Raw genomic sequence first — 57,671 nt, forward strand, 5'->3', positions numbered from 1 at the left:
CCCTCTGTAGCCGGGGGAACCGACCCGAGAGGGATCAGAGGTACCATGTGCCCGACTTTGACGAAACCGTGCTCATCTAGGCCGTTACCGTCTCTTTTTCATTGTTCACGCCCATTTTATCACACCCTTCACGGAAAAAACCCGGAGAAAATGTCTTTCCCCGGGTTTCTACTACTCTTCCAGATCCTCAATAGAATCAATATCCATATATTCCGGTACAACTAAACCGATACCAGCTCCGCCTTCCACATGCGGACCTAAATCTCGCCTTTTACTTGTTCATAATATGTCCCGTGCATTCTCGGTAAGCATGCCCCTGTCATGGCCTCAGCATCCCCAGTTCCTACGATAAACAATCCCCCTTTAAGTGATTATCTCTATTTTTTAATCTTTTTCGGTCCGAGAATCATTGCGACAATACCTACGAAACCATAGATAACGAAGGTGAACGTAAATCCACCAAAATCAATCAGCATACCCGCGAATACGGACCCTATGACTTGCCCGACAGCCAGGAGTAAAAAAGGCGTACCGATCCCTAAAGAAGCATTGGTAATAAACACCCGTATGCCCCAAACCATCAACACACCGGTAATAAAAATATACGACACCCCAAACAACGCAGCCGAAAGGTAGGACGCCACCCATTGTTCCGGAAGCCAAGCAAGCAATAAAGAAGCCGTTCCGATAATGAGACTCCCCCACTTATACGCCCACGGAAGTCCGAAGTGTTGAATGAGCGAACCGGAGAAGCCGCCCAATATCCCAAAGAGCCCGATGATGATCCAAAACAGCGAGAGCTGCCAGCTGCTATAAGCACCGGTCGTTTCAAGAAAATCGATGGCAAACGTCCAAAACGTTGCCGTGGATATGCCAAGCGTCGTCGCGCAAATGATCAAAGGGATGGCGCCTTCCACGCCTCTTATAGAGAACTGCCCGATTTCAAACGATACGCGCGGTCTATCTCCGAGCCGAGGGATCACCTTTGCATTCCATATGAGGGCAATAAGCGCAATCAGCGCATAGATAAAATAAGTTAATCGCCACTCTGATGCCAGCACAAGCGCCCCTGCACCCGAAAGGGCAAGGCCGATGCTGGTACCGGCATTAATCCACGTATTGGCCCGCCCTTGCATTTTCTCTTTGATCCAAAGCGAGATCGCGGCCCCGTAGGGCGGCGACACAAGACCTGTGCTTCCGCCGGCAAACAGAACACCTAAAGCTAAAATCCACACATTGGGCGACGCCCCCATGATTAATAAACCGATGAACGCGGAAGTTCCCGCAGTAAGGATCATGAAACGGGGGCCCTTGTTGGTCGTTAAGACAACCGTAGAGTAAACAATCGCAAAGCAATAAGCGATATAGAATAGCGAAGAGATGATACCAGACATAGATGAGGACATTTCCAGGTCCTGACTGATATTTGGAAGCAACAATCCGTAGCTGAATCGTGCAAACCCATAGGCAACGGCGATCATTGTAATTCCTGGAAGAACCAATCTTGAAAACTTCATGATATCCTCTCCACCATTCATGAATATATATAACGACCTTTATATTTATTGCGCAAAAAATACGATGCGCGAACTATATAAAACGACCTTTCTATTTTCAGGGCGAAAAATCACGATGGCTAATAAACGATTCTTTTTGCCATCGCCATCGCATATTCCGTCGCTTTTTCTACCCCGATCAACGTTGTCATCGATGTCGTTCCTTCAAGCAGTAGTGTAAAATAATGGGCTAAATCACTATGATCGTCTTCGCCGATCCGTTTGGCCAACATTTGAAAATACCGTAACAGTCTTGACTTGTGCGACCGGGCAATATTTTCAATATCATTATTGGCCCCCGAATAATCTTCAATCGCCCGTAAAAACATATCCCCTTGATAGGACTCTTCTGCCAGCCATTTTCCATGGGCTTCAACAGCAGAAAGAAAAGGCGTTTCGATTTCGTCCTGCACCAGAGCATCCAAATACGACCAATATCGTTCTTCTCTTTGCTTTAAAACCTCCTCCACGAGATGTTCTTTAGAGGAAAAGTGGTTATAAAGCGTCATGGTCGCTACATTGGCTTCACTAATAATTTGCTTAAGCCCGACTCCTCGAAATCCATGTTCATAAAAAAGTCTTTCTGCTGCATTCAAAAGATCCGCTTTTTTTACCGGTGTATTCATACCCATCCCCTTTTATATAGAACGACCTTTCCAGAACCTAAGATAACACTTTTTATTTCTATGATCAATAGCTTAGATATACATGGGCTGGGGGAAACATTGTATGGATATTTTTCGGACAATTTTTACTGCTTGCCTACTCGCTTTGTCCGAATAAACCCCTATTTCGGACATTTTTTTACCGATCGATCCCGTTTGTGTCCTTATGGGCCTCCCATTCGGACAATTTTGCCTTTTCAGCCCCTTCTTTTGTCCAAAAAGATCATTCCATAAGCGCCCCGATCGGAATAGTGTTATCCAGAAAAATACCCTTTGGAGTCACCATATCCAAAGGGATAAAACAGTATAACTTTTTTATAAATCGTCAGATTTTTTCACAAATAGTTAAGCTTTATTTTAAGTCTACATGCAGCCACATCATGATTCCATTCATTACCGGTATTCATGCAGATTACCTAATGGGCCTGATCCTGGTGCTAATGATTCCGCCATAAGTTGTGTTTCAGGTGCATACTCGAACCCTTGCGGATCACTTTGTGGGTCGTAATATGTGTTAGCTATAGATTCAGAAGGTGCCGAAATGCTGAAAATAAGCCCTTAGGATTATGCACCAATACCAACCTTCAAAAAACGTCTCATAACTTCCAAAACACTCCTTTAAAAATACTTAAAGGCTCATTCTCTGATCACAAATTTCTTATCATTCATATTGTTTAGAAATTTATTTACGTTGTATTCCAAATGACCAAAGTGGCGCAATGCGCTCGTTGAGTCATCATTCATCTCTACCTCAATTATGAATTTACTACGGTCTTGTGCTCCAGGGGTATAATGTTCCAACAATGGTTTGCTTCTTATCATAATGGATGGCTGAAATAACACCATTGGAAATCTCTTCATGCGTTAACCACCGTGAAACATCCTCTTCAATTTTAAATCCAAGCTGTACATCGCGATACAGGCAGTTCCATGGGACAGTGTATTCGCCTAGAATCGATGGAAGATCATCACTACTGCCTTTAATGTGAAAAAATCGCCATGGGCGTTTTTGATGGGTAAGCTCATCAAGGATGATAGGTATGGCATCGGATGCGATGCTATGAATCCAAGATACAATAAGATCAATAGGACCATAAGTTTGAATGGTTTTTCGTAAAAAATGGCTTAAAGCCTCATTATCCTTATAATCTAATGCGACGAGCCTTAAATCACTGTTGTCATGACCCGGATATAATTGTTCTAACCTGTGTTTGTTTCTCCCGATCACTGATATATGATCTGCATTATTAATAAGCCATTTTGTTGCCCCTGCAAGCATCCCTGTTCCGCCAAATACAATGGCATGTTTCATAAAATCCCCTTCCTTTCGGTATTATCCAGCCACACCAGCGTTAATTCACTTAAGATGGGTAGCTTTCATTTCAAAATGATGTTTCCTGTTCATTAGATGCTTTATCTTCTTGTCTTACATGTCTGAGCTTCCATACAATGAATATCATTAAGACAAACAAACCGATTCCGGCTATTCCAAATACAGCTTGAAGCGCAACTGTAAAAGACGATTGTACAGCTTGAAGCATTTCCGGGTACCCTTCTGCTGCTGCAACTGCCGCACCAACGCTTTCCATGGACGCGTTTGCGATTTCCGAAGGTACCTCGGAGGGAAGGGAACTCGCTAAAACCCCACGGTAAACGAGCATCCCCAAACTTCCAATGAATGCAATACTCAATACAGAACCAAGTCCAGTGCTGACATCGCTCATCGCTGAAGCAGTACCGGCACGTTCTTGCGGAACACTAGAGATAATTTGCTCACTTGCAATCGTCATTGTAGGTCCTCCGCCAAATCCAAGAAGTGATACACCAATAATAAGGATAATTGCTCCAGCATCATGTACAGTTAACATGATAAGTAACACGCCGCCTGCCGCAGTAAGAAGGCCGGACACCATGGCGTATGCCGGGCGCATCCACCGTGTAAGTATCGGGGATATTAAAGTACCGGCCATAGACAGGAGTGCAGGGATGATCAGCAGAAGTCCTGCCTCTGTTGGAGTGAGTCCAACAACGGCTTGCAAATGTTGTGCAAAAAGCATATCTGCCCCAGTCGTTACAAGTAATACGACCGTCACAGCGATCAATGAAAAACTAAAGTCGGGGATCCGAAACATGTGCAAATCCAACAATGGGTCTTCCGTGTTCATCTGTCGCTTAATAAACAGAACTCCGACCGCTATTCCAATCACTACCGACCCACCGTAAAGCATGTTGAATCCATCGTTAGCCATTTCCTGTAATCCGAAAATCAATGTTACCAATGCCAATGAAGACAACAGAACACTAACAAAATCCATAGGCTTCGAATCCTTGTTGCGATACTCAGGAAGAAGGGGTGATGCTGCTAACAATCCAATGGCAACCGGAACATTGACAAGAAATACTGCCCCCCACCACAAATAATCCAAAAGTAGGCCGCCCATTGGAGGTCCTAAGGCCATACCTGCAGAAAATGCGCTGAGATTAATAGCGATTGCTACTGAAAATTGCTTCCGATCGAAAAACATATTCCGCAATAATGACATCGTGGACGGCATCACTGTTGCAGTCGCTACACCAAGAAGTGCTCGTGTAGCAATCAACATCCAGGCTTCTGTCGAAAATGCCGCGATAAGGGAAGCTACTCCATATACCGTTACACCGATCATTAGCAGACGCCTCCTACCGATGCTATCGCCTAGACGGCCCATCGTTAGCGCAAACCCTACAGCCAGCAATTCACCAATGTGAATAATCCATAGCATTTGTGTACTGCTCGGTGCCAGGTCAGCAGCAATCGAAGGCGTAGCGAGGAACAGAACGGTCATATCTGTAGCGAGCATGAAAACCGCCAATGTCAACGCTCCTAACCCCAACCACTCGCGCCATGTTGCCCGGGGAGGATGGTCTTCTACTGATTGGTTACGATCCTCTGTTGTCGTTGTCTGATTCTCCATTGTCATTATCTATCACCTTCCATACATGCAAGTGATCTCTGACCCACTGCTTAAAGGTACGCGCAGGTTGCCCCGTAATCTTCTCAACAGTTGGGACCACCGTGTAGGCCATCTTTGGCGGATCAGTGAACCAGTTGATCACCATTTCGATATGCTCTTCCGGAATGTTCTCTTTCTGCATTCTTGCGCGAGCCTGCTTTTCCGTAAGCTCAATGAATTGAATATCACGCTCCATGACTGCACTGATGATCTGAACTTTCTCGCGAACAGTCAACACCTCCGGACCCGACAACGTGTATGTCTTACCTGTATGTCCATTTTCAAGTAACGTTCTGACAGCCACGTTTGCGATATCAGCTTCATGAATCAAGGCACTCAACGAGTTTCCGAATGCCTCTCGAACCACACCCTCTGCTCGGATGGAGTCGCTCCAATCGATTGCGTTGGCCATGAACTCAACCGGATGAAGTTGGGTCCAAGCAATACCACTGGCTTCCACAGCTTGCTCCACTGATCCTTTCTCACCACTCCATACAACGGTAATATGCTGTACGTTATATTCCTCAGCGAGTTGAATGATTGCATGACCCGGGAGTGGGCTGTACTCCTCCCCACCTACAGTGACCAAAAATATACGATCGGCTCTAGCGAATACTGGCGAAAGCGTCTCGGGAGTAAAGAGATCTCCTTGAACAACCTCTACCCCGTCGGGCATACGTGCTTTTTCAGGGTTACGGGTTAAGGCCAATACCTGCTTACCTGCCTTGTGAAGTCGATCGACCACATGGCGACCAACGTTACCAGTCGCCCCTGTTACTAAAATCGTCATTTTTTATCATCCTTTCATCCATATTCCTATCCATCCATTGCTGAAATAGGCTGTAAATCTTATCGTAAAGTTTTTAATGCCCCGCTCCACGCGACCATCTCATCCAACATGACATTGACATTGTTAATGTGTAATTCAGCTGGCTTAAATACTGTAAAATCCTCGAAATCTGTAAATATAGATAATGTTGGATGTTTGCGGACGTCGGCAACTTTCAACTCTCCTAAGATACCGCGTAAATGTTCAGCTGCACGAGCGCCACCTGTTGATCCATAGCTGACGATCCCGGCTGCTTTATTGCTCCATTCGCCATGCGCGGAATCAAGGGCATATTTTAATACAGCTGGGATGCTGTGATTGTACTCCGGGACAATAAATACAAATCCATCCAGACTGTATAGTGTCTCTGACCAGGCAATGAATACCGGTTCTTGACCGGTGCCTTCCAAGGGAAGTTTATAGTCAGCAATATCTACGATTTCATAGTTTGCATCTCTTCGTTGGTCAGCTAATTCTTTGACCCAATGTCCTACTTGTGGACTTACTCGTCCTGGACGTGTGCTTCCCAAAATAATGCCGATGTTTAAAGTTTGCATCGTAATGTCCTCCTTCAATTGCTTCTATGTATATCATGCCATGTATTTTTTCCGGAAAAATCAATCAATTGTCTAAAAATCCCATACAAAAAAGGCCTTATCATCGATAAGACCTTTCCTACGACAATCGTCGTACATTATTTTTCGAACCATCTATGCTTCAACGCATGGATCGCTGCTTGCGTGCGATCCTGCACCTCCATTTTTCCGAGGATACTCGTGATATGTGTTTTCACGGTTTTTTCGGTGATATGCAGGTCAGCGGCCATTTCCTTATTACTTTGTCCGTAAGTGATATGTTTTAGGATATCGCGCTCCCTTGGAGTTAAAGCATGAAAACTGGCATCATGTTCATCTGCTTTGGCAACATGGGTCATTAACTGGTTCGACACTTGTGGGTGAAGAGTTGTTTCTCCGCCCATGACAGCAATCATTGCTTCTTCCAAAAAGCTTGGATCCACATCCTTCAGTTGATAGCCACTGGCACCTGCTCGAATCGCGGGTAATACATGATCCCTGTCTGAAGAACTGGTTAGTATAATAACGTGGATGCCCGGGTGTTTCGCTTTGATGCATTGCGTTGCTTCGATGCCATCCATATTCGGCATGATTACATCCATTAACACGATATCCGGCTGCAGTTGTTCCACCTGCTGCAACGCTTCTTTTCCATCCTGAGCTTCACCTACAATCTCGATATCTGGACGCGTTTGCAGAAAAAAGCGTAGACCTTTTAATACGACGAGATGATCATCAACGAGCAGTACTTTCAAAGGATATTACCTACCTTTTTTGTGGACAGGTACACGGACCGTAATCGTCGTGCCCTTTCCGTTTTCGCTAGTCATTTGAAAGGAACCTTGAAGCTCTTCGGTTCGTTCTTTCATGCTCCTAATCCCAAGGGATTGCCGCGTCTCAACAGCACCTCCATTGCCTTGATCCATAACGCGCATCGTAAAATCATGAGGTTCCGATTGCATGATGATGGCGGCTTTTGATGTTCCGGCATGTTTTTGAATATTATTCAATGCTTCTTGCCCGATCCTCCATAATGTTTCTTGGCATGATTGGTTCACGCCTAAATCATCCGGAGCTTCGATGGATAGCTCTACCCCAATTTTTTGCGCATATTCGGCAAGTGAAGTCATAAGCCCTTGCTCGAGATGATCAGGACGTAGTTGCCAGATCAAGCTACGCAAGTCCGTCAGCGCTTCTCTCGAAAGCTGTTGAAGTTCCAGGACAACTTCCATGGTCGTATTCTCTTTCTCATCAATGAGCTCTTGAAGTCCTCGTGATGTTAATGAAAGGGCAAACAATTTTTGATTAACTGAGTCATGTAAATCCCGGGCGAGACGGTTCCTTTCCTTGTAAACGAGCAACGCTTCCCATTCTTCATGCAGGCGAAGGCGTTCGATACCCATTGAAAGGTGGTTGGCGAGCACTTCCAGCATCCCCATTTCCAAATGATCACATAATGAAGTGCTTCGACTGAGCAATAGCACACCGAACGTTTCCTCGGATCTTTCGGGCATGAACAGAGGAAAAGCAATGGAATAAAGGGGTTCATGGTCTTTTAAAGAGGAAAAATGCAATGGTTGTTCATTGCCTTGAATCATGTGCTGATGAACATAAGCTTGCCGAACGATGTCCGGTTGGTCAAGGTTGATCTCTTGTTCAGCATCAAATACTTCTCTTGGACCGTGATGATCTGAACAGGATTGGACAGTTAATCTCCCTCGTTCCATCATAATGATCGCGGCGTTTGTCCAAGAAGGCAAATGATCGTGCAGCTCTTGCATGAACCTGTGAAACAATTCAGAGCGGTTAAGAATGTTGCCAATTTGGCGATTGATTTTTTCAGCATTGGCATAAGCATCGACAAGATAACGCGCAATGGCATGGACTTCTTCTTCTGTCTGTTGCAAATGCAAACGCGTTCGTTCCACTGCTGCCCCTATTTGATAAGCGAGTGTTTCCAAGAGAACGAGCTCATCCTCATGAAAACGACGGCGTCCAGGTGAAGCTAAGTTAAGTAAGCCGATTTTCTTCCCGCGAATCGTTAGCGGAATGCTGGCATGATGGGTAAGTCCCCGTGTTTCGCCCATATCGTTGTCGATGGCTTCCTCGAGACGGGCACATTTCACATGGTTGACGGCCTGGTTCATATACCCTTCCCAATAAAGCTGCAAGCAGGCACAATCTGTGTAGCCCTCATAACAATGCATTAGTTGTTCCCGGTTGTTTTCCAAAGCAGGGGGAAGTTGGTGGGAGGAAACCAGTTCATAAGATGTTTCATCTTCCGTTAAAAAAATCCACCCTGTTTCCAATTCCATTAAATCGAGCAAGCGTTCCAATGATAATTGCAACATTTTTTGTAGATCAGTATTTTTGTTCAAAGTTTCAGAAATTTCTCGTTGGATGTGTAATGCCTTTTGATACTTTGATGGATGGGACGGCATCGATTCCACTCCTTTACACACTTATAACCAATCACTTCATAAAAGGAATCATCCAATGTGTTATCATAACAGACTTTGCTTAATGAGGCGCAATGATGTCATCTACATTCAATGTCAATGTCCTTAATAATTTTATTGGAAAAGACATATGATACGCCTCCATTAAGCTGTACTCTTATTATATCTTATAGTTGAACCACCTATAGTGCTCATGAGGTACACTAAGTCCGTCCATTTAAACAAGCTACTCTGACCTATGTAAAATCATATCCTCACAACCGCCCCAGGCGCTGCCAGGAGAAATAGAGCATAAAGCGGAAAACTTCGTCCCGTTCCGGTTCATTGAAAATCTCGTGGTAAAGGCCGCGCCACTCCCGCATCGCCCGGTCTTCGATGCGTAGACGATTGAACCATTCGTGCGTCACTCTTTTATCGACGAGATAATCTTCGCCCGCTTGCAGAATAAGCAATGGCACATTCGGAAACTGATAGGCATGGTCGAGGCTCGTTCTCATCGCTTTTGTTAGTTCCTGATACCAGCGGACGGTCACGTTATGAACATACAATTCATCTGTGAGAAGTTCCCTGCGCACGTCTTCATTTCGCGTCAATCTTTCCGCACGGATGCCGCTTTTCATGCTAAATGTCGGTATAAGCCGATGCAAGCCGCGACCGAGCAGTGTGAGGGGTTTCTTCGGCGGATCGTATAAATGTAAACACGGTGATGACAATATCACTCCGCGAACCGGCAGTTGTTTTTCCATCATCGTGCGGATCACTGCGAGTCCCCCGAGGCTGTGTCCAAAAAGAAAAACGGGCAACTCAAAAGAAGTCGCTTCCTTATACCACTGGTGAACCGTATCAATATACTGGTTAAAATGATCAATATGTCCACGCTTCCCCCGTGTCCTCCCGTATCCGGGAAGATCCCCCGCGATGACGTGAAAATGTTCCCGGTTCAGACGCTCGACTAACCACTGATAACGTCCATAATGCTCGCCTGCCCCATGTACGATGACAATGACACCGATTGGGTTCTCGCACTTCCAAATTCGCATGATCGTCTCCTCCCCGTCGCTCGAAACATCCCTTTCCCATTATTACACCATATGTTGACCTTTTTTTCATCCAAAAAAGTATGTGAATTCACTTCTCGTATAGTATAATAAAGGACGGCGCTTGTCCCTATCAATATCGCAAAGGAGGCAGAGGCGCATGATCATCTATCCATACGGCGATAAACGTCCCGATATTGACAAAAGTTGCTACGTTGCTGACGGGGTCGTCATTACCGGTGATGTGTCGATCGGTGCTGACAGCAGTATCTGGTTTCATACTGTCATTCGCGGCGATGTGGCACCGACAGAAATAGGTGAGCGCGTCAATATCCAGGATCAGAGTATGCTTCATCAAAGTCCTGATCAACCTCTCATTATTGAAGATGATGTTTCAGTCGGGCACCAGGTTATGCTTCACGGATGTAAAATCCGAAAAAAAGCATTGATCGGCATGAAGGCAACGGTCCTCGATGGAGCCGACATCGGTGAAGAGGCTTTCGTCGCTGCCGGTTCACTCGTGACACCCGACACGGAGGTCCCACCGCGAACGCTAGCCATGGGGAGCCCTGCCCGCGTCGTTCGTGACCTTAATGATGAAGACCTCGAGGAAATGAAACGCGTCCGCGAAGCTTACGTCGAACGCGGAAAAACCTATGCCAAGGCAGACAAAATACATAAGAAAGAGGGAAAAGAATGAGCACATTGCAGGAAAAAAAGGAAAGCTATGCAGATATCGCCTTAAACGTCGGCGTCAATATCCAAAAAGGGCAAACACTCTTCATCCGTTCACCTCTTTTTGCAGCTGATTTTGTACGCATCGTTGCCAGGAAAGCCTATCAAGCGGGTGCAAAACATGTCCGTGTCGATTGGAGTGACGAAGAGCTCACGCGCACGAAATTCGAACTCGCCCCTGAAGAAGCATTTTCAGAATTCCCGGAATGGTACGCACGGGCGCTGGAAGAAGAGGCGGAAGATGACGCGGCATTCTTGTCGATTACCGGCGGTGATCCTGACTTGTTGAAAGGCATAGATGCCGAGCGGATCGCGACGGCAAACAAAACGAGCGGCAGAGCGATGGACGGCTTTCGCAGCTACATCCAGTCTGACAAAGTCAGTTGGTCCATCGTGGCTGTACCGTCGGTCAAATGGGCCGAGAGAGTTTTTCCCGAAGCAAAAGGAGATGAAGCGGTCGAAAAGCTATGGGAAGCTATTTTTGCCGCGACCCGCGTGAACGAATCCGACCCTGTCACCGCCTGGCAAGAGCATCTACAAACGCTTGATGAGAAAATGGAGACACTCAACGACAAACATTTTCATGCCCTTCACTATACAGCAGAAGGAACCGACTTGACGATTGAACTCCCGGAAACGCATCTCTGGGCTTCCGGTGGAAGCGTCAGCAAAGCAGGCGTGAACTTTGTTGCCAATATCCCTACGGAAGAAGTCTTCACCGCGGCCAGGAAAAAAGGCGTCAACGGGAAAGTTTCCAGCAAAAAACCCCTCAACTACGGGGGCACGTTGATCACTGACTTCACGTTAACGTTCGAAAATGGCTTGGTCGTTGATTTTGAAGCAAAAGAAGGCGAAGAAACGCTAAAGAATCTGCTTGAAGGTGATGACGGCGCGTCTTATATCGGTGAGGTCGCTCTTGTGCCGCATCGCTCCCCGATCTCTGACACGAATATCATTTTCTTCAACACCCTTTTTGACGAGAATGCTTCCAATCACCTGGCCCTGGGAAGTGCTTATGCCTTCAATATTGAAGGCGGAAAAGACATGGATAAAGCCGAACTCGAGGAAAAAGGCCTCAATACAAGCATTACCCATGTCGACTTCATGGTAGGCGACGCCGATATGGATATCGACGGCATTCATGAAGACGGCACGCGCGAACCCGTCTTTAGAAACGGGGATTGGGCGTTTTAATGCAGCGCTTAAGAGCCGTGGTTCCGGCTTTTTTGCATTGAATGAAAGGGTCATACACCATGTTGACGACCTAACGGCTTCCGCAAAAACACGTTAGGGGGCCATTACGCTAAAAAATAACCGCCGGGCACCCACCCAGCGGTTATTTTTTCATGTCATTTCGTTTCCGCCGCAAAAGCGTCCTCATTAAGTAAAGCCGCTTTATCCGTCCGCTCCCATGGCAGATCAATATCTGGCCGTCCGAAATGGCCATAAACAGCGGTTTGTTCAAAAATAGGCCTGCGCAAGTCAAGCATGCGAATAATGCCGGCGGGCCGAAGATCAAAATGCTTTTCCACAAGTTGTAAGAGCAAGCTCTCCTTCACTTTCGCGGTTCCAAATGTATCAACGGAAATGGACACCGGGCGTGCAACGCCAATCGCGTACGCGAGCTGCACTTCGCATTTTTTCGCGAGCCCCGCGGCGACGATGTTTTTCGCTACATAGCGAGCGGCATAGGAGGCTGAACGATCGACTTTTGTGGCATCCTTGCCGGAAAAAGCGCCTCCCCCGTGGCGCGCAATTCCGCCGTACGTATCAACGATTATCTTGCGCCCTGTAAGACCGGCGTCACCCTGCGGGCCACCGATCACAAACCGCCCGGTAGGGTTAATCAAGACTTTCGTTTCCTTATCGATCAAATGCTCTGGAACGACTGCCGATATCACGTGAGCCTGAATTTCTTTTTCAATCTCGACAATGGTCACATCCGGTTGATGCTGTGTAGAAATAACGATCGTATCCACGCGCAGCGGACGGTCATGTTTATCGTATTCAATCGTCACTTGCGTCTTCCCATCTGGACGCAAAAAGGGAACGATGCCTTCTTTGCGAACCGTTGACAGGCGACGCGCCAATTGGTGGGCCAAATAAATCGGCAACGGCATATACTCTTCTGTCTCATTGTCCGCGTACCCGAACATTAATCCTTGATCCCCGGCGCCGATCGCCTCCATTTCCGCCTCTGACATTCTCCCTTCTCTCGACTCTAAAGCTGTATCAACGCCCTGGGCTATATCGGGGGATTGTTCATCGATCGCTGTCATAACGGCGCATGTATCCGCATCAAGGCCAAACTTCGCGCGCGTATAGCCGATCTTTTTCAATGTATCCCGAGCCACTTTGGAAATATCTACATAAGTTGTCGTCGTAATTTCACCCGTGACCAGAATCATGCCTGTATTCACGACTGTTTCACAAGCGACACGGGCGTTGGGATCTTTTGTTAATATGTCATCGAGGATCGCGTCAGAAATCTGGTCACAAATCTTATCCGGGTGGCCTTCGGTGACTGATTCAGATGTGAACAGTCTGCGTCCATTCGCTTCCATCATGCTCCTCCTTCACCGGTCTGTTCGATATGTTTTAAAGAAAACTTGGCTTATCGCCAAGCCTGGCGAAAGCCTTAGTTGCACTTATGCTAAAAAAACCCCTTGCTTCCCGAGGGAAAAGGGGTTTTCGTTTCTCACCTTTTTCGCCTCTTATCCTGCAAAGCGCTTGTGGACTTTGCCAGGTTGGCACCTTTCCCGCCGGGGATGGTTGCTGGGCTTCACAGGGCCTGTCCCTCCACCTTCTCTCGATAAGAGCGTACCTTAATACCAATCCGCATCAAGTCGCAGTTTTTATTTCCTCATGATTTTAACACAATTACGTTAAGAAAAAAAGACAAGCAAAAGCGCATTCTTGAGAAATCGACACGGCAAACTAAAGTAGACACAAATTTTTTTCATTAAAATAGTATAGACTATATATAAAAATGTGTTATACTAATTGCATCCCATTATCGTGCCCTCGGGTTAGCACAGAAAGGATTTTGCCGATTATGAGTACCGTTTCATTTGATTCAGCCTTAAATCATCTTCTAGAGCAAAGACAGGCCGAATTTGATCTTCCTGTGCCCAGGTTAGTGGAGAGGGCACTCGCGCGCGATGAGGGCGTTCTTACGAAAGCAGGCGCTTTTGCGGCCACTACAGGCGCATACACCGGGCGCTCTCCCAAAGATAAATTTATCGTCGCTGAACCGTCGACAAGAGAAACGATTGACTGGGGAACGGTCAACCAATCGGTTGATCGCGACGTTTTTTCCGCTCTATATCGCAAGGTTCTTCATTACCTGGGTCAACAGGACAGTCTTTTTGTTTTCCATGGCTATGCCGGGAAAGATAAGGATTATCGCCTCCCGCTTAAAGTGGTGAACGAATACGCATGGCATAACTTCTTTGCGCGTCAGCTGTTTGTGCGGCCGGAAGCCGATGAACACCCGGCCGAAGAAGATGGCTTCACCATCGTGTCTGCTCCCGGTTTCAAGGCGGATCCGCAAGTGGATGGGACACGTTCGGAAACATTCGTTCATATATCTTTTGAAGAAAAAATCATTCTTATCGGCGGTACCGAATATGCAGGAGAGATGAAAAAATCCATTTTTTCCGTCATGAACTATCTTTTGCCTGCTCGGGAAGTTTTGCCGATGCATTGTTCCGCCAATACCGGTAAAGAAGGCGACGTCGCTTTATTTTTCGGATTGTCGGGCACCGGCAAAACAACGCTGTCGGCCGATCCCAATCGCTTTCTTATCGGCGACGATGAACATGGTTGGTCAGAAAACGGTATTTTCAACATCGAAGGGGGTTGCTATGCCAAATGCATTCAACTATCAGAGGAAAAAGAACCGGACATTTATAATGCCATCCGCTTCGGCGCCGTGTTGGAAAATGTTGTGATAGATGACAAGACGCGCCTTCCGGACTATGACGATACGTATTACACGGAAAATACGCGGGCCGCTTACCCTCTTGAGCACATTGACAATACACTGCCGCAAGGAAAAGCAGGACATCCGGACACGATTATTTTTCTTACCGCAGATGCCTTCGGGGTATTGCCACCGATTAGCAAATTAACGAAAGAACAGGCAATGTATCATTTTCTAAGTGGCTACACGAGCAAACTTGCCGGTACGGAACGGGGCATCACCGAACCGGAAGCCACGTTCTCCAGTTGCTTTGGCGCACCATTCTTACCCCGCCATGCATCCGTGTATGCGGAAATGCTCGGGGAAAAGATCGACGCGCACAACTCGAGTGTTTTTCTCGTCAACACCGGTTGGGCCGGGGGCGATTACAATGTAAGCGACCGTATTGACCTGGCTCACACGAGGGCAATGGTGCAAGCAGCGCTCGAAGGGGAACTGAACCGGGTCGAAACCGTCGTCGACCCTGTCTTTGGCTTACATGTGCCCACCCGCTGCCCGGGTGTGCCTGACCATGTCCTGCAGCAGCGTGAAACGTGGAATGACCTGGAAGAATACGAACAGAAAGCAAAGGAACTTGCTAATAAGTTCCACAGCAATTTCGAACGCTTTACGAACGTCCCCGCTCATATTCGTCATGCCGGGCCGAACTAAGGCTCTCCGAACCCATATAACGATCATTGCCGAGAAAGGCCATTCCTTTCTCGGTTTTTTTTAGCAGGTAAGAAAGTATAAACCACTTTCTTATCCTGCATAAGTGCAACTAAGGCTTATCGCCTTAAAGGCTTGGCGATAAGCCAAGTTTTCTTTAGGTTCTATTTTTTTAAAACTCAAAACTCCTCTCTGGGCATCACCGAACGCCCACACTACACATATAATGCGGTATCGATGCAAGGAGGAGACGATAATCATGAATAAGTGGATTCGCCGAGGCTTAGCCCCGGTTCTTGCTATTCCTTTAATTTTAAGTGCCTGTGCCAACGGGGATGGTGGCGAAGAAGCGACCATTGAAGTTGCGGAAGTGACGCGCTCCATTTTCTATGCGCCATTATATGTCGCCATAGAGGAAGGTTTCTTCGCTGATGAAAATCTGGATATTGATCTGACGACGACCTGGGGTGGCGATACGACAATGACGGCACTCCTTTCCGACAGTGCTGACGTTGCGCTCGTAGGTTCGGAAACATCCATATACGTACACGCACAAAACCCGAGTGACTCGGTCGTCAATTTTGGCGCATTAACAGAAACGGATGGCACCTTCCTCGTTTCCCGTGAACCGATGCCTGATTTCTCATGGGAAGATCTGGAGGGTGAATCTTACCTTGGGCAACGTGCCGGCGGCATGCCGCAAATGGCCGGCGAATATGCCCTTCGCCAAAACGGGATTGACCCGCATGAAGACGTAGAACTGGACCAAAGTGTCGATTTTGAAAATATCGCGAGTGCATTTGCGTCCGGAAGCGGGGACTTCGTGCAATTATTCGAACCAAATGCCACCGAATTTGAAGAAGAAGGCATTGGTCACATTGTTGCCTCGTTCGGGGAAGAATCCGGAACGCTTCCATACACCACTTTTATTACAAAGGAAAGTATGATCGAAGAGGATGAAGAAGCTCTCGTTCGTTTTAACCGTGCCATTTATCAGGCTCAACAGTTCGTTGAAAATGAATCAGCCGAAGCCGTTGCTGAGTCCATTGCCCCTTATTTTGATGAAACATCCGAAGAATTAATCGCTACGGTTGTCGACCGCTACCATTCGCAAGGCTCCTTTGCCGAAGACCCTTATATCAACGAAGACGGCTGGTATCATCTTCAGGATGTCATGGAAGAATCCGGGGAATTGCCGGAGCGCATTGATTATGAAGAGCTCGTTGATACAGAAATCACAGATCAGGCTCTGGAGGAATAAAAGTGAGAGGTGGGGGTCACTCTACCCCCACTTTTGTATAAGGAGGGGGAGAAATGCATCATGGCGCTTTTGACATTAAGAGAAGTAGAAAAACATTTTTTTTCACAGGAAAATGTCATTGAAGCGATCCGAAATATCAGCCTCGATATCGACAGCGGCGAGTTCGTCTCCATTATCGGCCCGAGCGGATGCGGAAAAACGACCATTCTGTCGATGATCGCCGGCCTTATCAAACATTCGGCAGGTGAGATTCTGCTCCAGGATGCCCCGATCACAACGACGAGTACCGATATCGGCTATATGCTGCAGCAGGATTATCTTTTCCCGTGGTTAACCATTGGCGAAAATATCGATATCGCCCTGGAGATTACGAAAACGAAAACCAGGCAAAACCAGGCCTATACGCGGGAATTACTCGATCAGATGGGCCTCGCCGACCGGGAAAAAGATATGCCCTCCGAACTTTCCGGAGGGATGAAACAACGCGTTGCTCTCGTGCGTACACTCGCAGCCAAGCCTTCGTTGCTATTGCTGGATGAACCGTTCTCGGCTCTGGATTTTCAAACGAAGCTAAGGCTGGAAGACTTGATTCATGAAACGTTGAAAGAAAAACGAAAAACCGCTTTGCTCGTCACCCATGACATTAGCGAGGCTATCGCCATGTCCGATCGTATTGTACTCCTTTCGAATCGCCCGGCAGAAATTAAGAGGACCTTTATCATGCCGGAAGAGCTAAAGGCAAAATCGCCGCTTGCCGCTCGTCAACAGCCAACGTTCCAGGATTGGTTCCAGTTGATCTGGAAGGAGTTGGAAAATCTTGAATCCGAAATTGCATGAACAACACGAACAATTCCGCGTACGGAAAAAACATGAAAAAATATACGTTTTCATGACACAAGTGGCGATATTGGCCGCGTTTATTTCTCTATGGGAAATCGCCAGCCGTTTAAACTGGATTGACCCTTTGATCTTCAGTTCTCCGTCCAGTGTGTGGAACCTGCTTGTATCCATGATCGCCGATAGCAGTCTATATGTACACATCGGGGTGACCCTGGTGGAAACGATATTCGGCTTTTTGATTGGAACTCTGGGCGGTATAGCGATCGCGGCGTTTCTTTGGTGGTCTCCATTCCTGTCTCGTGTCCTTGATCCTTACATCGTTGTTTTAAACGCGACCCCAAAAGTGGCCCTCGGGCCGATGCTTATCGTTATCTTCGGGGCGAATATGACATCTGTCGTTGCGATGGCCGTTCTGATTTCCATTATCGTGACCACGCTTGTCATTTACGGTGCCTTTAGGGAAACAGATGAGAACCTCATTAAAGTCGTCGATACGTTTGGCGCTTCCAAATGGCAACGATTCCGCCATGTCATTATACCCGCGTCGTACCCAGCGATGGTATCTGCCCTGAAAGTTAACGTCGGACTCGCATGGGTCGGGGTCATCGTCGGTGAGTACCTCGTCTCCAATGAAGGACTCGGTTATTTGATCATCTACGGTTTCCAGGTCTTCAATTTTGACATGGTAATGCTCAGCCTCGTACTCGTTGCCATACTTGCAACTATCATGTATCAGGCGGTGGCGATTCTGGAAAAATTTCTCATGAGAAACCGTCATTAAAATCATCCGTTATGGATGATTTTTTTGTTAGCAGATAAGAAAGTATAAAACTTTCTTATCTTGCATAAGTGTAACTAAGGCTTTCGCCATGCTTGGCGATAAGCCAAGTTTTCTTTATAGGTAGTGGTTTTCTACGTATTCTTTTGCTAACAACCAGACTTTATCCTTCATAATAAAGCTATATTTCTCATTCTTATCTAATCTTCCCGGTATGTCTTTCAGAAGGTAGGGGCCTTTTGTTTCCATGTACCCTTTTTTGGATTGTAAGTAAGCCACTTCGGCAAAATATACATTTTTGACCACGGTGTCGTGTCTCCCGCGCACTTCATATTGCCCCAGGTAATGAAGCGCATTTATCCGAGCGCCCGTTTCTTCCCACACTTCCCGAATCGCGGCCGCTTCCGGCAATTCACCTTTCTCAACTTTCCCTCCGGGGCATTCCAGGCCACGCCGGGGGTGTTTCGTCAGTAACCAGCGCTGATCATATCTGCAAATCACCAGGACGTGCCACGGATGGTTCGAGTAAGGCTCACGACAAAAAGAGAGGCCTACCTCATTTCCATAATAATCGACGAATGTGTGTGTCATTTTTTTAGCCTCTGCTTTCACAACGCCAGGCAATCATTTTGCATCATCAAGCGGCGATTGACCTTGCTCTTCATACTGCTTATATAATGATCGGGCCAACTGGGCAGACCAGCTTGCCCGATCCTGTTTACGGTTTTTAAACTCTGTGAGTAATTCGTCACCTGTATAGCCGTCCTGAATCAAGGACTCCATAATATAATTGAAGATATCTTCCTTTTTAAGTGCCATTTTACTGTCAATCAATATCGCATAACGTTCATTCAGTTCACGAATCGAACGCACGCGTCCAACCATCGTGGCCGGATCATTCTGCTTGTGAGAAATCAGAACATCCATCACGACCTCGCTCTTCTTTTCTGATAAGCGTTGAAACGTTGGGATCGAAGGCTCGTCTATGACAGCTTCAAGCAACCACCATCCGCCTTCCTCGCGATTGATGACGAGTCCTTCCTGCAGTTTAACCTGTTCCTGTTGCAGTTCTTCCTCTTCTTTTAACAGCAAGTGTAACCCCTGTAGGCGAAAAGTTTTCATAGCGCGCCTCCATTAATTTTCCTGATATCAAGATGTCATGGTCTCCGAGCACGCGTCATATCTTACTGCGGAACGCTCGTGTTCCCCTCCTACCCAGGCGAGAAAATCGGTCTCCTCTTCAGTAAGCGGACGATGTAAAGCCTCTTCAAACTCTTTAACCAATGTTTGGCTACACTCTTCTGCCATCATTAGACGATTCTCCTTTACACTGTGGAGATTTCCCTCGTCGGATGCGTGTTTGTCTATCTCTTATTATGCTATGAACACACTTCTATACAAATGCTTGAATTCCTCTTTTTTTTATAAAAAAATATGGAATTTTAGTGGGAAAAGTTAAAAATGGCAGACTTGGAGCTAGAGTTTATCATATGCGGTTTTCAATCGATTCATGCCCTCAATAACATGCTCACGGGGACACGCAACGTTCATACGCGCGAAACCGCTGCCGGCTTTTCCGAAGGTGTGACCGTCATTTAACGCGATTCTTCCCTCTTGTCTCAGCCATTGCTGCAATGCTTCCTGGGACATTTCAAGCTCCCGGAAATCCAGCCAGAGTAAATACGTCGCTTCCGGCTCGGTAAAATGAATCTTCGGCATTTCCCTTTCTAAACGCTCTTTGACATAATCAACGTTTCCCTGAACATACGAGATAAGGGCTTCAAGCCATGGTTCGCCGTGGCGGTATGCCGCTTCCGCGGCAGCTGAGGAATATGGATTGCCGATGCCGGTGAAATTTTGCTGCAATTGTCGCTCGAAGGATTTCTGCATTTCCTTGTCGTTAAAAATGACATACGACAGTTGCAAAGCTGCAAGGTTGAACGTCTTGCTCGGAGCCATGCCCGTGACAACTTGCACATCACGTGCAGCCTCAAGCGATGCAAAAGGAGTATGTTTACCTTCCAAAACGACATCGGCGTGAATTTCATCGGAAACGACGATGACTTCATAGCGCTCGCAAAGCTCCGCGATTTTTGTCAGTTCCGTTTCTGACCAAACGCGCCCGACGGGATTATGCGGATTGCAGAGGATGATCATTTTTGCCCCTTTTTTCATCTGGGCTTCCAGGTCTTCAAAGTCGATTTCGTATTTGCCATTTTCTCCTTCAAGCAGCCGGTTCTCAAGAAGGGTACGGCGATTGCTTCGCAGCAATGCAAAAAAAGGATGATACACCGGCGTCTGAATAATAATGCCGTCGTCTTCATCGGTAAAAGCATTGATTAAATGATGAATAGCCGGTACGACACCGGGCGTGAAGGTCATGTCTTCCGGTTGTATGTCCCATTGAAAACGCCGATGTGTCCACTCTTGTATGGCAGTGCGCAAGGAATCAGGGGGATGGTGATAGCCGAACACGCCATGTTGGGTCACTTCATCCAGCGCCTTAAGAACGGGCTCCGGGGCCTTAAAGTCCATATCCGCCACCCACATCGGCCAAAGATCGGCGTCCTTGTAAAGAGCCTCCAACTTATCCCATTTCATGGAGTTGGTATTTCTGCGATCTATAATCTCGTCGAAGTTCATGGAAGTGCCTCCTTGTAGTGCTGCTTATGATGTGTCTCCTATTATTGTACTGCACGAGTGGGTACGTTGAAAGTAGTAAGCATAAGTTACGCTGTTGCGCACCGAAACTCGTTGGAGGTATCTTCAGGGGAAGGGGGCGGGCGATCTCCGTTTGAGGGATTACTTCGCGGGTCTTGTTCCTCTCGGAGCAGCTTGACCTCTGGCTGAGGGATTACTGCGCGGGTCTTGTTCCTCTCGAAGCAGCCCGACCTCCGGTCGAGGGATTACTGCGTGGGTCTTGTTCCTCTCAGATCAGCTCAACCTCTGTCTGAGGAACTACTTCGCGGGTCTTGTTCCTCTAGGAGCAGCTTGACTTCCCTCTGAGGGATTACGTCTTGCGTCTTGTTCCTCTCGAAGCAGCTTAACCTCCGGCCGAGGAACTACTGCGCGGGGCTTTGTTCCTCTAGGAGCAGCTAAACATCACTCTGAGGGATTACTTCTTGCTTCTTGTTCCTCTCGAAGCAGCTCGACCTCCGGTCGAGGGATTACTTCGCTGAGCTTGTTCCCGCTTTCCCTCACAGGGGATTTCGGAGGTCGGGCAGTTAATCAATATAATAGGACGCTGATTTACTTCCAACTTTTTTAAAGTGTTTAGTAAGCGTTCTATAAACTTTTTTCCGATCACCCTCCACCTTACACCATTCAATGATTGTAGGTGTGGTAATTCTTTCCCTTGGAAAAAGAATCTTGAATTCCCTTATACTTCGGAGGATTGCTGATTGGGAATTTTCTTTTTGGCCACACGCAGCACATATCCAAATTCGTCCCTTTTCTATCATAAAGGATGAACATTCGCTGCAAACCACTCCCTTTTTCAATTGCCCAAAATCATACTCCGGCCACTGGGTATTTGGTGATTCGTGTAAATGCAATGCAACTAACTGCTCCGCAAGCTTTTCATGACTTCTATCAAGCTTTGAACCTAAGTTGTTCATTTTTTTCATAAATGAATTAAATTGGGTGGGGAAAATCGCCGGTAATTCCGGGGAGGCGTGATACAGCGTAAATTCAGGGTGGGTGAAAACAAGGTAGGCTTCAATCGGAAGGTTCATGTTTAGACGTTGGCGAAGCAATTGGCTCAAGAGGGATTCGCAACGTTCCAGCTGGGGCAAAGGGCTGGTAATTTCATCAGCGACTATCGTTTTCCATTTATTATCATCAAGGTAAAAGTCGCCTTTATGATATTTGGAGTCAAAGAGATGGATCATTCTCTGAAAAATAACCAACGAATCAATTTGAAAAATCTTTCCCTTATGCTTAAGCAACAAGTCATTAACGACTAGGCAATCATTCCTAAGACCTTCCAGCCAAACATCCAGTTTCAACTCACCGGCATAACCTTTTTCAAGATTCATATAATACTGGTCGTCCGGAAGATTCATTCGCGGATTCAATAATCGCAAAACTTTTAATTCAAGCGACGGCTCACGTTCTTTAACTGTTTTCATTGCCCCACTTCCTTTCATTTTTTAAAAGTATATCATAAAAAAGAGCTCCGCAGAGAGCTCTTTTCGAGATTTCTATTAAACTCTAACGTCTTGTAGTCCCTTTGAAGCGGCATTCGCCCTTTTTGAGGGATCGCATAATGTTGTTTGTTCCTCTCGGAGATGCTCGACCTCCCTTTGAGGGATTACTTCCCGTCTTGTAGTCGAGGATTTATCCTATCGACCATATCACTAATCTTTACCTGCTTTTTATCCGATGTCCTCGTTCCCATCATCTCATCAGACGGCTTCCTTTGTCAGCCCTGCTGATTCTTTTCTTTTTTCGACATCGTCACGGCTTGCTTGATGCCGTTTTTAAATGAGAATTTGCCATACATGAGCACCCCGCCCTTATAGATACGGGCAGCGAGAATATTAAACAGAATGGCACTGAGTGACAGAATACCGATAATCACTGCCACTTCCCACATCGGTACCGTTCCCATGCCGATGCGCAGGAACAGAAGCTGCGGCGCGAAAAACGGAATATAGGACATCACTTGAATGAACGTCGTATCTGGTTGATTCAGCCCAAAAATAGCGATGAAAAACGCGATCATGGCTACGATAATCAATGGTTGCAGCGCTTGATTGACTTCCTCCGCGCGGCTGACGAGTGCCCCCAGCATCGCGGCCAAACCTCCGTATAAAAAATACCCGAGAACGACAAACAACAAGGCGTATAACAAAAGAGACACGTCAGGGACTTCCCCTACGATCATTTGCAACAGCTCATCATCGGTCATCGTAAGCCCGATGCCAGCTGCAGCCGCAAGAGCAGCTAAACTAACGAGACCGACGACGCCGATCCCCACGAGCTTCCCTAACATTTGCGTAATGGGATTCACACTGGAAACGATCAATTCCATGACACGTGAGGATTTCTCGGTGGCTACCTCAGTGGCGATCATCGTCCCAAAGGTGATAACGATCATATAAATGGCAATGACCAGTACATAAACCATCCAATAGGCTTGCATCTGTGATTCCTCGGTCTGCACTTCTCCTCCCGGGGAAAGAGGCTCTTCATTAAAAGAAATCGGCGCATGAATCATTTCGAGTTCGTCTTCATCCAAATCGAGTTCACTCGTGACGACGGCTTCTTTTACATTTTGCACATCCTGATTGACTTCCTGACCGACCATAAAATCATTGTCGTCGCCATAAAAATCAACGTTGAGATCCACCGCGTCACCACTCAACGCGAGGACGTATTCGTATTCCCCGTTTTCAGCTGCTGCAATCGCGTCTTCTTCATCGCCCTCGGTATAGTTTACATACTCAAAGGACCCTTCTTCGTAGTCTACAAGGCTTTCACCGATGGCATCATCCGCCGTCTCATCGACGACCGCGATACGCTGCGCAGCGTCCTCTTCTTCATCATCTGCAAACACCGATATAAATTGCCCTGCATTCATCAACCCGATGATGAGAAGGACCATCGCTAACGTTGACCACATAAAGGCTTTCGATTTTAAACGTCTGCTCACCGTATGCCCGACGGTAATCCAAAAGTTATTCATCCTCATCTCCCCCTGCCTTATCTATAAATATATCGTGCAATGAAGGCTCCTCTATCTCAAATTTGCGGACAAACCCTTCCTGGGCAATTGTGTAAAATAGATTTTCAGCCACATGCTCGTTTTCCACTTTTACCGTCGCCCCATCCTTGGTTTTTTCCAGGTTCAGAACCCCCTGAACGGAATGCAAAAAATCCAGGTTATAATCCGCGCGCAGGCTGACATTTTTCATGTCGTAGGAGCGTTTAATCTCTTTTAGGTTCCCTTGTAATACTGCTTTGCCGCGTTTTAACATGATCAGGTCTTCACAGAGTTCTTCCACATTGCGCATCTGGTGGCTGGAAAAGACTATCGTCGTTCCTTTTTCCTGCAATTCCAGCACCGCTTCACGCAACATATCCGTGTTCACCGGATCAAGACCACTAAACGGTTCATCCAGAATTAAGAGCTCGGGGTCGTGCAGCACGGCCGCGATAAATTGAATTTTTTGCTGGTTCCCTTTCGATAGTTCTTCGATTTTCTGATTTTCATATTCCGGGACTTGGAATTTTTCCAGCCACTGGCGCATGACTTCTACGATATCAGGCTTTTTCATCCCTTTGAGCCTCATCAAATAAATCAGCTGTTCTTTCACCGTCAGTTTCGGATATAAGCCTCTTTCTTCAGGGAGGTAGCCTACCAAATGTGTGCGTTTATAGGAAAGCGGCCGCCCTTCCCAAAGGACAGAACCTTGTGTGGGGTCTAAAAGACCCAGGATCATCCGAAACGTCGTCGTTTTTCCCGCGCCGTTAGCGCCGAGCATGCCGAGCATACGCCCTTTTTCGACTTCGAGTGATACCCCGTCCACGGCATGGTGTTTGCCGAATTGTTTTTGTACATCGTTAATCATGAGTGTCATAGAATTCTCCTTTGCATTAATAATAATCTTAATCAATCAGCTAAAGTCTCGTCTTCTACGATAAACGCCAGCATACTTACACCTCATTCGTTTCCTCGTCGCGAAGCAGCAACGGCAGGCTTTCATGCAAACTTAACCGTTCGCGTTTCATAATTTGAACGTCTCGTTCCGCCAGCCATTTTTCCGTTGCTTCGGCATCACTCGTTAAAATCTGCGGCGGAACTCCCTCTACTTCTCGGATGCCGGGGGCCTCCTCAACCCCGGTGACGGATTTTGCAAGCCAGATCCGTTTAAATTGTTGTGCGAGTATATCTTTTTCCATCGGTTCTTGTGTTTTTCCATTTTTCATAATCACAATATAGTCGGCGAGGCGTTGCACTTCATCCGCAATATGCGTCGCAAACACGATGCTGCCGTCCGGATCATCTTCCATTTTGCTGATGAGTATTTTTTCCAATTGTGTCTGCCCTTCCATATCAAGACCCGCAAACGGCTCGTCGAGGAGCAGAAGCGATGTATCGCGACTGAGCTGCAGGGCAAGAACCGCCTTGCGTTGCATACCGACGGATAGTTTGCTGATTCTTTTTCGGAGGGGTAGATCAAACTGTCGCGCGTAAGCTTGAAAACGATCATCTCTCCACGTGTCATCGTGATTGGCGTGTAAATCACGCAATTTTTGCAAACGAAACGGCAACACTTCCGGGAACGTTTGCGGAACATAGCTGAGAGCAGCTTTTCCTGCAATGCTATGAACATTGTGCCCATGGACTTTCGTCTCTCCTTCGCCGGGATAATCCCCGCTCATCGCTTGGAAAAAAGTCGTTTTGCCGGCACCGTTATTTCCGATCACTGCCGTAATCGTGCCGGCGTGGATCTCCAGATTGATGGGGCCGAGTGAGAAATCATCCCCCATTTTCCTGACAATGTTTTTACACGTAAGTGTATGCATCATTTATCTCTCCTCTTTCAAAACGATCGTCAATAATCGCTGAATCTCTGTATCCGTATACTCATGTTGGCGCGCTGTTTTCACGGCTTGCCTGAGAACGTCTTGCACCGCTTGCTCTTTTAACATCGATCGTTTCTTTTTCCCCACTTCCTGGACGAATGTCCCCTTGCCGCGGTACGTTTTGATATAGGCTTGCTGCTCCAGGTTCTGATACGCGCGCCGGGTTGTAATCACGCTGCAACCCAATTCAGAGGCAAGCGCGCGAATGGACGGGAGGGCTGTGTCCGCCGGCAAATAACCGGACACGATGAGCGCTTTCACTTGCTCTTCGATTTGATAATAAATCGGCTCTTGCCGGTCTTCATTAACTTCAATCGGGAGTGGCATTAATATCCCCCTTCCGATTGATGCGTTTGTTGCCCAAGGACACAATTGTCAAGAGCGAAATCATAACAATAAGGTAGGCAGTCAACACGGCCAATGCCGGATATTTCTCCGCTAAAAAAATCGAAAATGCCATGAACGTGAGATCAATTGGAACGAGCCAAACCCAAACAATGAAATAGAGCAAAAAATAAATAAAAACGACAATATACACTACGCCATAAAGATGAAACCTTCTTTGAAAACGAATGCCAACCTCTTCAAGTGCAACGTATATTGAGAAAAAAGCAATAGCACCCCAGAAAACGAGAAAGCTGTAGAAGGCGGAATCTGTAAATGTAAAAGGAAACACGTCTGCAAAGACAGTTACAATACAAATGCTGACTATCATGATGACAGGCGCTTGCACACCCTTCACCAGTATTCTGCTATATAATAATTGCTTCTCCGGAACGGGGAGGCGTCTTGCATATGTGTAAAAGGCACTCGACCACACTGACGGCGATAACTCTGACAACCTAAATTCCTTGACATGTACATTGCCCAATAATACCAGAACCCCCATGATTAAAAAGACAGATTCCGGAATGGCATTCCCTAAATTCATTTCAGGATCCAAATTTGCAACGGCATTAATTAATAAGACTATTAATACGCAAGCGAGGAGTCCAGTTAAAAAACCGCGTAAGCCCATTTCTTTCCATTCAAACAGCGCTAACTGAAATATTTCCCTCATGTTTTTAAACTCCTTGCCTTTTTATCTTGTGTCTTCCTGCGACATCAACCGTCCATAACGTTACGAATACAATAGCCCCGGCTATGGCCAACATCGCTGTTGGCTGGGCTGCAGCATATTCAATCGTAAAACGTATAAATGTACCATTATAAGGAACGAGCCAAACCCAAAACACCAGGTAAAAAATTAGAAATCCACTGATCCACGCGATTGCTTTCAGATCCATCCTCGTATCCTCTTTCTTGTTGTAACCTATTTCATTAATCGCGTTCATCGCGGAAATCATCGCAACGGCTATCCAAAAGGCCGCAAAGCTAACGAAAGCATCATTCCCAAATAGAAAAGGAAATGGTGAGAGCTCTACAATGACTACTAGAGAGACTAGGACAAACATGACTACTGCCAAATATATGGATTTCACGAGCAATCGACTGCGAAACAATACGACTTCAGAAACAGGCATTCTTTTCATGTAACGATAAAAAGGTGAAGATAATACACCGTCGTTCATTTTCTTCAAATTAAACGGCTCACCGTTGAACTGCGACCCCCCGAACCAAAGTAGAACTCCTATGATAAATACGATGTCCATTCCGAAAAAAGCTACGTCATTTCCTTCCTGCGCAGCATAAGCAAAAAGAATAGAATAACAAACCAATATGAAGATCACGGATCCGATTCCTTTAACACTCATATTCTTCCATTCAAACCACGCCAGACGAAGTACATCCCTTATCATCATGAACAACTCCCTAACTGTTCATCTGTTCATATCAATATACACAGTATAACACTTTATGTGCATTTTGCAACTGTTTTTTTCATAAAAAAAACACACGCCCGCATTTGGACGTGTGAATCGTTTACAGATTTATTTTTTAAAGTATAAGCATACCTGCGATCGCGCCGTTCATCAAATTGCCGAGAATAGCCGCAATCAAGGCGCGCGGTCCGTACTGGGCAATTTCCTGGCGACGTTCCGGCACAAGCGCGCCCAGACCGCCGATCATAATCGCGATCGTTCCGATATTGGCAAATCCGCTTAAGGCAAAGGTTGCAATCCCAATCGTTCTCGGATCCGTAATCGCACCGGCTTCCATCGCTTCAATAAGCGTGCCGAAACCGACGAACTCGTTGATAATCGTTTTTTCCGCGATCATTTGTCCGACCAACATTGCCTGCTCCCAAGGCACCCCGATTAAAAATGCCAAAGGAGAAAAGACAAAGCCAAATATGGTCGCAACGGTCAAATCCTGACTGATGAGTCCCAACCCTATATCAAACAATTCCACAAGCGATACGAAGGCAAGTACCATGGCACCAACGTTCAAGGCCAACCGCAACCCGTCGGTTGTCCCTCTTGCCGCCGCATCAATCACATTTCTTGTGTCCTTATCCCTTTCGATTTTAACGTCGTCCGTTGTCTTACTGCGATCCGATTCGGGGATGACCATTTTAGCCATGACCAACCCTGCCGGCGCAGCCATGAAGCTCGCGACAATCAAATAATCCACCGGTGCCCCCATCGCGACGAGACCGCCTAGGACAGATCCGGCAACGGTTCCCAATCCAACGGTCATAACCGTAAAAAATTCCGAACGTGTCATTTGATTCAAATAAGGTTTAATCGTAAGCGGAGACTCCGTAATCCCGACGAAAATATTCGCTGTTGCCGCAATGGATTCCACTTTACTCGTCCCTAAGACTCTTGAAATAAGGCCGCCCAGAATTTTAATCAACCAGGGCATAAACCCTATGTAAAAGAGTACACCCATTAAGGCAGCGAAGAAAATAATGACAGACAAAACGTGAATGAAAAATGTGTTACCATCGTTAAGCGCCATCAAGTCTTCACCGAACAAAAAGTCAATCCCTGCATCTGCAGCGCCTAATATTCCGGTTACAAATTGACTGAGAACCGCAAGGATTTCTTCTCCTACTCCCCAGCCCAGGAAAAGCATCCCGATCACCAGCTGAAGTGCCAGCGCCCCTAAAACGGTTCGCACATTAATATTTTTCCTGTCCACCGAAAGCAAAAGCGCCAAACCCAGCAAAACAACAATGGCAACGATTCCCCAGGCGATATTTCCCAATAACTCCATGACCGCCCACCTTCCAATACATAATTAGTTCATAAGACTTGTCTGGCAACAGTCCAAGAATATACTACCATTATCATGACCTTCTGTCATCATTTTACCCTCATTCATTACGCTTACGGCCACGCCCCAGTTCGAGGATTGCCTCTTCCTCTTCCGTCTCCGCATATACCGCGGGTACTTCTACCGGTGTTCTGTCCTGATTAATAGCGACCATGGTCACAAAAGAAGTGGTTGTTGTTTTCGTGTCTCCGGTCGCTGGGTTCTCCACGCTCACATGAACATAGACGACCATTGATGTTCGACCCGTTTTCGCTATCCACGCTTCCACATTGACAAGGTCTCCCGATTTTACAGTTGAATGGAAATCAACGCTGTCAACTGATGCCGTCACAGCAATTTCACCGGAATGACGCATGGCCGTGATCGCCGCCGCTTCATCAATATAGGCGAGGACATTGCCGCCGAAAATCGTCTGCAGATGGTTCGTATCCGAAGGACTTACGAGGTGGGATTGCAGGGTATGGGAACGGGACATAGACCTGGATTCATTTTGCTTACTCATTCATATTAGCCCCCTTTCTCACAAACCTACATTTTTTGACAAGGATCGTCAAATGCAAATGACCACCTCGTGTTGAAGTCCAGGCGCGGGCATTGGAATGTGAATCGAAGTGGGATGATTGAAAAATAATCCCTCAAACGGGGGCGATCTGCTGCGATAGGTACAAGATGAGCCAAGTTATACCCCTAAAGCAGCTTGGCACTCTCCGTGAGGTACAAGATGAGCCAAGTTATACCCCAAAAACAGCTTGGCACTCTCCGTGAGGTACAAGAAGGGCTAAGTGTGCTCCAACCAAGTTCGTTGGAACATGAATACGGGTGGGATGATTGAAAAAGTGTGCCAACCGTATCCGTTGGAACGCGAATCGAAGATAGTATGGCTGAAAAAGTACTCCAACCACTTAAAGCCCCTCATTTTCCATTAGAAAATGAGGGGCTTTAAAAACGAACCTGCGTTTCTTTTTAAGATTTGACCTCCAGAATAATTTTACCTTTCGTTTTTCTGTCTTCCATTAATTCATGCACGCGTGCCGCCTCTTCAAGGGTAAAAGTATGGCCAATTTGCAACTGCAGATCTCCGCTTCGCAAATGAGAAAACAATTCTTCTAAACTCGATTGTATCAACTGGGGCTTCCTCATGACCTGCGGTAAAAAGAAGCCGATGACAGATTGATTTTTTTCCATAAGGCGGCGTGCGTCGAGTTTGCTTGGCTCGCCGCTCGCGGAACCGAAGACAATCAGACGCCCGAAGCGCCCGAGAATTCGCAGCGTTTTCTCGAAAATATCACCGCCGGCCATCTCCATCGCTATATCCACGCCCTCGCCATCAGTCGCTTGAAGGACTTCTTTTTCCCATCCTTCTTGCGTGTAATTGATGCATACGTCTGCGCCCAAGCGCTTTGCATCTGCCAATTTTTCCTCGGTACTCGCTGTCGCGATCACTTTGCCGGCACCAAGCAATTTCGCCAGCTGAACGGAAATACTGCCAACGCCACCGGCAGCGGCGTGGACGAGTACCGTCTCTCCTCCTTCTAATTGACCCATCGTTTTCAGGACGTGATAAGCACTTAGCCCTTGCAGGGGTAAGGCAGCGGCGGTGGAAAAATCCAGCTCGTCACCGATGGGAATCACCGCGCGTTCATCGACGCTCACATACTCGGCGTAGCCGCCAGAACCTGTCATTGTGACGACACGTTGCCCCGGGTCAACACTCGTCACTTCGCTTCCTGTTTCTTTAACGACACCCGCGACCTCCGCGCCGGGAATAAAGGGAACCGGCGTATGAACGACGTATTGACCTTTGCGTCTCATCGTGTCTGCATAATTGATCGGTGAACTTCTATCAATACTTCCTTGTTTTCCGGCTGCGGTTGTTCCACATTCACTGTTTCCAACACTTCAGGACCACCATAATTCGAGAATTGAATGGCTTTCATTTTTTCATCACCTATTTCCCTTTAAAATTGAGAGGTGTGTTCATCTGGCCATTATCCGGTTGCTGATGAACAGGCAAAGTATCATCTGTTAAATGGGGAGGAGTATAACTATAGATTTTTCAAACGGTGGATCTCTCTACTGTGGTCATAAACGTTTTCTTCAATTCTTGTGAAATCAACGTCCAGCAACCGAAGTTGACGGTCAACATAGTCAAACCGACCCTTTGCTTCGTTAAAACGGGTGTCGATTTCTTTCCGCAGGCCTCTCTGTCCATCCGTCAATACCTTCTGCCCGGTTTTCAATTCTTCAATGTTTTCATCCATTCTATTCAATCTATCATCCATAGAGGTGATCCTTGTATCCATCGAGGTCATTCTTTCTTCCACACGCACTTGACCTGATTTTAACTCGTTAATATCTTGACCCATATCATCCAATTTCGACAAAATTTGTTCCAACTTTTGTTCACTCATCACTGCCCCCCCTCTTCTGCAATTATAATCTAACGACCTATTTAATAACCCATTCCATCCTGTTTGCAAGAAGTTTTCTATCCAGCACTTGTGTTAAATTAAAGACTTGGAGATCAAACGATGGTTTTTTCTGACCGGAATAATCCTGCCAATTTTCCGCTACAAACTTTAGATCTTCTGCTTTAATTAACGCTACTCCCGTATCATCTTCGGAAAAAACCTTTAATTTTTGAGCTTGATTAACCGCTTCTGGTGTAAAATCCGATGCGATAATTAAAAAAATGGATGCTTTCGTTTTTTCCGATCTAATGTATCCAAGAAACTGCTCGACATGATCTTCGGGAAAAGCATACGGTTTTTCCGTACTTTTATTATCCCATAAGAGACTGGTTTTAGCATCAAGCTTGATTTTACCATCCGCATGTTTAGATCCCGGCATTTCTTCAAGTTGCAGCCCCAGCTTTTTTTCAAACAAGTACCTTGTCGCTTCTTCAAAATATTTTTCGACATTTACGTCTTTGTCTATGACTTTATTCGCTCTGAGTGACTTATAATTTCGGGAAGCCAGTTCTTCGAAAAAATCATAATAGATGGACCGTTCATCAGTCGGGTCTGAGTCTACTCTTACCGTCACGTTTTCATAATAGTCGATAATGTTCTGTATCTTTTCGTCTTTAGGTCCGCTAACATTAACGCCTTCCAACGTTCTGAGATATTGTGTTAGTTCAGGATTACTGAGATGAGCCAGTGCTTGAGAAGGAACAATATCATATTTTAAAATTCTTTCAATCAAGTTATCCTTTTTCCCGCTAGAGTTAATTTCCATGGAAGCGAGTATAGATTTAAGTTGCACGACATTCAAATGATCAAGCAGTTGTCTATACGTTTCATTTCTCAATTCTTCTCCCATCTCATATCTAACGACTCTTACAATGTCGCTGGGAATGATGTAGTACGTCGTTGCATCTGTCTTGAATCTAAGTAAAAGGCCCCTCAGTTGTAAATCTTTTAAAGAATGATCAATATGCCTTGCCGAATGCAGCTTGTTTCCCTTTTGTGGAAACCTCCCCATTCTACTTTCCATCAGATAATGATCCCAAATGGTTAGTTCGAACTCATCACGAAGCGTGTATAGAATGTTTATTTCATGGGCATTTAAGGCTTCGTCTTTCGCCCAGGCCGTTTCCAGGACAGCCGTATACACCTTCATTGCCGTTTTATCTATTTTTGCTGTTATGTAACTTTCGTCTTGGCTGTCTTCCAATAATTGCGTCTGCAACGCTAATACATCTTCATGCAATTTTTTATCCGATAATATATAATTTTCGCTACCCAGTAGACATTTAAGAATAAGCCTGTTTAACAACGTTGTATCCCGGTCAGTTGTTCTAAAGTTTAAGTTTCTTTTTACTCTTTCCTGATTTTTAAACTCATCGATGTTTTTAATGATAATATCTCGCATATCATCCTCATCACTTAATTTCACATCTTTTAAGAAGCTATCCACCGTCCTCGTTAAATACATTTTCGTCATCTTCGGCAATACCTCTTGTAAATGCAAGACCATCAGCTCCCCTTTATAAGACCTTAGTTATTACTATTATACTATGCAAACCGCAAAGATCAAAGTGTGGTTCTGCGCAACAAAAAAAGGGAGCCAGCGGCTCCCTTTCCGTCAATTTTTAAGCATTCACTTTGCTCATCGAAATGCCACAAGCTTTGGCTACCCCTTCGCCGTAGGCAGGGTCGGCTTTATAGCAGTTGCCGATGTGACGGAGCTTAATGAATTCCGGTGCGTCTTCAATATCACGGGCTGTGTTCGCAAACAATCTTTCTTTCTGTTCATCGCTCATGAGATTGAATAGTTTACCAGGTTGCTCGTAATAGTTGTCGTCATCTTCTCTGAAGTTATATGCGTACGCGTCGCCTTCCAGCTCGAGCGTCGGCTCTTTACGTTCCGGCGTTTCTTCCCACTCACCGTAACTGTTTGGATTATAGCCGATGGTGGCGCCGTGATTGCCGTCGACTCGCATAGCGCCATCGCGATGATAGCTATGGGCAGGGCATTTCGGAGCGTTGACCGGAATTTGATGATGGTTTACACCCAGGCGATACCGTTGCGCATCACCATAAGAAAATAACCTTGCTTGTAGCATTTTATCCGGTGAGAAACTAATACCGGGAACGATGTTCGTCGGTGCGAAAGCCGCTTGTTCTACTTCCGCAAAGTAGTTCTCCGGATTGCGGTTGAGTACAAATTCTCCAACCGGAATGAGAGGGAAGTCTTTTTTATACCATACTTTTGTAAGATCAAACGGATTGTAAGGCATGTTTTTTGCTTCTTCTTCCGTCATGACCTGAATATAGAGCTTCCATTTCGGATAATCACCGTTCTCGATGCTCTCCAATAGATCTTTTTGATTGCTTTCGCGATCTTTACCGATCATTTCTTCCGCTGCTTGGTCGGTTAAATTCTCAATGCCTTGTTGCGTTTTGAAATGGAACTTCACCCATACTCTTTCGTTATCAGCGTTAATCATGCTGTACGTATGGCTTCCGAATCCATTCATGTGACGGAATGATTTAGGAACGCCGCGATCACTCATGACAACTGTGACCTGATGAAGCGCCTCCGGCAATGAGCTCCAGAAATCCCATTTATTCTGGGCGCTGCGCATATTCGTATATGGATCACGCTTTACGGCATGGTTTAAGTCCGGAAACTTCATCGGATCTCTGTGGAAGAAAACAGGGGTGTTGTTTCCTACGAGGTCCCAGTTCCCTTCTTCGGTATAAAATTTCAAGGAAAAGCCGCGAATGTCACGTTCATCATCTGCGGCACCGCGTTCACCGGCAACCGTGGAAAAACGTGCGAACATCTCGGTTTGTTTGCCAACTTCGGAGAAAATATCCGCTTTTGTGTATTTTGTAATGTCATGGGTGACTGTAAATGTTCCGTACGCGCCGGAACCTTTCGCGTGCATCCGCCGCTCAGGAATGACTTCCCGGTCGAAGTTGGCCATTTTTTCCAAAAACCAGAAGTCTTGCATGAGCATTGGACCCCGCGGACCTGCTGTCATGACATTCTGGTTGTCGGGAACCGGATTTCCAAACGCCGTCGTTAATCTTCTTTTTCCTTTGTCTTCATTTTCGCTCACGATTCGGCACCTCCTGAAATAAATTACAACTATTATAATATCATATTAATTATCATAAATCCATGGATATGATATTCATTGTACACCTCCTTTTATACTCGATTTAAGGCCTTAATGCAAAGCATTTGCTCATCGATGCGCTTTTTCTCGGCAATGAAAAAACTTCCCTTTTTTTGATAAATTGTCATCGTCGATTTATCTGTCGTAAGTATGATAGTGTTATGATAGAAAAAATTGTGTCCAGAGGTGAAAGCAGTGGCTAAGACGAAAAGAAAAAATACAAACAAAAAAGCTCCCATAAAGTTTCTCGTCATCATCACACTTGCCCTTGTCGTTGTCATGGGGGCATTATTGTTCGTCGTCAATGGCGGAGGCAGCAGTACAGCTGATGAAGGAACGCCGCCGATCGAAGATGTTCCGACAGCCGGAGATGAATCCGCACCTGTCTCGATTGTCGAATTCGGAGATTATAAATGCCCGGGTTGCTTATACTGGGACAGCGAGATCGTGCCCCAGCTTTACGATGACTACGTTGATAACGGAGATGCTTCCCTTTCATTCTATAATTACATTGGCTTCGGCGAGGAATCCTTACAGGCTTCTTTGGCAGCACAGGCCATTCATGAGGAAGCTCCTGATCAATTCTGGAGTTACCATCACGCGCTTATGCAACAGGCAGGACAGGAAGGCTCCCAGGTGACACAGGATATGCTCTTGAACATAGCCGAAGATCACGCGCCGGACGTAGACCAGGAAGAACTTGAGAGCGCGATTGCCAACGAGGAAATGATGTCGCGGATCGAAGATGATCAGGAGATTATACAACAGTATAGCGTCCAATCTACCCCTACGATCATGGTGAACGATCAAGTCATCGACGATCCCTTTGATTATGACGAAATCCAAGACACGATTGACGAGGAATTGGCGGTTGCCGACTCATGAAGCGGCAGAGCCTTTTCCTTTACGTCGCCTGGCTCATATCTTTAATCGCGACATTCGGAAGTTTATACTTTAGTGAAGTTGAAGACTTTGTTCCGTGTGAAATGTGTTGGTATCAACGCATAGCCATGTATCCCCTTGTGGTTATTCTCGGGATCGCGACTTTCCGCTCTGATTTTGGGGCGCGCGTTTACGCACTCCCTTTCTCAGTCATCGGAGCCTTTACGGCAGCATTTCATTATGCCGAACAGAAGATACCGGGGTTTGGCGGGGTTACCCCATGTGCCGAAGGGGTCCCATGCAGCATGGAATATATTAACTGGTTCGGATTTATAACGATTCCTTTTTTGGCATTCATTGCTTTTATATTAATAACGATCTGTTTATTGTTCGTACGAAACAATAAACGGTGAAGGCGGGGAAATGCTTTGCAGCGTATCGGCCATATGTTTTTTATACCTATTCTGACGCTTTCCTTGTTATGCGCTTGTCAAGCTGACGAGGAAATGGATACACAGGAAGAAGAAGAGACCACTCAGGAGCCGGCGGAAACAGAGGACCAGGAAAAAACCGAGACGGAAGAGGAGGCTTGGGCACTGGATACGGAACGATTTAATGAAACCGAAACCGTTGATGGCGTTGAAACGATCCAAAACCCGGACAATATCCATGTCCTCGTCAATCACGATTATGCCTTGCCCACAGATTATGAGCCTGACGACCTCGTCGATCCGGATGTTAGATTTTCTTTTGATGAAGACGTAGAACAGCGTTATTTGCGGGAACCTGCGGCGGATGCCCTCGAAGATCTTTTCGCGGCTGCTTCCGAAGATGGCCAGGAGCTCTTTGCCGTTTCCGGATACCGTTCGTATGACCGCCAGGAAGCCGTCTTTGCTAACGCTGCGGCCGAAAGCAGTGAAGAAGAGGCGAATGAAACGATCGCAACCCCCGGCAACAGCGAGCACCAAACCGGGTTAGCGATGGATGTTTCCAGCGAGAGCAACCATTTCGAATTAAGCACTGACTTTGCCGAGACGGATGAAGGGCAGTGGCTCGAGGATCATGCTCATGAACACGGATTTATCATCCGTTATCCCGAGGATGCCGAGGAGATCACTGAGATCTCCTATGAACCTTGGCACATTCGTTATGTCGGCGAAGAAGTAGCAGAAGTCATTGACGAAAACGACATCACGCTTGAAGAATTTTTCGAAGAAGCGGAAAAAATATAGCATCACATAACCCAGTCAATAACAGCCCAACCCAAACCCCCAATGATCCCGGCGACAAGGGAATAAAGGACTTGTTCCCGATGTATTCTTTTCTCTTTTGACCAATCGATAATGAGCCATCCGACAAAGATGGCCACCCCAAACCAAACAGCTTGCATATTCCTTCCTCCCCCATTTAAGTGAAAAGGCCGCGATCCCGCGGCCTTTTGTTGGCAGGTAAGAAAGTATAAACCACTTTCTTATCCTGCATAAGTGCAACTAAGGCTTATCGCCTTAAAGGCTTGGCGATAAGCCAAGTTTTCTTTACTTATGTTAGGAGTGCCTGTTCCAACTCACGTACGAGCATAACGCCCTCGCGAACATATTTTTGGTCAATGTGCCCGTCCTTTTCTTCCGGTGATGAAAATTGATTCCATAAAGCGCTGTACGCTGTAATGCCTCCATGGTCGATACCTGCTTCAAACCGGTGGGATAAGAGAAAAGGTGTTCCTAAAACGACCGTAGCATTGCCGCTCCCAACTTCCCCGACCGTCGCTGAAAACGGAATGCGCAAAAATTGGTAACCGTGATCGTCGGCCATTTGATAATCCATGTAGCCATGGTCATATTCCCATCCGCCTCCGATGTCATAGCCGAGAGGTTCCAACTTTTGCCCCAACTGTTGCAAAGGCATTTCCAAACCACTAATTTGTGAACGCAGTTCTAACATAACACACTGGCCTCCTCTGCCGGAAGTTCAACCTCCTCTCTTACCCTTTCTAGAATCGCTGAATTCATGCAAATCAGAGCAAGCAGTTTCAACCAGTGTTGCCAATGCCATTAGTCCAGGCGTTTTTCCAGTTCTGCCCGTTGTTTTTCATACCCCGGTTTACCGAGCAGCGCGAACATATTCTGCTTGTAGCTTTCCACGCCCGGTTGATCAAACGGGTTGACACCGAGCAGATAACCGCTCAAAGCACATGCCTTTTCGAAAAAATAGATCAGCGCTCCCAGTGAATAGGCATCCAATCGCTCAATCCCTACGATGGCATTGGGGACATTCCCGTCTGTATGGGCGAGCAGTGTTCCCTGGTAAGCTTTTTCGTTTACGTCATGCAGACGTTCACCGGCCAGATAATTGAGACCATCTTCATTTCCGGACATATCGGGAATCTTTATTTCTTTCGTGCTCGTACCGATATGCAATACCGTTTCGAAGAGATGACGCCGCCCTTCCTGTATGTATTGACCCATGGAATGGAGGTCTGTCGTAAACTTGACCGAAGCGGGAAAAAGCCCTTTGCCGTCCTTCCCTTCACTTTCTCCATATAGCTGCTTCCACCATTCACTAAAATCGGTGAGTTTTGGCTCGTAAGTCGATAATAACTCAATGTATTTACCTTTCTGATACATTAAATAACGAAAAGCGGCATACTGATAAGCCGGGTTATGACGTAAACCTTCAGCAGCAAACGCGTGGCGAGCTTCAGCTCCACCCGCAAGCAGATCCGATATGGAGATTCCTGCTACAGCAATCGGTAATAAACCAACCGGCGAAAATACCGAATACCGTCCGCCAACATCATCAGGGACGACGAAAGTCTCGTACCCTTCGGCATGGGCCAATGTTTTGAGGGCGCCTTTTTCCCGGTCGGTCGTTGCGTATATCCGTCTGGCCGCTTCTTCTTTTCCACACGTGTCTTCCAGCCAGGACTTTACGAACCGAAAGGCAATGGCCGGCTCCGTCGTCGTACCGGATTTTGAGATCACGTTCACATACACTCTTTTATCCGCAAGTGCGTCAAATAGCTCGGCTGTATAATCGGAACCAAGATGCTCGCCAAGAAATATAATGTCCGGGGTGTCTTTGTCTTCCAGATAAGCGTGAAAAGAGTGGGTTAATGCTGATATAACGGCTTTCGACCCTAATGATGAACCTCCGATGCCAATGACGAGGAGTACGTCCGCATGTGCGCGTATATGGGCAGCAGCGTTTTCAAGTCGGGTTCTTTCTTCCTGATCGTCATTGACCGGTAAATCCATCCATCCGAGGAAATCTGAACCTGCGCCTGTCCCTTCGTGCAAAAGCCGATGAGCCTCAGAGACCGCCGGTTGCAGCTGTTGCCATTCATGCTCGCCATAAAACGGCTCGGCATAATGCAGATTCAGTGATACAGGTGTTGTCATAAGAAGACCTCCTCATTAATATTTTTCATTCATTGTACATAACGACGACTTGTTTTACTCATCCTATAGCACAGGCATGCTTGGCGATAAGCCAAGTTTTCTTTAGGAGGAGGTGACAAAATGAGCGGATTACAACGTACGGCTCTTATTATAGCAATCATCGGTGCAGTGAACTGGGGGTTGATTGGCTTTTTTGGCTTTGATTTAGTGGCGGCCATCTTCGGTGGCCAAGCTGCTGCCTTTTCCCGTGTCATCTACGCCATTGTCGGTCTGGCCGGGCTATATTGTATTTCCCTTCTTTTCAATCCGGAAGAACAAACTCAACGAAGCCCCGAGCCGCAAAAATAATTATGAAAAAAACCCGGACGTCACAGTTGTCCGGGTCTGATTTATTTGAGACGGGCTGGCAGATCTATTTACGGGCGCGCTTGTTTAAGTCCGCGTGAATCTCATTGGATTCCTTTAACCAATCTTTCAGTTTATCTTCCAGTGTGTTGAACCCTTGGTTTTTATTATCCTGTTTTTTGGGTCCGCCACGGCCACTGCCACGGTCGCCACCTTCCGGTGCGGGTTGCGTCTCGCGAATCGACAGCGAAATCTTGCCGGAATCCTGATCGACCGATTTTACTTTGACCTTGACTTCCTCTCCCACGGAAAGCACGTCATTAATATCTTTTACGTAGCCGTGCGCTACTTCGGAAATATGAACAAGTCCCTGATTCTGATCATCAAGAGCCACAAACGCTCCGAACGGTTTAACCCCCGTGATCTTGCCTTCGACAATGCTGCCAACTTCGTATTGTGCTACCGACATTCAAACATCCCCTAATCATTTATTAACGCCTAAATCATACCACAATGAACACCTTGCAGGCAAAGAAAAGTTCAACATGTCGGGGGTTTTGAAAAATACTTGACAACTGTCGGCACCCTAAATACTGTTAGTATATCCGATTTTTTTACGGGAGGAGTTTTGAAACAGTATGGCAACGGAGCATTGGAGATCACGCATTGGATTCATTCTCGCTGCCGCGGGGTCAGCCATCGGCTTGGGCACGGTATGGCGGCTTCCCTATGTAGCCGGCACAGAAGGGGGCGGCGCTTTTTTTCTCATCTTTCTTGTGCTCTTATTAACGTTAGGGTCTGCCCTGTTGCTTACCGAATTTGTTCTCGGTCGCCATACTCAGGAAGGGGCCATTCGTGCCTATAAAAGCGTGGCTCCCAAAGGACAGTGGCAATTGATCGGGATATTGGGGATGGTTTCCGCCTTTTTGCTATTATCATTTTATAGTGTTGTCGGCGGCTGGATTATCGCGTTTTTGGTACGAAGCCTGGGCGGGCAAGTCACCTCGCCCCCGGATGGAGATTATACCGCATTATTCGCTGCGATCACTTCGAACCCCTGGGAAGTGGGCGCGGCGCATCTCGCGTTTATGGTAATGACCATCCTCGTTGTACAGCAAGGAATTCGTAAAGGTATTGAAAAAGCAAGTGTGTACATGATGCCGGCACTGTTTATTCTCTTTGCCGTGCTCGTCGTCCGTTCGCTTACCCTTGACGGCGCATGGGAAGGTGTCGTTTTCTTCTTGCAGCCTGATCTATCGGCGATAAGCGGATCAACGCTGCTGGAAGCGCTCGGGCAAGCGTTCTTTTCCCTTAGTCTCGGTGTGTCCGTCATGGTCACATACAGTTCCTATTTGGGAAAAAGTGAAAACTTGCCGCGATCGGCCTGGTCGGTGATCTTACTTACGATTCTCATCGCCTTCATGGCCGGACTTGTCATCTTCCCCGGGGTGTTCGCCTTTGATTTGCAACCGGATGAAGGCCCCGAGCTGATTTTCACGGTTTTGCCGGCTGTATTCGGAGAGCTCGCGTTCGGAGAAATGTTTTTCCTGCTCTTTATGATTTTAATGCTGTTCGCGACGTTAACGTCGGCGTTTTCACTCGTTGAAATCGTCGTTGCCCCTCTTATCCGCGGTAAAGAAAAGAAGAATCGTGTAAAAATGACCTGGATTGTCGGCTTGCTTATTTTCGCGATGGGGATCCCGTCGAACCTTTCGTTTGGCCTTCTCGCCGATTGGACCGTTTTCGGAGATATCTTTTTCAATCAAATCGATTATCTCGTCAGCAACATTTTGCTGCCGACCGGCGCCTTGTTGATCTCCCTGTTCGTCTCCTGGAAAATGAGGAAAGTTGATTTGCGTGAAGAATTGTTACGGGGGAGCCAGCGAGGACCGATGTTTTTTAACATCTGGCTGTTTACGGTGCGATACATCGTACCGATTGCTATCGTGGTGGTGTTTATCTCCTTAATTTAAGGGGGATTGGTTGGGCGTATGAGTCCACGCCGATGGAGCCACCCTGAGAAAAGGGATCAGAGGCACGATGTGATCCCTCAAAAGCCGATGGTGACGACCTGAGAGGGATCAGTAGCGCGACGTGATCCCTCAAAAGTCTATGGTGACGGCCCGTGAGGGATCAGAGGCACGACGTGATCCCTCAAAAGTCTATGGTGACGACCCGTGAGGGATCAGAGGCACGACGTGATCCCTCAAAAGCCGATGGTGACGACCTGAGAGGGATCAGTAGCGCGAGGTGATCCCTCAAAAGCCAAACGAGACATCCTGAAAGGGATCAGAAACGCATTGTGATCTGGAAAAATATCCATGTACTGACATATATAACTAATATTTGGACATGACAAAACCGTGATTGGCACCTGGAAAAGAATGATGATAAGCTAAACGTGTGCTGTATTTTCAATGGAGGAGGTTTTTTCATGCGGCAAATAGCAGGTATTCAAATTCCGGATTCACAATTGGCGAAAGATGCAGCCGATATTTTACGCGAGTATGGGAATGAACTGTTGTGGAATCACTCCAATCGCGTCTTTCTATTCGGGGCCGTCAACGGGCAAAAGGCTCAGCAAAAGTATGATTTGGAATTGCTGTACGTCAGCGCGTTATTCCATGATTTAGGTTTAACGAAAGAATATAATAGTCCGGATTTACGCTTTGAAGTTGATGGTGCGAATGCAGCGAGAAGTTTTTTGCAGCAGTATCAAATTCCACATGAGTCCACTCAACTTGTGTGGGATGCAATTGCGTTACATACAACGCCGGGCGTTGCGGAGCATAAAGAGTCTGAAGTAGCGCTCCTCTTTTCCGGTGTTGGCTTGGATGTCATGGGAGATGGCTTCGATCAATTCCCTGAAGACTTACGTGAGGAAATTATTACAAATTTCCCGCGGAACAATTTCAAACAGGAGATTATACCTGCGTTTTATGAAGGCTTTAAGCATAAGCCGGAGACGACTTTTGGCAATATGAAAGAAGATGTCGTTCAACATTTCAGACCGGATTATAGAAATAAAAATTTCTGTGAATGTATTTTACATTCACCATGGTCAGAGTAGAACCCTATATTCCCGTTATATAGGGTTATTTTGATATTAAACAAGGAGTCTGTAAGCATGTCATTATCGATGCAAACATCTGCCGTCCTTAACGGCGATGATCTCCTGTTGCCGGACATTAACCTCACGGTTGAGAAAGGCGAGCCTGCAGTCATTCAAGGTGATATCGAATGGCTCGAATCGTTCCACTCTTTGCTTTTAACAGAACAGGATTCAAAGAACCTGTTTGTCTTATCCCCATTCTCCTGATTATGCTTTCCATAGGAACCATTATAGCTTCCTATGCCAATGATAAAATGGAAGCCGCCATATGGGAAACGCCAATCTTCATCATTCTTATTACCATGGAAATAATTCGTGAGTCTCTGTTCAATAATGAATGGTCAACATTCTCGGCTATGCTTCCCAATTACCAATACTATCAAGGTTTAACCCTCATCACTGACCAGCCAATGGAAGCGTTCTTGTCTTCTTTTTTCTATTTCTTTATCTGCGCCGCGGTCTTTATTTTTCTAGCCGCCTTCGTTCTTAATAGGCGCCAACAATCTTTTTAGCCTTACCAATTCACGGTGAGGCTTTCTCTTTTTATGGGTGCTGTCCCTCCAATAAACTCCTTTTTCCCTCCTTCTATGCTCTTTTTAAAGCAGGAACCGCAAATTTTCTCTACACTTATAAACAAAACTTGTAAGGAGAGTTGGCGTATGTGGCAAGAAATGGTACAAGATTTCCTCATTCAATTATCTGAAATGAACGCTTTTTTGCAGTACTTAGGTGTTTTTGCGATAGGTTTCATCCCACCTCTGGAATCATTTGGCGGAGCTGCCGCCGGAGCTACTGTCGGTATGCCGTTTATCTCTACAGCTCTCATTAGCATAATCGGAAACTGGATTTCAATGATGCTCCTTATTTTACCGTTTAATGCTTTGCTAACGAAGATCCGCAATCGGAAATCGAAAAAAGACGGGCTTATACAAAAGGGATCAAACAAAGCGAGAGAACAGTATGACAAATATGGTGTGCCAGGCGTTGCGATCATCTCTCCCTTGGTTCCCTCTTCAGGTCATATTGCTGCCTTCGCCTCACTATCTGCAGGAGCAAGCAAAAAAAGAGTCATAGTATGGCATACCATAAGTATGGTTATTTGGGGCGTACTTGGTATAGCATTTGGCGTTTATTTAAACTATGGGATCATGCAAGCTGGAGCTTTGGCGATTATTTAAATTATTCTTAATAAATTCTCCGGAGAGTATTGATTTTAACGTTACGTCATGTATTATGGTGTTTGGTGAAGGAATAATTTTCTGCAAATGGAGTGAGGAAATGAACTGGTTACGGTTGTTATTGAAACGAAAGTTAATCGTTGGTCTGTTGTCCATCTTTGTTTTATTGTTTGGTCTTTATGCCAGCAGTGATCTCGACATGGAAATGATGCCGGGTATGACAATGGATATGGGGATGGTGCAAATTGATGCGGGCGAACTGAATACGCTCGATATGGAAGAGACCGTCATCAATCCTGTTGAGGACCGCCTGGAAGACATTGAGCATGTCGATACATATGAAACAACCATTACCCTCGGCAACGGTTCGATCATGATCATGTTTGAAGAGGGTGAAGGGGATGATGCCTTCGCCGACGTAGAAGCGGCCATGAATGAAATGGAAAACGAAATATCCGACATCGATCATGTTTTTTCCATGCAAGCTTCCATGAATCCGCCTTATGAACTGAATTATGATTTATACGGCGCGGACAGTGAGGAATTGGCGTATGTATCCGAGGAAGTCATTCAACCTCGGCTCGAGTCGCTTACTGAGGTTAGAGAAGTAGATGTGGCCGCGGAAGATAGTGAAGAGCTTAACATTGAGTTGGACCATGAACAATTGCAGGAAGATGGAGTTGATCCCCAACACATCGCCCAACTTTTCCAGGAGGAAAACGAGAACAGGGCCATCGGGGAATTATCGGAAGAAGAGGATGAACCCCGGTTAAGATGGGACGGCACGATGCTTAGCGTGGAAGATATCGAAGATATGCAGATATCAACCCCTAATGGGCCTGAACCATTGGAAGAGTATGCGTCTATTGAGATGGCCCAGGCGGATACAACCACGACAGCGTGGAAAAACGGAGAGGACGACTACGTATTTTTACAAATCGGACGTTCCGACGATGTCACCGAGGTTGAAATGACAGAAGCGGTGCGTGCCGAAGTTGAGGATATAAAAGCAGAGGGGCTGCCGGAAGACGTCGAGCTCGAGGAGATGTTGGCGACGGCCGATTATATCACCAATGACCTCCGCGACATTCAGACGAATGTGTTATACGGCGGGCTTCTGGCGCTAGTGGTATTATTTACTTTTCTAAGAAGCTTTCGCGCCACGGCGATTGTGGGCATTTCTATTCCCCTGTCTCTATTGCTTACATTTTCGCTGATGTGGTTCATGGACTACAGTATCAACGTGATGACACTCCTCGCCCTCGGATTGGGTATCGCGATGATGGTGGATGCCTCGATCGTCATTCTGGAGTCCATTTATCGCAAATTACAACAGGGCCTCCCCAAATTTGAGGCCGTAATTCAAGGGACAAAAGAAGTATCGACCGCTGTGCTTGCTTCGATGCTGACGACGGTTGTCGTTTTCCTGCCGATCGGTATTTTAAGCGGGGACGTGGGAGAATTCATCATGATGTTGGCCATGGTCATCATTATCACACTCGTCAGTTCCGTGTTAATATCCTTTACCGTCATTCCTGTATTGTCAGAGAAGTGGATCAGGATGAAAGAATCCAAAGTTCACAAAAAGGAAAACGCGATCTTACGAGGTTATGGCCGTTTCGTCGGTTGGATGTCATGGAAAAAATGGCGTAGATGGCTGGTGTCTACCGGATTCGCGTTTCTGTTTTTCTTATCCCTTTTTCTGATTGCCTTTGTGCCCATGAGCATGATGCCGGATGTATTGGAGCGACAAGCCGAACTCATGGTGGATTTGGAAAACCATACCGATGATGAGGAAAAAGAATCCATTGCCGATGCCATGCATGAACGCTTATCCGATACAACCGATGTCGCCGATTATACAGTTATGACAGAAGAAGATATGATGTTTGCTTTCATAAACATGACACCTGAAGAAGAAGCCAGCCTGCCTCAAGCGCAGGTGAACACGGAGATCATGAACAATTTGGAAGCACTGGAAGAGGATTATCCGATCGAAAATGTCGCTATGTCCATGGAAGCCGGGGAAATGGGGAACCCGGTAGAAATCATTGTACAAGGAGACAGCCTGGATGAACTTCGTGAGATTGCCGAGGATATGGAAACCGGACTGGAAAATATCGAAGGCATCACGGGTATTCACCATTCCATGGGCGATATGGAAACGGAACAAGAGTTTGTGATTGATGAAGAGGGAGTTGAAGACGCAGGTTTAACGACAGGTCAGGTTCGTGAACAAATAGAAGCTGCTTTCATGAATGAGCAGATCGATGAAATGGCCTTGGATGGCCGTGATTATCCCGTCTTTATGAGCTCGGATCTGGAAGTGGGCAGCCAGGATGAACTTGAGGATTTGGATATTGAAATTCCACCGGAAGAAGAAACCCTTATGCCGGGTGAAGAATCGGAAGAAGCTGACACGATGGATTTGGCGGAATTTGTGGACCTGGAAACAACTGAGGCCCCGCAAGAACTGGAACATGAAGATGGCGAGCGGATCGTGAAAGTTATGGCCAGCCTGGAAGACCGTGATCTCGGTTCCGTTAATGCCGACGTTCAGGAGATGATTGCCGGCTATGACTTTGATGACGGCTATACGGCCGGATTTGGTGGGCAGATGGAACAACAGCAAGAAATGATGATGGAAATGATGTACATTTTCTTAATCTCCATCTTTCTCGTATATGTGGTGATGGCGATCCAATTTAACCATTTGATCCATCCTCTCGTGATCATGTCCGTGATCCCGATGACAATTGTGGGAGTTATTCTTGGTCTGTTGATCACGCAGCAGGAATTAAATCCGATTTCTGCGATGGGTGCGCTGATTCTCGTAGGGATTGTCCTCAATAACGCCATTTTGCTGGTTGACCGTACGAAACAATTGCGGAAACAAGGTTGGGATCGTGGCAACGCTTTACAGGAAGCCGGCAAAAATCGTATGCGCCCGATCTTTATGACGACGTTAACTACCGTTGCCGGTATGCTTCCTCTAGCGTTGGCTACCGGAAGCGCCAGTAATTACCAGGCACCGATGGCGACAGTGATCATATTCGGATTGTTATTCGCGACATTTATTACGCTACTCCTTGTCCCTTCCGTATATATGATCATGGAAGATATATTGGGTTGGCCTAAACGGTATTTAAAAAAGCGCCGTAAAAAGAAAGCGGACAAAACAGGCAGTGAAATATCTACGGAGAAGAGCCAATAAGTGCCAATTATGTTATTTGCATTTCATTTTAAAAGGGTCTAGACATCCCCCTGGATATGCTGTAAGATGCTTTCTCGTGATTCTAAAAAACTGAGGAAGCAAAGGGGTGTTTGACCATGATGCGCTTAACCTTTTCCAGAAAAACGATTTTAACCATTTTTATGCTTGGAACATTTGCCGTTGGCATGACCGAATACGTCGTCACAGGTTTGCTCACGCAATTTGCGGAAGATCTGAACGTCGATGTATCAACGACGGGGTTGCTGTTAACGGTTTATGCGATTAGTGTGGCGGTCTTCGGTCCGCTCCTTCGCATCATAACGATCCGATTTTCACCAAAGCCATTGCTCATTGGACTCATGGCTATGTTTATTGGCAGTAACATCATGGTCGCGACGGCCCCAAATTTTGACGTTTTGTTGCTGTCAAGATTGACTTCGGCGGCCATGCATGCCCCCTTCTTTGGTTTATGTATGTCTCTGGCCGTGAATATGTCTACCCCCGACAAACGGACAGGAGCCATTGCCATGGTCCAGGGCGGCCTTACAATTGCCGTAATGCTCGGGGTTCCGTTTGGTTCTTTTCTCGGTGGTATGCTTGACTGGAGGTTCGTATTCTGGTTTATGGCCATGCTTGGTCTTATAACCTTAATCGGCATTGCGATCGTCACCCCAAACGCGAAACCGTCCGAAGCTCCGAAATTGAAACAAGAAATGGGGATCCTGAAAAATAAAAACGTCCTTATGGTTATCGCAGTCATTGTGTTTGGATTTTCCGGTGTGTTCACGGCTTATACGTTCAAGGAACCGATGATTTCAGGAGCCAGAGAGTACAGTATAAAATATTTTTACAGCCCGGTTGATAAAGCGCTAACCCTTCAATGAGAAGGGTTAGCGCTCAACTTTGTCGTCTAAATCTTGAAATCCATTTTTATAATGCCGGCTTCTTTGGCAGACAAAAAAGCAATGAGCAATAATGGGCCAAGAACAAAGCCGATCACGCCGAATACCATCAAACCGAGATACAGGGAAATCAATGTGGCAAGCGGAGATAATCCTATACGAGTGCCCATTACTTTTGGTTCTATTGTCCTTCTAATCGTCAAGAGGACCGCAGCTAATATTAACAGCTGTGTGCCCAATACAACATCGCCGGCAATGAATTGGAATAATCCCCAGGGAGCCAATATTGCAACCGAACCAATGATAGGGATAAGGTCAATGAGCCAAATAATAAGCGACATAATCAACGCCACTTCAGGTGTAATCCAATAAAGACTAACAAGGGTAACGGCCAAAATAATAAGACTCACCAAAAATTGCGCTTTGATAAAACCGAAAATGACATTGGAAAAACGCAAGGCCATAAAGTTTACTTTTTCTTGTGTTTCATCCTTTAAATATGAATAAAACATCTTTTTCAAGCGTGGCATATCCAGTAAAAACAAAAACAAGGCGATCACATAGACGATGATGGATACGAAATAGCCCGGAATACTTGATATAAATGCCGTAATTTGCCCAAGAATGTTTACATTGCTGACACTTGCCCCCAGTTCACTTAATAAGCTTCTCACTTCCCGGTTAATGACTTGGCCAAATTCGGCAGGAAGGTTTTCGTTATCCTCTAGAAAATTTTGAAAGTCAATCAACGCATTGTTTATTTCATTGATGTAGCGGGGGATATTCTCCACAAATTGTATACCCTGGGTCACTATAGCTGCGGTGATAAAGTATGTAGATGCTCCTAAAATAACCAAAAACAAACTAAACACTGTAATGACAGAAAGATGCCTCGGAAATCTCGCCCGGCGAATCAGAAACTTAACGGCCGGTGACAATAACAGCGCTGTAAAAAAAGCTGTAATAATCGGCAGGGAAACCGGTAATACGAAATATCCAGCTACGATAAGCAGGATGACAACGATAACAATAGTGATGTTTCGTTTAGTAATAAATTTTGTCACGAATATGCCTCTTCCCAAATATATTTTCTTTTTCCATTCTAACATGTTTCGTTTTTTTCGTATCATATTTTGAATTTACTGCCACTCAGTAGAATGATCATTTGAAGTCCTTGACCCTACACCAGGCCAAGGACTTCATGAATGTCATTAATCACGGTTTTTCATGAACATCGCAATCAGAATAATTAACCCGATACAAATGAAACTTGCATACGAAAAAAAGTCAGGTAAATTGAGTTCAGGCCAAGTGTCGATGTTCTCTTGTATGCCATTATAGATAAAAAGCGCCTGAATGATCGATAAAATAATCATCATTAGCGCGAGAAAATGTCTCATTTAACCTTTTTTAGCTCCCACGGTTCCGTCAAAGTCCAAATATATTCGCGGATATCCGAGGGAACGGAGATCGCGATCTTTATGACACTTGAATCGCGTTGTTATACCCCAAAGGCAGGGTATCTCACTCCAAGAGGGACAAGAAGCACGTTGTTATACCCCAAAAGCAGGGCATCTCACTCCGAGAGGGACAAGAACCGCGTTGTTATACCCCAAAGGCAGGGCATCTCACTCCGAGAGGGACAAGAAGCACGTTGTCATCCTTCGAACGACGGGGATCGACCAATCCGAGAGGGCGATGTGATCTCCCTCGGGCTCGTCTTAGAAAGGCGATTTTTATTTCCTTTAAAAATCGTTTTACTTTGACTTTACCTTGTTTTAGCTCAGGATAAGGAAGTGGTTTATACTTTCTTACCTGCTAAAAAAAGCGCCTTCCCTAAGGAAGATCGCGTTTTTAAAGGAGGACACATCGCACTCATGTGTCCTCCTTTAGACTTTCATTTACCATGACGACTGACAAAGGCTTCCATGCGTGCGAAAGCCGTTTGCAAGGAATCCAGGGACGTTGCGTAAGAACAACGGACGTGGCCTTCGCCGCCTTTTCCGAATACGGATCCGGGGACAACCGCGACTTTTTCCTCGATGAGCAATTGTTCGGCAAATGTCTCATCATCCATGCCCGTGGCTTCCACGGAAGGAAACGCATAAAAAGATCCCCCCGGAAGGTGACAATTAAGTCCGGCCTCATTTAACGCGTGCACGGTATAATTACGGCGGGCACGATAGCTGTTTGTCATTTTCTCAACCGCCTCCCGGCCGTTTCGCAATGCTTCCAGTGCGCCGTGTTGAGCTTGTGTTGGGGCGCACATCAGCGCATACTGATGAATTTTTAACATCGCTTGTGCGATATCGGCGGGCGCGCAGACGAAACCGAGCCGCCAGCCTGTCATCGCAAATGCTTTGGAAAAGCCGGAAATCAGCACAGTCCGATCATGCATGCGCTCAAGGGCCGAAAAAGCCGTATGGGGGATATCATAACTGAGCTCCGCGTAAATTTCATCGGAAAATATGAGCAAGTCATAGGCTTCCGCAACTTCTGCAATCGCCTCGAGTTCCCGTTTGCTCATGACCGCTCCGGTAGGATTGTTCGGAAAAGACAGCACGATCGCCCGGCTGCGTTCGGTAATGGCTGCTTCGAGGCGTTCTTTCGTCAGTTTAAAATCGGTAGAAGCGTCTGTCTTTACCGGCACAGGCACCGCGCCCGAAAGGGTGACGAGCGGTTCATAAGAAACGAAAGCAGGTGTGGCCACCAGCACCTCATCGCCCGGATCGATCGTTGCCCGCACAGCAAGATCGATCGCTTCACTGGCTCCTACCGTCACGATCACTTCCTGTTCCGGATCGTAAGACACCTGAAAGCGTTCATCCATATAATCCGTAATCGCCTGCCGGAGCTCCGGCATACCGGCATTGGAAGTATATGACGTATACCCTTGCTCCAGGGAGGCCATACAAGCTTCCCGCACATTCCACGGGGTCACAAAATCGGGCTCGCCAACCCCCAATGATATACAATCTTCCATGGTTGAGGCCAGGTCAAAAAAGCGGCGAATACCGGACGGTTCAATATTGGAAACCGTTTTTGAGAGACGCTTTTTGCGAGTGGTCGTGTGTAATGAACTTTGCGTCATGGCGACACCACCATGCGACGGTCTTTTTCATCCTGATTAAAAACGACACCGTCATGTTTATATTTTTTCAACCGAAAGTGGGTCGTCGTCGACAATACCGCATCCAATGTCGATAGCTTATTGGAGACGAAACGAGCGACCCCATCCATCGTCTGGCCTTCAACGACGACAGAAAGATCATACGTCCCCGACATCAAGTATAGCGCACTCACTTCGGGGAAACGCTGAATACGTGCAGCCACTTCATCGAAACCGACATCACGCTGAGGCGTTACTTTTACATCGATCATGGCAGCAATGGTTTCTTCTTTAGTTACCTTACTCCAGTCAACAATCGCGGTATAGCTCAAAATAACCTGTTCATCTTCAAGTTTTTGCATACACACTTTTACATCTTCTTCACTTTCGTCCAACATCTTCGCGAGTACTTCCGTCTCCACACGGCCATTATGCTCGAGGATACGGATGAGCTCTATTTCTTTGTCGCTGGTCACTGCAACTCCCCCAGTTTAAAAATGCCTAAATCTTATATTATCGTAATGCAAAACTATACATCATGTTCCATTTTAGCATAAAAGCGGGTGAAAAAATGAGAGGATACATAAATCAATATCACAAGGAACAAACCATTGCCCTCTTGATCATTGATATGATTAATGATCTGGAGTTTGAAAATGGGAAAAAACTATATAAACCGATGCGAGAAGCTGCAAGTCAAATCGCTACCCTCAAAGCGTACGCGAAATCCTATTATATCCCGGTCATTTACGTCAACGACAACTACGGGTATTGGCAGAGTGACTTCCGGCAAATCGTCGATCACTGCCTTTATGAAGAGGTCCGCGGACAGGAAATAGCGCATATGCTTAAGCCGCTTGAAGAAGATTATTTTGTGTTGAAGCCCCAGTTTTCCGGTTTTTTTTATACACCGCTCGACCTTCTGTTGCGCTACCTGAATGTACGGACGTTGATTTTAACCGGTGCGTCCGGCAATATGTGTGTCCACTTCACGGCCAACGATGCCTACATGCGCGGGTATAAAGTCATCGTCCCCCGTGATTGCACCGCTTCTGTCGACGAAAAAGAAAATAAAAAAGCATTGTATATGATGGAAAATGTTCTGAGGATAAACACCGCGCCGGTCGCTGATTTATCCATTCGCAACCTTATTACCGAGGCGCAGGCTTATTATGAGGAGACGTGAAAACCGGGACGATAGTGCGCCCCGGATTTTTTAATATACTTCTTCCAAATCTTTTTGATTCTGGTTTAACCAATACCGCATCCATGTCTTTGCCTCTTCCAGATCGTGAAGCCTGGCCTGTCCGCACTGTTCTTCGGTAGCCGCCGGTACATAGTCGTATTCCAGACCGGCGTTTAACGTCTTTTCCAGAATGTCGATGATTTCGGACACTTCGGCAGATCCATTGACGATTAGATAGAAGCCGGTCTGGCATCCCATCGGGGAAAGATCAATCACTTCAAAGTGATCGTAAGCCTCTGCATACTCGCGAATATTAAGCGCGAGCAAATGCTCGAGTGTATGAATGACCGGCGGGGTCATATTCGTCACATTCGGTTGGGCAAAACGGAGATCGAATTTATGAACGATGCCGTCGCTGCCGACCTTTTGTGTACCGGCTTGGCGAACGTACGGCGCTTTGACGATGGTATGGTCAAGTTCGAAACTTTCAACACGTGCACTCATGGTTAGATCCCTCCGTTGTATTTGCTCGTATTTTTATCATATTCACAGGAGAGGGGATTACTTTTTTCGTGTAATCAAATGGATAATGTCAAAGTACGCGGGGTGCCACCGCCTCATCCTGCTTACGTAGCTCATATTGATTATATCATATCTATGATTCACAAAGATAATCTATCGCGGCCCTTTATAACCTCCATCGCTTCCACGATATCATCCGTAATCAATCCGTTCGCTCCCTTGGCGAGCACTTTTTCCATTCTCCTTTTATCATTGACCGTCCAGACATAGACAGGCAAGTTGAGGCGCTGCATGCGTTTGATAAACCCGAGGCGCAACAGGTGATAGTGAGGGCAGACGGCATCTGCATTTATCTTTTTCAATCTTGATTCGGGATAGAAATCCTGTATATAGGCGTGCAGGCGAAATCTTTGCTGAAACAATCGTCGACCAAGCAACAGACCGGTTTTGATGGCAGCATCATGCAGTTTAATTTTTCTTAGCACCGAGTCGTGAAAAGAGGTGATGAGCACTTCATTGCTCATCCCGGTCGCATTCACTTCCTCGACGACTTGTTTCTCCAGCCCTTTCGCTTTTATTTCGATGTCCAACCGCAAATTTCCCTTACATAATCGAAGGACTTCTTCCAACAGGGGAAGTTCCCAACCAATCATGCGCGCGTATTGCTGTAGGCTCGCATAGTTCATTTTCTTAACAGCGGACCCATCCAGTTTCCCGTCGTGAAAACAAATTAAATAGCCATCAGCGGTGCGACGAACGTCCGTTTCGATAAAATCGGCATCGAGGGCAACAGCTCTTTCAAACGCTTTGACGGTATTTTCAACCATATCAACACCCGTGACCCCACGGTGGGCAATGACGAGGGCATCCCGTTCTGTATTCATGTTCTGCTGTTCATCCCCCTTTCCCATCCTTCGGCAAGCATTCAGTCGAATTTTTCGGCCGCGAAGAGCAATCTGGCAATGCGAGTCATTGGCGTCTTTTTTTGCCCGGAAATTCGAATTTAATAAGATTGACTGAAAATGGTTTTCACTATATATTTAGAGAAGCGATATTTAGAGAAGCGAAATAATTTACCTGTCCACAAATTTTTGAAGGTGATTGTATTAAACCTGAAAAAAGAAATTTACTGATCATGTGGTTTGCCAACATGCTCGTCGCCGGAAGCATGACGATGGTCTTGCCTTTTTTGTCGTTATATATTGAATCGTTTGGTCACTACTCTCCGGCAGAAGTCCAACGTTGGTCAGGCATAGTCTTTGGCGTTTCTTTCCTTGTCGCATTCTTCGTTTCCCCGATCTGGGGGCGTATCGGCGATCGTTTCGGGCGCAAAATAATATTAATCGGCACAGGGTTCGGCATCGCCCTTTCCGTATTTCTTATGGGTTACGTCGAATCCGTGGCCGCTCTTTTTGTGTTGCGGGCATTTATGGGGCTTGCCACCGGATTCATCCCTGCTTCCATGGCCCTCATATCTGCACAAAGCGATAAACGGACGGCCGGAGAAAAGCTTGGCACGTTACAGATGGGGACCGTTTCCGGGGGCTTGATGGGACCTTTGTTCGGCGGCGTCATCGCCGATACGGTCGGCATGGACCTTACGTTTATCCTGACCGCTCTCGTCCTTTCACTAGCGACATTGCTCGTTATTTTTGGCGTGAAAGAAGTCATTTTCCAGGAAAAAGACGAGCAGCAACGCTCCTATCACTGGAAAGAAGTCATCCGCCATATTGTCACGAATCCACTATTAATCATGGTAATGGCCGTAGCGCTTATCGTGCAAATGGTAAACTTCAGCGTGCAACCATTGCTCGCTCTCTATGTAGGGGAGCTTACCTCCGCTGAAAACATGGCCTTTCTGGCGGGGATGGCCTTCTCCGTTACCGGCCTCGGCAACTTGCTGGCCACTCGCAAATGGGGACAAATCGGGGATCGCGTCGGTCATGAAAAAATCTTGCTGCTTCTGCTCGTGCTTTCCGGCTTGTTTTTCATTCCCCAGGCGTTTGTCACCGAACTTTGGCAACTGGTGCTGCTTCGCTTTTTGTATGGCATTCAAGTAGGTGGGTTGATCCCATGTACAACAGCCTACATTCGCCAAGCCGCCCCGGTGGCTATGCAGGGAGAAGTGCTTGGGTACAATCAAAGCTTTCGATTTCTTGGCAATGTGATCGGTCCTGTATCCGGTGGCATTATCGCGAGCAGTTTCGGAATTCCCTCTGTATTTATTTTCGCAGGCCTTCTTTTGATCATCACCGCCGTTATCGTGAGAATCATGCTCAGTCACAGAGCTCGGCAACAGGCCAATAAATATGAACGTACGCAAACGATTTAAGTGCGTTTAATGTCAACTAAATTTAAATTTTGGTTGACATTTTTTATTTACCTGTTTACAATTTCATAAACAGAGAGAGGAGAGCTACATATGAAATCATTCGATATCGTTATTATCGCTATGTTTGTCGCTTTAATGGGTGTGGCAGCGAATATCACGGTTATCTTTCCATTCCTTGTCATTGCCGGGATCCCTTTAACGTTTCAACCATTCATCGCGGTTTTGGCCGGCGCCATTCTCGGCAGCAAAAAAGGCGCGCTCGCTATGGTCGTTTATACGATTGTCGGGTTATTCGGTGCCCCGGTTTTCGCGCAGCTTCAAGGCGGCCCTGGAATTTTCGTTCGTCCGACTTTCGGTTTTATTCTTTCTTTTATTGTCGTGGCTTTTGTTGTCGGAAAAATCATCGAAAAGTCACGAGATCCCCAGTTAGCCACTTATTGTATCGCCGGGATCGTCGGCTTGGCTTTTAACTACTTGATCGGAACCAATTGGGTGTATGGCGCCTATGTATTCGGCTTCGATGCGCCTGACCAGTTTACATATACTATCGTCTGGCTGGGGATGCTTCCGCTTTTCATTAAAGATATCGCATTTACCATCGCGGCCGGCATCATCGCACACAAACTACCCGAGTTCGTGAAACGGCCGGTCGTCGGAACACGCGTACAGGGGGGTTCTTAACACGCGGGAACACTTCGATCGTACCTCTCAAAATGAGTACTGCTTTTGGGGCATGAACTTGCACGGCAGTGATATTCTTATGGATGAAAACCCACCCCCTGCTCGCTTGTTTATGTCCTCTAGTACACCAATACCCTTTGGTCATTCAGGGATATTAGTTCTTCCTCGCTAATCTCACCGCTTCCTTTTTTCACTATGTATATCTCAACGTCTCTTTTGCCCCACTCATCATAGACTTCATCGATGGTATCGAAGTATAAGTCGATCTTCGATCCTTGTATGGCTGCACCGGTATCGGCCACAACACCGTATCCGTAACCCGGAATAAATAAAACCGTACCGAGAGGAAAAAAATCCGGATCAGCTGCAATCGTAGAGTAAACATCACGATGAACGGGAATACCCGAATAGGTGATGCCGTAAGCCGGATCACCCGGGGCTTTTCCCGTCGACTCTGCATTGGCGGTATAACCGGTTGCCGTTACGGTTTCAACCGGATATTGCGACCAGTTGATTTCTTCTTCGAGCGCTGAAACTGTCTCAGCCACTGAAGCGCTTGCCGCTTCCGCGTGGGGAGCCGCTTTCATCGCTGAAACGCCTAACTCTTCACGAAGGGAAGGGGCTGCATGTATATCGTCTGGATGATCATAATCGCTACCGAGGATTTCACTCACTGGCACTTGGCTCAACGTCGTCCACGTTACATATAACGCCGCCAGAAATAACACCGTCATAATGACTCTTCTTGAAATTTTGAGCCCTTTTGACATGCTCTCACCCTCTTTCACTCCTGAAAGCATACCCGCGGAGAGAGATTGATATACGTAAAATATTGGATGAGCTGGTTGAATCAATCAGTGATAAAAATAAAGAAAACTTGGCTTATCGCCAAGCCTGGCGAAAGCCTTAGTTGCACTTATGCAGGATAAGAAAGTGGTTTATACTTTCTTACCTGCTAAAAAAACCGTGCCATAAGCACGATTTCTCACTTAAAACATTTGATACCCGCGCACCCGAAGCATGCGTACCGATATTCCTGCGATGATCGAACCGATTAAACCCGATGCCAGGATCGCCAAATCGGCCAATTGTAGCGCTGCCAAGCTCGGTCCAATCGTAGAAAATGATTCTGCCGGGTTCGTGAAATACTCTGTAAGCGCAGCCGGATTAACGATCCATACCACGATTAACGGATAAATAATAGCCATAATCCACGTTGAACGCAAAACCATATTAAGTAAAAATCCAATGCCGAAGAAAAGGATTAGAAACAACATTATGGAAATGATCAATTGCGGAAGACTCGTAATACCCAAAACCGCTCACCTCCGTATCAAAACAAGTTTACAAAAGGAAACCCCGAGCGTCAATTAAGAGGTGAGCGATGCCAAGCGATGGGCTTTTAAAACTTAGATTGGATTGCGACCTTTTGTTAATACGAGAGGTAGTCCACCTAGTCTCATGAGATTACGGTTATCGCCCATGTGTTTCATAAAGAAGGCTTTACGTCCGAACAGCTTTCGTTTTTTGACCGTTCCCATCGCTTCTTTTCCACCGAGAGATGCCAGCGTCCCGAGGATTTCCGGCTTAAATGCTGTGGGTGTACCGCCCATGATCATGCTTGCCACATTTTCAGCCGCTTTCACCCCCTGCTGCGAGGCAATTTGTGCGGTTGGCGGGAAAGGACGCTCGGTTTCTTCATCAATGATTAAAGAGCAATCGCCAACGATAAAGACGTCCTCATGGCCGGGCGCGCGCAAATCCGGTTCTACTTTTACCCGGGCGCGGTTCGCTTCGATGCCTGCATCTTCGATAATCGGGTTTCCGCGCACACCTGTCGCCCAGACGATGGTGTTGGCAGAAATTTCTTCCCCATCTTTTAAAATAACTCTTCCTTCCTGGACTTCGCTGATCGGCTTATTGATTTTGAATTCCACGCCACGTTGTTCCAATAAGTTCATAGCGTATTCCACAAGCTCAGGATCAAATCCCGGCAGAGCGGATG

58 protein-coding genes, 1 pseudogene and 1 riboswitch (1 of these 60 only partly in view) are annotated in these 57,671 nt (G+C 46.4%); of the genes and pseudogenes, 19 read left to right on the forward strand and 40 right to left on the reverse strand.

Going from position 1 to position 57,671, the window contains the following annotated elements; all coding sequences use genetic code 11:
• Positions 1-377: 377 nt before the first annotated feature.
• The 9 genes from BLS58_RS08880 to BLS58_RS08920 form a co-directional block, all read right to left on the reverse strand.
• A complete protein-coding gene (locus BLS58_RS08880) occupies positions 378-1,517 on the reverse strand; it encodes an MFS transporter (protein WP_090398093.1) in 1,140 nt (379 codons plus the stop codon).
• 119 nt (positions 1,518-1,636) lie between these two features.
• Complete coding sequence (locus BLS58_RS08885) at positions 1,637-2,182, reverse strand: TetR/AcrR family transcriptional regulator (protein WP_090398094.1); 546 nt, start codon at positions 2,180-2,182, stop codon at positions 1,637-1,639.
• An 805-nt stretch (positions 2,183-2,987) separates the two neighbouring features.
• Positions 2,988-3,533: a Rossmann-fold NAD(P)-binding domain-containing protein gene (locus BLS58_RS08890; RefSeq protein WP_090398096.1), complete on the reverse strand. Its 546-nt coding sequence runs from the start codon at positions 3,531-3,533 to the stop codon at positions 2,988-2,990.
• 70 nt (positions 3,534-3,603) lie between these two features.
• Positions 3,604-5,181, reverse strand: coding sequence for an MFS transporter (locus BLS58_RS08895; RefSeq protein ID WP_090398098.1), 1,578 nt, complete (start codon positions 5,179-5,181; stop codon positions 3,604-3,606).
• Positions 5,141-6,004 carry an NAD(P)H-binding protein gene (locus tag BLS58_RS08900; RefSeq protein ID WP_090398100.1) on the reverse strand — a complete coding sequence of 288 codons (864 nt, stop codon included), beginning with the start codon at positions 6,002-6,004 and terminating at the stop codon, positions 5,141-5,143. Before BLS58_RS08900 ends, BLS58_RS08895 begins: the two co-directional genes overlap by 41 nt.
• 59 nt (positions 6,005-6,063) lie before the next feature.
• On the reverse strand, positions 6,064-6,600 hold the full coding sequence (locus BLS58_RS08905; protein WP_090398101.1) for an NADPH-dependent FMN reductase: 537 nt from the start codon (positions 6,598-6,600) through the stop codon (positions 6,064-6,066).
• A gap of 137 nt (positions 6,601-6,737) precedes the next feature.
• Positions 6,738-7,373, reverse strand: coding sequence for a response regulator (locus BLS58_RS08910; protein WP_090398102.1), 636 nt, complete (start codon positions 7,371-7,373; stop codon positions 6,738-6,740).
• Between the two features lie 6 nt (positions 7,374-7,379).
• Positions 7,380-9,059 (reverse strand): GAF domain-containing sensor histidine kinase, encoded by a 1,680-nt coding sequence (locus BLS58_RS08915; RefSeq protein ID WP_090398104.1) that lies wholly within the window; start codon positions 9,057-9,059, stop codon positions 7,380-7,382.
• Positions 9,060-9,331: 272 nt separating this feature from the next.
• Positions 9,332-10,117 carry an alpha/beta hydrolase gene (locus tag BLS58_RS08920; protein ID WP_090398106.1) on the reverse strand — a complete coding sequence of 262 codons (786 nt, stop codon included), beginning with the start codon at positions 10,115-10,117 and terminating at the stop codon, positions 9,332-9,334.
• Between the two features lie 160 nt (positions 10,118-10,277).
• On the opposite strand from BLS58_RS08920, the gene BLS58_RS08925 reads away from it, so the two are divergent.
• Both BLS58_RS08925 and BLS58_RS08930 read left to right on the forward strand, forming a co-directional pair.
• Positions 10,278-10,814 carry a gamma carbonic anhydrase gene (locus BLS58_RS08925; RefSeq protein WP_090398205.1) on the forward strand — a complete coding sequence of 179 codons (537 nt, stop codon included), beginning with the start codon at positions 10,278-10,280 and terminating at the stop codon, positions 10,812-10,814.
• Positions 10,811-12,043 carry an aminopeptidase gene (locus BLS58_RS08930; RefSeq protein WP_090398108.1) on the forward strand — a complete coding sequence of 411 codons (1,233 nt, stop codon included), beginning with the start codon at positions 10,811-10,813 and terminating at the stop codon, positions 12,041-12,043. The genes BLS58_RS08925 and BLS58_RS08930 overlap by 4 nt, the downstream gene beginning before the upstream one ends.
• 155 nt (positions 12,044-12,198) lie before the next feature.
• Here the strand turns inward: BLS58_RS08930 and metK are convergent, their stop codons facing one another.
• On the reverse strand, positions 12,199-13,413 hold the full coding sequence (metK, locus tag BLS58_RS08935) for a methionine adenosyltransferase (RefSeq protein ID WP_090398110.1): 1,215 nt from the start codon (positions 13,411-13,413) through the stop codon (positions 12,199-12,201).
• A 147-nt stretch (positions 13,414-13,560) separates the two neighbouring features.
• A riboswitch (SAM riboswitch) is annotated at positions 13,561-13,668 on the reverse strand.
• Between the two features lie 236 nt (positions 13,669-13,904).
• Here metK and pckA point away from each other — a divergent pair.
• The 4 genes from pckA (at position 13,905) to BLS58_RS08955 (ending at position 18,364) form a co-directional block, all read left to right on the forward strand.
• Positions 13,905-15,485, forward strand: coding sequence for a phosphoenolpyruvate carboxykinase (ATP) (gene pckA, locus BLS58_RS08940; protein WP_090398112.1), 1,581 nt, complete (start codon positions 13,905-13,907; stop codon positions 15,483-15,485).
• A gap of 256 nt (positions 15,486-15,741) precedes the next feature.
• The gene (locus BLS58_RS08945; protein ID WP_245723113.1) at positions 15,742-16,743 is read left to right on the forward strand and encodes an ABC transporter substrate-binding protein; all 1,002 of its coding nucleotides are present in this window, start codon (positions 15,742-15,744) and stop codon (positions 16,741-16,743) included.
• A 60-nt stretch (positions 16,744-16,803) separates the two neighbouring features.
• Positions 16,804-17,580 carry an ABC transporter ATP-binding protein gene (locus BLS58_RS08950; protein WP_090398116.1) on the forward strand — a complete coding sequence of 259 codons (777 nt, stop codon included), beginning with the start codon at positions 16,804-16,806 and terminating at the stop codon, positions 17,578-17,580.
• Positions 17,561-18,364, forward strand: coding sequence for an ABC transporter permease (locus tag BLS58_RS08955; protein WP_425433686.1), 804 nt, complete (start codon positions 17,561-17,563; stop codon positions 18,362-18,364). The genes BLS58_RS08950 and BLS58_RS08955 overlap by 20 nt, the downstream gene beginning before the upstream one ends.
• A gap of 114 nt (positions 18,365-18,478) precedes the next feature.
• On the opposite strand, the gene ytkD is transcribed toward BLS58_RS08955, so the two are convergent.
• From ytkD to BLS58_RS09035, 17 genes and pseudogenes are all read right to left on the reverse strand, one after another.
• Positions 18,479-18,952 carry an RNA deprotection pyrophosphohydrolase gene (gene ytkD / locus BLS58_RS08960; protein ID WP_090398208.1) on the reverse strand — a complete coding sequence of 158 codons (474 nt, stop codon included), beginning with the start codon at positions 18,950-18,952 and terminating at the stop codon, positions 18,479-18,481.
• Between the two features lie 33 nt (positions 18,953-18,985).
• A complete protein-coding gene (locus BLS58_RS08965) occupies positions 18,986-19,483 on the reverse strand; it encodes a YwpF family protein (RefSeq protein ID WP_090398118.1) in 498 nt (165 codons plus the stop codon).
• A gap of 27 nt (positions 19,484-19,510) precedes the next feature.
• On the reverse strand, positions 19,511-19,672 hold the full coding sequence (locus BLS58_RS17530) for a hypothetical protein (protein WP_176764680.1): 162 nt from the start codon (positions 19,670-19,672) through the stop codon (positions 19,511-19,513).
• Positions 19,673-19,837: 165 nt separating this feature from the next.
• Positions 19,838-21,004, reverse strand: a complete 1,167-nt coding sequence (locus BLS58_RS08970; protein WP_090398120.1) for a MalY/PatB family protein — start codon at positions 21,002-21,004, stop codon at positions 19,838-19,840.
• 581 nt (positions 21,005-21,585) lie between these two features.
• Positions 21,586-22,491 (reverse strand): nuclease-related domain-containing protein, encoded by a 906-nt coding sequence (locus tag BLS58_RS08975; RefSeq protein ID WP_176764681.1) that lies wholly within the window; start codon positions 22,489-22,491, stop codon positions 21,586-21,588.
• Positions 22,492-22,784: 293 nt separating this feature from the next.
• Complete coding sequence (locus BLS58_RS08980; RefSeq protein WP_090398124.1) at positions 22,785-24,050, reverse strand: ABC transporter permease; 1,266 nt, start codon at positions 24,048-24,050, stop codon at positions 22,785-22,787.
• A complete protein-coding gene (locus BLS58_RS08985) occupies positions 24,043-24,945 on the reverse strand; it encodes an ABC transporter ATP-binding protein (protein ID WP_090398126.1) in 903 nt (300 codons plus the stop codon). The genes BLS58_RS08980 and BLS58_RS08985 overlap by 8 nt, the downstream gene beginning before the upstream one ends.
• Positions 24,946-25,021: 76 nt before the next feature.
• Complete coding sequence (locus tag BLS58_RS08990; RefSeq protein WP_090398128.1) at positions 25,022-25,897, reverse strand: ATP-binding cassette domain-containing protein; 876 nt, start codon at positions 25,895-25,897, stop codon at positions 25,022-25,024.
• Positions 25,898-26,281, reverse strand: a complete 384-nt coding sequence (locus BLS58_RS08995) for a GntR family transcriptional regulator (RefSeq protein WP_090398130.1) — start codon at positions 26,279-26,281, stop codon at positions 25,898-25,900.
• The gene (locus BLS58_RS09000) at positions 26,265-27,014 is read right to left on the reverse strand and encodes a hypothetical protein (protein WP_090398132.1); all 750 of its coding nucleotides are present in this window, start codon (positions 27,012-27,014) and stop codon (positions 26,265-26,267) included. The genes BLS58_RS08995 and BLS58_RS09000 overlap by 17 nt, the downstream gene beginning before the upstream one ends.
• A gap of 4 nt (positions 27,015-27,018) precedes the next feature.
• Entirely contained in the window at positions 27,019-27,753 is a 735-nt protein-coding gene (locus BLS58_RS09005) for a hypothetical protein (protein WP_090398134.1), read from the reverse strand.
• Positions 27,754-27,892: 139 nt separating this feature from the next.
• Positions 27,893-29,116 carry a NupC/NupG family nucleoside CNT transporter gene (locus BLS58_RS09010; protein WP_090398136.1) on the reverse strand — a complete coding sequence of 408 codons (1,224 nt, stop codon included), beginning with the start codon at positions 29,114-29,116 and terminating at the stop codon, positions 27,893-27,895.
• A gap of 100 nt (positions 29,117-29,216) precedes the next feature.
• The gene (locus BLS58_RS09015) at positions 29,217-29,678 is read right to left on the reverse strand and encodes an acyl-CoA thioesterase (protein WP_090398138.1); all 462 of its coding nucleotides are present in this window, start codon (positions 29,676-29,678) and stop codon (positions 29,217-29,219) included.
• 461 nt (positions 29,679-30,139) lie between these two features.
• Positions 30,140-31,113 (reverse strand): annotated as a pseudogene (locus BLS58_RS09020) (quinone oxidoreductase family protein).
• A 108-nt stretch (positions 31,114-31,221) separates the two neighbouring features.
• A complete protein-coding gene (locus tag BLS58_RS09025) occupies positions 31,222-31,587 on the reverse strand; it encodes a hypothetical protein (protein WP_090398140.1) in 366 nt (121 codons plus the stop codon).
• A gap of 37 nt (positions 31,588-31,624) precedes the next feature.
• On the reverse strand, positions 31,625-33,148 hold the full coding sequence (locus tag BLS58_RS09030; protein WP_176764682.1) for an SAP domain-containing protein: 1,524 nt from the start codon (positions 33,146-33,148) through the stop codon (positions 31,625-31,627).
• A gap of 121 nt (positions 33,149-33,269) precedes the next feature.
• The gene (locus BLS58_RS09035) at positions 33,270-34,745 is read right to left on the reverse strand and encodes a catalase (protein WP_218126201.1); all 1,476 of its coding nucleotides are present in this window, start codon (positions 34,743-34,745) and stop codon (positions 33,270-33,272) included.
• 255 nt (positions 34,746-35,000) lie between these two features.
• Between BLS58_RS09035 and BLS58_RS09040 the strand changes: the two genes are divergently transcribed.
• Genes BLS58_RS09040 through BLS58_RS09050 form a run of 3 tightly spaced genes read left to right on the forward strand, consistent with a single transcriptional unit; the run spans position 35,001 to position 36,919 of the window.
• A complete protein-coding gene (locus tag BLS58_RS09040; RefSeq protein WP_090398143.1) occupies positions 35,001-35,690 on the forward strand; it encodes a thioredoxin domain-containing protein in 690 nt (229 codons plus the stop codon).
• On the forward strand, positions 35,687-36,100 hold the full coding sequence (locus BLS58_RS09045; protein ID WP_090398145.1) for a disulfide oxidoreductase: 414 nt from the start codon (positions 35,687-35,689) through the stop codon (positions 36,098-36,100). The genes BLS58_RS09040 and BLS58_RS09045 overlap by 4 nt, the downstream gene beginning before the upstream one ends.
• Positions 36,101-36,115: 15 nt before the next feature.
• A complete protein-coding gene (locus tag BLS58_RS09050; RefSeq protein ID WP_245723114.1) occupies positions 36,116-36,919 on the forward strand; it encodes a M15 family metallopeptidase in 804 nt (267 codons plus the stop codon).
• A gap of 2 nt (positions 36,920-36,921) precedes the next feature.
• Here BLS58_RS09050 and BLS58_RS17535 read toward each other — a convergent pair whose 3' ends face one another.
• The 3 genes from BLS58_RS17535 to BLS58_RS09060 form a co-directional block, all read right to left on the reverse strand.
• Positions 36,922-37,077 (reverse strand): hypothetical protein, encoded by a 156-nt coding sequence (locus BLS58_RS17535; RefSeq protein ID WP_176764683.1) that lies wholly within the window; start codon positions 37,075-37,077, stop codon positions 36,922-36,924.
• A 149-nt stretch (positions 37,078-37,226) separates the two neighbouring features.
• Positions 37,227-37,628 (reverse strand): YugN family protein, encoded by a 402-nt coding sequence (locus BLS58_RS09055; RefSeq protein WP_090398147.1) that lies wholly within the window; start codon positions 37,626-37,628, stop codon positions 37,227-37,229.
• 110 nt (positions 37,629-37,738) lie between these two features.
• The gene (locus BLS58_RS09060; protein WP_090398150.1) at positions 37,739-39,085 is read right to left on the reverse strand and encodes a glucose-6-phosphate isomerase; all 1,347 of its coding nucleotides are present in this window, start codon (positions 39,083-39,085) and stop codon (positions 37,739-37,741) included.
• 120 nt (positions 39,086-39,205) lie between these two features.
• Here BLS58_RS09060 and BLS58_RS09065 point away from each other — a divergent pair, with 120 nt between their 5' ends.
• Entirely contained in the window at positions 39,206-39,433 is a 228-nt protein-coding gene (locus tag BLS58_RS09065; protein ID WP_090398151.1) for a DUF378 domain-containing protein, read from the forward strand.
• Positions 39,434-39,497: 64 nt separating this feature from the next.
• On the opposite strand, the gene yugI is transcribed toward BLS58_RS09065, so the two are convergent.
• Positions 39,498-39,899, reverse strand: coding sequence for a S1 domain-containing post-transcriptional regulator GSP13 (yugI, locus tag BLS58_RS09070; protein WP_090398153.1), 402 nt, complete (start codon positions 39,897-39,899; stop codon positions 39,498-39,500).
• A gap of 169 nt (positions 39,900-40,068) precedes the next feature.
• On the opposite strand from yugI, the gene BLS58_RS09075 reads away from it, so the two are divergent.
• From BLS58_RS09075 to BLS58_RS09105, 6 genes are all read left to right on the forward strand, one after another.
• Positions 40,069-41,403 (forward strand): sodium-dependent transporter, encoded by a 1,335-nt coding sequence (locus tag BLS58_RS09075; RefSeq protein WP_090398155.1) that lies wholly within the window; start codon positions 40,069-40,071, stop codon positions 41,401-41,403.
• A 461-nt stretch (positions 41,404-41,864) separates the two neighbouring features.
• Positions 41,865-42,500, forward strand: a complete 636-nt coding sequence (locus BLS58_RS09080; RefSeq protein WP_090398157.1) for an HD domain-containing protein — start codon at positions 41,865-41,867, stop codon at positions 42,498-42,500.
• 170 nt (positions 42,501-42,670) lie between these two features.
• Entirely contained in the window at positions 42,671-43,054 is a 384-nt protein-coding gene (locus BLS58_RS09090) for a hypothetical protein (protein ID WP_143018893.1), read from the forward strand.
• A 147-nt stretch (positions 43,055-43,201) separates the two neighbouring features.
• On the forward strand, positions 43,202-43,720 hold the full coding sequence (locus BLS58_RS09095; RefSeq protein WP_176764685.1) for a small multi-drug export protein: 519 nt from the start codon (positions 43,202-43,204) through the stop codon (positions 43,718-43,720).
• 100 nt (positions 43,721-43,820) lie between these two features.
• Positions 43,821-46,934: an efflux RND transporter permease subunit gene (locus BLS58_RS09100; RefSeq protein WP_176764686.1), complete on the forward strand. Its 3,114-nt coding sequence runs from the start codon at positions 43,821-43,823 to the stop codon at positions 46,932-46,934.
• Positions 46,935-47,050: 116 nt separating this feature from the next.
• Entirely contained in the window at positions 47,051-47,818 is a 768-nt protein-coding gene (locus BLS58_RS09105) for an MFS transporter (RefSeq protein WP_245723115.1), read from the forward strand.
• A 26-nt stretch (positions 47,819-47,844) separates the two neighbouring features.
• Here BLS58_RS09105 and ytvI read toward each other — a convergent pair whose 3' ends face one another.
• From ytvI to BLS58_RS09125, 4 genes are all read right to left on the reverse strand, one after another.
• Positions 47,845-48,900 carry a sporulation integral membrane protein YtvI gene (gene ytvI, locus BLS58_RS09110; protein WP_090398166.1) on the reverse strand — a complete coding sequence of 352 codons (1,056 nt, stop codon included), beginning with the start codon at positions 48,898-48,900 and terminating at the stop codon, positions 47,845-47,847.
• Positions 48,901-49,047: 147 nt separating this feature from the next.
• Entirely contained in the window at positions 49,048-49,236 is a 189-nt protein-coding gene (locus BLS58_RS09115) for a hypothetical protein (RefSeq protein WP_090398169.1), read from the reverse strand.
• Positions 49,237-49,733: 497 nt separating this feature from the next.
• Positions 49,734-50,927, reverse strand: coding sequence for an aminotransferase (locus tag BLS58_RS09120; RefSeq protein WP_090398171.1), 1,194 nt, complete (start codon positions 50,925-50,927; stop codon positions 49,734-49,736).
• Positions 50,924-51,421, reverse strand: coding sequence for an Lrp/AsnC family transcriptional regulator (locus tag BLS58_RS09125; RefSeq protein WP_245723116.1), 498 nt, complete (start codon positions 51,419-51,421; stop codon positions 50,924-50,926). The genes BLS58_RS09120 and BLS58_RS09125 overlap by 4 nt, the downstream gene beginning before the upstream one ends.
• Positions 51,422-51,516: 95 nt before the next feature.
• Between BLS58_RS09125 and BLS58_RS09130 the strand changes: the two genes are divergently transcribed.
• Positions 51,517-52,131 carry a cysteine hydrolase family protein gene (locus BLS58_RS09130; RefSeq protein WP_090398173.1) on the forward strand — a complete coding sequence of 205 codons (615 nt, stop codon included), beginning with the start codon at positions 51,517-51,519 and terminating at the stop codon, positions 52,129-52,131.
• Positions 52,132-52,161: 30 nt separating this feature from the next.
• On the opposite strand, the gene BLS58_RS09135 is transcribed toward BLS58_RS09130, so the two are convergent.
• Positions 52,162-52,635: an S-ribosylhomocysteine lyase gene (locus BLS58_RS09135; RefSeq protein WP_090398175.1), complete on the reverse strand. Its 474-nt coding sequence runs from the start codon at positions 52,633-52,635 to the stop codon at positions 52,162-52,164.
• Between the two features lie 158 nt (positions 52,636-52,793).
• Positions 52,794-53,537: a glycerophosphodiester phosphodiesterase gene (locus BLS58_RS09140; protein ID WP_176764687.1), complete on the reverse strand. Its 744-nt coding sequence runs from the start codon at positions 53,535-53,537 to the stop codon at positions 52,794-52,796.
• Between the two features lie 251 nt (positions 53,538-53,788).
• Here BLS58_RS09140 and BLS58_RS09145 point away from each other — a divergent pair, with 251 nt between their 5' ends.
• Together BLS58_RS09145 and BLS58_RS09150 are read left to right on the forward strand one after the other, a co-directional pair.
• The gene (locus BLS58_RS09145) at positions 53,789-54,985 is read left to right on the forward strand and encodes an MFS transporter (protein WP_090398179.1); all 1,197 of its coding nucleotides are present in this window, start codon (positions 53,789-53,791) and stop codon (positions 54,983-54,985) included.
• Positions 54,986-55,075: 90 nt separating this feature from the next.
• Positions 55,076-55,666 (forward strand): biotin transporter BioY, encoded by a 591-nt coding sequence (locus tag BLS58_RS09150; protein ID WP_090398181.1) that lies wholly within the window; start codon positions 55,076-55,078, stop codon positions 55,664-55,666.
• A gap of 119 nt (positions 55,667-55,785) precedes the next feature.
• Here the strand turns inward: BLS58_RS09150 and BLS58_RS09155 are convergent, their stop codons facing one another.
• From BLS58_RS09155 to BLS58_RS09165, 3 genes are all read right to left on the reverse strand, one after another.
• On the reverse strand, positions 55,786-56,436 hold the full coding sequence (locus tag BLS58_RS09155; RefSeq protein ID WP_090398183.1) for a 3D domain-containing protein: 651 nt from the start codon (positions 56,434-56,436) through the stop codon (positions 55,786-55,788).
• Between the two features lie 219 nt (positions 56,437-56,655).
• A complete protein-coding gene (locus BLS58_RS09160) occupies positions 56,656-56,976 on the reverse strand; it encodes a YuiB family protein (protein WP_090398218.1) in 321 nt (106 codons plus the stop codon).
• Positions 56,977-57,075: 99 nt separating this feature from the next.
• On the reverse strand, positions 57,076-57,671 hold the end of the coding sequence (locus BLS58_RS09165; RefSeq protein ID WP_090398185.1) for an NAD(P)/FAD-dependent oxidoreductase. Its footprint extends 604 nt past the window's final position; 596 of the gene's 1,200 nt are visible here — the last part of the coding sequence; the start codon falls outside the window, past its right edge; its stop codon occupies positions 57,076-57,078.

The organism is Natribacillus halophilus, assembly GCF_900100185.1.
In the GTDB taxonomy this organism is placed as follows: domain Bacteria; phylum Bacillota; class Bacilli; order Bacillales; family Marinococcaceae; genus Natribacillus; species Natribacillus halophilus.

What these genes read in the sequence shown, in the direction of transcription:
- BLS58_RS08975 (WP_176764681.1), bottom strand. Translation starts at nt 22,491, where the DNA reads ATGAAAACAGTTAAAGAACGTGAGCCGTCGCTTGAATTAAAAGTTTTG.
- BLS58_RS17535 (WP_176764683.1), bottom strand. Translation starts at nt 37,077, where the DNA reads ATGCAAGCTGTTTGGTTTGGGGTGGCCATCTTTGTCGGATGGCTCATT.
- BLS58_RS08895 (WP_090398098.1), bottom strand. Translation starts at nt 5,181, where the DNA reads ATGACAATGGAGAATCAGACAACGACAACAGAGGATCGTAACCAATCA.
- BLS58_RS09005 (WP_090398134.1), bottom strand. Translation starts at nt 27,753, where the DNA reads ATGATAAGGGATGTACTTCGTCTGGCGTGGTTTGAATGGAAGAATATG.
- BLS58_RS09080 (WP_090398157.1), top strand. Translation starts at nt 41,865, where the DNA reads ATGCGGCAAATAGCAGGTATTCAAATTCCGGATTCACAATTGGCGAAA.
- BLS58_RS08920 (WP_090398106.1), bottom strand. Translation starts at nt 10,117, where the DNA reads ATGCGAATTTGGAAGTGCGAGAACCCAATCGGTGTCATTGTCATCGTA.
- BLS58_RS08905 (WP_090398101.1), bottom strand. Translation starts at nt 6,600, where the DNA reads ATGCAAACTTTAAACATCGGCATTATTTTGGGAAGCACACGTCCAGGA.
- BLS58_RS09105 (WP_245723115.1), top strand. Translation starts at nt 47,051, where the DNA reads ATGATGCGCTTAACCTTTTCCAGAAAAACGATTTTAACCATTTTTATG.
- yugI (WP_090398153.1), bottom strand. Translation starts at nt 39,899, where the DNA reads ATGTCGGTAGCACAATACGAAGTTGGCAGCATTGTCGAAGGCAAGATC.
- BLS58_RS09010 (WP_090398136.1), bottom strand. Translation starts at nt 29,116, where the DNA reads ATGGAGTTATTGGGAAATATCGCCTGGGGAATCGTTGCCATTGTTGTT.
- BLS58_RS09145 (WP_090398179.1), top strand. Translation starts at nt 53,789, where the DNA reads ATGTGGTTTGCCAACATGCTCGTCGCCGGAAGCATGACGATGGTCTTG.
- BLS58_RS08970 (WP_090398120.1), bottom strand. Translation starts at nt 21,004, where the DNA reads ATGAACTTCGACGAGATTATAGATCGCAGAAATACCAACTCCATGAAA.
- BLS58_RS09095 (WP_176764685.1), top strand. Translation starts at nt 43,202, where the DNA reads ATGTGGCAAGAAATGGTACAAGATTTCCTCATTCAATTATCTGAAATG.
- BLS58_RS17530 (WP_176764680.1), bottom strand. Translation starts at nt 19,672, where the DNA reads ATGATGGCAGAAGAGTGTAGCCAAACATTGGTTAAAGAGTTTGAAGAG.
- ytkD (WP_090398208.1), bottom strand. Translation starts at nt 18,952, where the DNA reads ATGACACACACATTCGTCGATTATTATGGAAATGAGGTAGGCCTCTCT.
- BLS58_RS09150 (WP_090398181.1), top strand. Translation starts at nt 55,076, where the DNA reads ATGAAATCATTCGATATCGTTATTATCGCTATGTTTGTCGCTTTAATG.
- BLS58_RS08885 (WP_090398094.1), bottom strand. Translation starts at nt 2,182, where the DNA reads ATGAATACACCGGTAAAAAAAGCGGATCTTTTGAATGCAGCAGAAAGA.
- BLS58_RS09060 (WP_090398150.1), bottom strand. Translation starts at nt 39,085, where the DNA reads ATGACAACACCTGTATCACTGAATCTGCATTATGCCGAGCCGTTTTAT.
- BLS58_RS08900 (WP_090398100.1), bottom strand. Translation starts at nt 6,004, where the DNA reads ATGACGATTTTAGTAACAGGGGCGACTGGTAACGTTGGTCGCCATGTG.
- BLS58_RS09140 (WP_176764687.1), bottom strand. Translation starts at nt 53,537, where the DNA reads ATGAATACAGAACGGGATGCCCTCGTCATTGCCCACCGTGGGGTCACG.
- BLS58_RS08915 (WP_090398104.1), bottom strand. Translation starts at nt 9,059, where the DNA reads ATGCCGTCCCATCCATCAAAGTATCAAAAGGCATTACACATCCAACGA.
- BLS58_RS09015 (WP_090398138.1), bottom strand. Translation starts at nt 29,678, where the DNA reads ATGAGTAAGCAAAATGAATCCAGGTCTATGTCCCGTTCCCATACCCTG.
- BLS58_RS09075 (WP_090398155.1), top strand. Translation starts at nt 40,069, where the DNA reads ATGGCAACGGAGCATTGGAGATCACGCATTGGATTCATTCTCGCTGCC.
- BLS58_RS08985 (WP_090398126.1), bottom strand. Translation starts at nt 24,945, where the DNA reads ATGACACTCATGATTAACGATGTACAAAAACAATTCGGCAAACACCAT.
- pckA (WP_090398112.1), top strand. Translation starts at nt 13,905, where the DNA reads ATGAGTACCGTTTCATTTGATTCAGCCTTAAATCATCTTCTAGAGCAA.
- BLS58_RS08890 (WP_090398096.1), bottom strand. Translation starts at nt 3,533, where the DNA reads ATGAAACATGCCATTGTATTTGGCGGAACAGGGATGCTTGCAGGGGCA.
- BLS58_RS09090 (WP_143018893.1), top strand. Translation starts at nt 42,671, where the DNA reads ATGGCTCGAATCGTTCCACTCTTTGCTTTTAACAGAACAGGATTCAAA.
- BLS58_RS09130 (WP_090398173.1), top strand. Translation starts at nt 51,517, where the DNA reads ATGAGAGGATACATAAATCAATATCACAAGGAACAAACCATTGCCCTC.
- BLS58_RS09025 (WP_090398140.1), bottom strand. Translation starts at nt 31,587, where the DNA reads ATGAGTGAACAAAAGTTGGAACAAATTTTGTCGAAATTGGATGATATG.
- metK (WP_090398110.1), bottom strand. Translation starts at nt 13,413, where the DNA reads ATGGAAGCGAATGGACGCAGACTGTTCACATCTGAATCAGTCACCGAA.
- BLS58_RS09065 (WP_090398151.1), top strand. Translation starts at nt 39,206, where the DNA reads ATGAGCGGATTACAACGTACGGCTCTTATTATAGCAATCATCGGTGCA.
- BLS58_RS08945 (WP_245723113.1), top strand. Translation starts at nt 15,742, where the DNA reads ATGAATAAGTGGATTCGCCGAGGCTTAGCCCCGGTTCTTGCTATTCCT.
- BLS58_RS08980 (WP_090398124.1), bottom strand. Translation starts at nt 24,050, where the DNA reads ATGAATAACTTTTGGATTACCGTCGGGCATACGGTGAGCAGACGTTTA.
- BLS58_RS08930 (WP_090398108.1), top strand. Translation starts at nt 10,811, where the DNA reads ATGAGCACATTGCAGGAAAAAAAGGAAAGCTATGCAGATATCGCCTTA.
- BLS58_RS08995 (WP_090398130.1), bottom strand. Translation starts at nt 26,281, where the DNA reads ATGCCACTCCCGATTGAAGTTAATGAAGACCGGCAAGAGCCGATTTAT.
- BLS58_RS09055 (WP_090398147.1), bottom strand. Translation starts at nt 37,628, where the DNA reads ATGTTAGAACTGCGTTCACAAATTAGTGGTTTGGAAATGCCTTTGCAA.
- BLS58_RS09045 (WP_090398145.1), top strand. Translation starts at nt 35,687, where the DNA reads ATGAAGCGGCAGAGCCTTTTCCTTTACGTCGCCTGGCTCATATCTTTA.
- BLS58_RS08950 (WP_090398116.1), top strand. Translation starts at nt 16,804, where the DNA reads ATGGCGCTTTTGACATTAAGAGAAGTAGAAAAACATTTTTTTTCACAG.
- BLS58_RS09100 (WP_176764686.1), top strand. Translation starts at nt 43,821, where the DNA reads ATGAACTGGTTACGGTTGTTATTGAAACGAAAGTTAATCGTTGGTCTG.
- BLS58_RS09000 (WP_090398132.1), bottom strand. Translation starts at nt 27,014, where the DNA reads ATGAGGGAAATATTTCAGTTAGCGCTGTTTGAATGGAAAGAAATGGGC.
- BLS58_RS09115 (WP_090398169.1), bottom strand. Translation starts at nt 49,236, where the DNA reads ATGAGACATTTTCTCGCGCTAATGATGATTATTTTATCGATCATTCAG.
- BLS58_RS08965 (WP_090398118.1), bottom strand. Translation starts at nt 19,483, where the DNA reads ATGAAAACTTTTCGCCTACAGGGGTTACACTTGCTGTTAAAAGAAGAG.
- BLS58_RS08880 (WP_090398093.1), bottom strand. Translation starts at nt 1,517, where the DNA reads ATGAAGTTTTCAAGATTGGTTCTTCCAGGAATTACAATGATCGCCGTT.
- BLS58_RS09120 (WP_090398171.1), bottom strand. Translation starts at nt 50,927, where the DNA reads ATGACGCAAAGTTCATTACACACGACCACTCGCAAAAAGCGTCTCTCA.
- BLS58_RS09135 (WP_090398175.1), bottom strand. Translation starts at nt 52,635, where the DNA reads ATGAGTGCACGTGTTGAAAGTTTCGAACTTGACCATACCATCGTCAAA.
- BLS58_RS08990 (WP_090398128.1), bottom strand. Translation starts at nt 25,897, where the DNA reads ATGATGCATACACTTACGTGTAAAAACATTGTCAGGAAAATGGGGGAT.
- BLS58_RS09155 (WP_090398183.1), bottom strand. Translation starts at nt 56,436, where the DNA reads ATGTCAAAAGGGCTCAAAATTTCAAGAAGAGTCATTATGACGGTGTTA.